A 52,699-nucleotide genomic window follows, 5' to 3' on the forward strand; every position below is an offset into this window, starting at 1 on the left:
GCACGGCGCCGCACTGGGCGGCGAAGAGGTCGCCGCGGTGAAGAAGATCCTCGGCTTCGACCCGGAGCAGTCGTTCCAGGTCGAGGACGACGTGCTCAAGCACACCCGCCAGGCCGCCGAGCGCGGCCGGGCCGCGCACGCCGAGTGGCAGGAGAAGTACGAGGCCTGGGCCGCCGCCAACCCGGAGCGCAAGAAGCTCGGCGACCGGATGGCCACCCGCACGCTGCCCGAGGGCTTCGCCGACAACCTGCCGAAGTGGGACCCGGACCCCAAGGGCGTCGCGACCCGCAAGGCCTCCGGTGAGGTGCTCAACGCCCTCGCCGAGCCGCTGCCGGAGCTGTGGGGCGGCTCGGCCGACCTGGCCGAGAGCAACAACACGACGATGAAGGGCGCCGACTCGTTCGGTCCCGAGAAGGCCGCCACCGACATGTGGCAGGCCAACCCGTACGGCCGGACGCTGCACTTCGGCGTCCGCGAGCACGCCATGGGCTCGATCCTCAACGGGATCGCGCTGCACGGCGGCACCCGCCCGTACGGGGCGACGTTCCTCATCTTCTCCGACTACATGCGCCCGCCGGTCCGGCTGGCCGCGCTGATGAAGGCGCCGGTCACCTACGTGTGGACGCACGACTCGATCGGCCTCGGCGAGGACGGCCCGACGCACCAGCCGATCGAGCAGCTCTCCGCGCTGCGGGCGATCCCGGGCCTCAACGTCGTCCGCCCGGCGGACGCCAACGAGACCGCCTACGCCTGGAAGGCCGTGCTGGAGGACACCGAGCACCCGTCCGGGCTGGCGCTGACCCGCCAGAACGTGCCGGTGCTCGAGGGCACCAGCGCCGAGGGCGTCGCCAAGGGCGGCTACGTCCTGGCCGACTCCGACGGCACCCCGGACGTGGTCCTCATCGCCACCGGCTCCGAGGTCCAGCTGGCGGTCGAGGCGAAGAAGACCCTGGACGCCGACGGCGTCAAGGCGCGCGTCGTGTCCATGCCGTGCGTCGAGTGGTTCGACGCGCAGGACGCGGCGTACCGCGAATCCGTCATCCCGGCCGGCGTGAAGGCCCGCGTGTCCGTCGAGGCGGGCGTCGCCCAGTCGTGGCACCGCTTCACCGGTGACGCCGGGGTGAACGTTTCGATCGAGCACTTCGGCGCCTCCGCCGATGCCGCCACACTGTTCCGTGAGTTCGGGTTCACCGCGGAAGCCGTCGTCGAGGCCGCCCGCCGCTCGATCCAGAACACCAAGAATTCCTGAAGGGGATGACACAGCACATGAGCACCGACAAGCTCGCTCAGCTGTCCGAGGCCGGCGTATCCATCTGGCTCGACGACCTCTCGCGTGAACGCCTCAACACCGGCAACCTGGCCGCGCTGATCCGCGACAAGCACGTCGTCGGCGTGACGACCAACCCGACGATCTTCGCCAACGCGATGTCGAAGGGTGACGCCTACGACGAGCGGACCCGGGAGCTGGCCGCCCAGGGCGCCGACGTCGAGGCGACCATCCGCGACCTGACGACGACCGACGTGCGCAACGCCGCGGACCTGTTCCGCGACGTCTACACGGCCACGAACGGCGTCGACGGCCGTGTCTCGATCGAGGTCGACCCGCGGCTGGCCAAGGACACCGACAAGACGGTGGCCGAGGCGAAGGACCTGTGGAAGACCGTCGACCGGCCGAACGTGCTGATCAAGATCCCGGCCACCGAAGAGGGCCTGCCGGCGATCACCGCCACCCTCGCCGAGGGCATCAGCGTCAACGTCACGCTGATCTTCTCGGTCGAGCGCTACAAGAAGGTCATCGAGGCCTACTTCGCGGGCCTGGAGCAGGCGAAGGCCAACGGCCACGACCTGCGCGGCATCCACTCGGTGGCGTCGTTCTTCGTCTCCCGCGTGGACACCGAGATCGACAAGCGCCTGGAAGCCATCGGCACCGACGAGGCACTGGCCCTGCGCGGGAAGGCGGCCGTCGCCAACGCCCGCCTCGCCTACGCGGCCTTCGAGGAGCTGTTCGCCTCGGACCGCTGGAAGGCCCTCGCGGCCGACGGCGCCAACGCGCAGCGCCCGCTGTGGGCCTCGACCGGGGTGAAGAACCCGGACTACTCCCCCACGCTGTACGTCGACGACCTGGTGGTGGCGAACACCGTCAACACCATGCCGGAGAAGACCCTCGACGCCGTCGCGGAGCACGCCGACCTCCAGGGCGACCGGGTCAGCGGCCACGGCAAGGACGCGCAGAAGGTCTTCGACCAGCTCGAGGCCGTCGGCATCGACATCCGCGACGTCTTCCTGACGCTGGAGAACGAGGGCGTCGAGAAGTTCGAGAAGTCGTGGACCGAGCTTCTGGACACCGTGAACGGGCAGCTCGAGCAGGCGAAGGGCTGAAGCACGACATGACGACAGGTGAGAAAACCGGCGTCGAGATCGTGGACGCCGCACTGGCGGAGCGGGCCGCGCCGCTGGCCGAGCGGCTGGTCGCCGACCAGGCCGCCTCGAAGCTGGCGGCGCAGGACGCGACGCTCTGGGGGCCGGACGCCGAATCCGAGGCGTCGATCCGGCTGTCGTGGACGACGCTGCACAAGTCGTCGCGGCCGCTGATCGGCGAGATCGAGGCGCTGCGGACCGAGCTGCGGAGTGAAGGCGTCGACCGGGTCGTGCTGGCCGGCATGGGCGGGTCGTCGCTGGCGCCGGAGGTGATCACCGCGACCGACGGCGTCGCGCTGACCGTCCTCGACACCACCGACCCCGGCCAGGTCGCCGACGCGCTGGCCGGCGACCTCGAGCGCACGGTGATCGTGGTGTCGTCGAAGTCGGGCGGCACCGTCGAGACCGACAGCCACCGGCGCATCTTCGCGAAGGCGTTCGCCGACGCGGGGATCGACGCGGCGCGGCGCATCGTGGTCGTCACCGACCCGGGCTCGCCGTTCCAGGAACTGTCCGAAAAGGAGGGATACCGCAAGGTGTTCCTCGCCGACCCGCACGTCGGCGGCCGCTACTCGGCCCTGACCGCGTTCGGGCTCGTCCCGGCCGGCCTGGCCGGCGCGGACGTCGCCCGGCTGCTCGACCAGGCCGCTTCGGTGGCCGAGCAGCTCGCCGCGGACTCGGCCGAGAACCCGGCGGTCAAGCTGGCCGCCGCCTGGGCCGCCGCGCACGAGGCCGGTGCCGAGAAGGTCGTGCTGGCCGACACCGGCTCGGGCATCAAGGGCTTCCCGGACTGGGCGGAGCAGCTGATCGCCGAGTCCACCGGCAAGCAGGGCACCGGCCTGCTGCCGGTCGCGGTCGAGGGCCCGGAGGCGGCCGGCTTCGCCGACGCCGGCGACGACGCCACGGCCACCGCGGTCGGCAGCCCGCAGGGGGCGGCGAAGATCGCCGTCACCGGCTCGCTGGGCGCGCAGTTCCTGCTCTGGGAGTTCGCCACCGCGCTGGCCGGCCGGCTGATCGGGATCAACCCGTTCGACCAGCCGGACGTCGAGGCGGCCAAGAAGGCGGCTCGCGCGCTGCTGGACGACCCGGAGAAGCTGAAGGGCGGCGAGACGGCGTCCAATGTGGACGGCGCGGTCGAGATCTTCGGCAGTGACGGCGTTTCCACCGAGGGCAGCCTGACCGACGTGCTCCGGGCGTTCTTCGCCTCGGCGCCGGACGCGGGCTACATCGCGGTGCAGGCCTACCTCGACCGGCTCGACGACGCGTCGACGTCCCTGCTGCGCGCCGAGATCGCCAAGCGCACCGGGAAGCAGACGACGTTCGGCTGGGGCCCGCGGTTCCTGCACTCCACCGGCCAGTACCACAAGGGCGGCCACCAGAACGGCGTGTTCCTGCAGCTCACCGGCGCCGTCGGGCAGGACCTCGACGTGCCGGACCGGCCCTACACGCTGGGGCAGCTGCAGCACGCCCAGGCCCTCGGCGACGGGCAGGTGCTCGCCGAGCACGGCCGCCCGGTGCTGCGCCTGCACCTGACCGACCGGGCCGCGGGCCTCGCGGCCGTCGTCCGCGCGGTACAGGAGGTGGGCGCGTGACCTGGCGCAACCCGCTGCGCGATCCGCGGGACAAGCGGCTCCCGCGGATCGCCGGGCCGTCCAGCCTGGTGATCTTCGGCGTCACCGGCGACCTGGCCCGCAAGAAGCTGATGCCCGCCATCTACGACCTGGCCAACCGCGGGCTGCTGCCCGCGGGCTTCTCCCTCGTCGGGTTCGCCCGGCGCGACTGGGAGCACCAGGACTTCGGCGAGCTCGTGCACGACTCGGTCAAGGAGCACGCGCGGACGCCGTTCAAGGAGTCGGTGTGGAACCGGCTCGCCGAAGGCATCCGGTTCGTGCAGGGCACCTTCGACGACGACGAGGCCTTCGACCGGCTCGCGAAGACGGTCCGCGACCTCGACGAGGAACGCGGCACCGGCGGCAACACCGCGTTCTACCTGTCGATCCCGCCCGGCGCGTTCCCGGTGGTCACCAAGCAGCTGGCCCGCTCCGGGCTGGCGAACGCCGACGAGAAGACCTGGCGGCGCGTGGTCATCGAGAAGCCCTTCGGCCACGACCTGAAGAGCGCCGAAGAGCTCAACGCGATCGTCAACGACGTCTTCCCCGAGGAGTCGGTGTTCCGCATCGACCACTACCTCGGCAAGGAGACGGTGCAGAACATCCTGGCGCTGCGCTTCGCCAACCAGCTGTTCGAGCCGATCTGGAACGCCAACTACGTCGACCACGTGCAGATCACCATGGCCGAGGACATCGGCCTCGGCGGCCGCGCGGGGTACTACGACGGCATCGGCGCCGCCCGGGACGTCATCCAGAACCACCTGCTGCAGCTGCTGGCCTTCACCGCGATGGAGGAGCCGCTGTCGTTCGAGCCGCGGGCCCTGCGCGCGGAGAAGATCAAGGTGCTCTCCGGCGTCACGCCGGTCGGCCCGCTGAGCGAAACCACCGCACGCGGCCAGTACGCGGGCGGCTGGCAGGGCGGCACGAAGGTGCCGGGCCTGCTGCAGGAAGAAGGTTTCGCGAAGGACTCGAAGACCGAGACCTACGCGGCGGTGACCCTCGAGGTGCAGAACCGCCGCTGGGCCGGGGTGCCGTTCTACCTGCGCACCGGCAAGCGGCTCGGCCGCCGCGTCACCGAGATCGCCGTCGTGTTCAAGCGGGCGCCGCACCTGCCGTTCGACTCGACGTCGACCGAGGAGCTGGGGCAGAACGCGCTGGTCATCCGGGTCCAGCCGGACGAGGGCATCACGCTGCGATTCGGCTCGAAGGTGCCGGGGACCACGATGGAGGTCCGCGACGTCACGATGGACTTCGGCTACGGGCACGCCTTCACCGAGTCCTCCCCCGAGGCCTACGAGCGGCTCATCCTGGACGTCCTGCTCGGCGAGCCGTCGCTGTTCCCGGTCAACGAAGAGGTCGAGCTCTCCTGGAAGATCCTCGACCCGATCCTCGACCACTGGGCGAAGGAAGGCGCGCCGGAGCAGTACGCGCCGGGCACGTGGGGCCCGCCGTCCGCCGACGAAATGCTGGAGCGCACCGGCCGGAAATGGAGGCGCCCGTGATCATCGACCTGCCGTCGACCACGACCTCGGCACTCAACAAGAAGCTGGTGGAGATCCGCGAACAGGGCGGCCAGGTCGCGCTGGGGCGCGTCCTGACGCTGGTGATCGTGGCCGACGACGACGCCCATCTCGAAGAGGCCATCGAGGCCGCCAACGGCGCGAGCCGCGAACACCCGTCGCGGGTGATCGTGGTCGCCAAGGGCGCCCGCACGGCGGCCCCGCGCATCGACGGCCAGATCCGGGTCGGCGGCGACGCCGGCGCGAGCGAGGTCATCGTGCTGCGCCTCTACGGCGCGCTGGCCGCGCAGGGTCAGAGCGCGGTGGTGCCCCTGCTGCTGCCGGACGCGCCGATCGTCTGCTGGTGGCCCGGGCCGGGCCCGAAGGACCCGGACAAGGACCCGCTCGGCGAGCTGGCCCAGCGCCGGATCACCGACTCGGCCGCGGAGAAGAACCCGGTCAAGGCGCTGACCACGCGGGCGAAGGCGTACACCGAAGGCGACACCGACCTGGCCTGGACGCGCCTGACGCACTGGCGCGCCCAGCTCGTCTCGGCACTGGACCTGCCGCCGTACGAGAAGATCACCGCCGCGACGGTGACCGGCGAGGCCGACTCGCCGTCGACCGAGCTGCTGGCCGCCTGGCTGGCCGAATACCTGAAGGTGCCGGTCAAGCGGGTCAAGAGCTCGGGCGCGGCCGGGATCATCTCGGTGACGCTCGACCGCCGGTCGGGTCCGGTGGAACTGCACCGCCCGGACGGCCGCGTGGGCACGCTGACCCAGCCGGGCCAGCCGACCCGCCGCATCGCCCTGCAGCGGCGCAGCACGCAGGACTGCCTCGTCGAGGAGCTGCGCCGGCTCGACCCGGACGAGGTCTACGAGGCGGCCCTGCACGGCCTGGGCAAGATCACGTCGGGCACGAACGGCAAGACGGGCGCACCGCCCAAGGCGGACGTGACGTCCCCGGCGGCCGCGGCCGGCTCGGCTGCCTCGGGCGCCTCGGCTGCCTCGGGTGCCAAGAAATGAGCAAGACGGAAGTGGTCGTCTACGCGAACCAGGACCTCCTGGCGGCCGCCGCGGCGGCCCGTCTGGTGACGCGCCTGGTGGACGTCCAGGCGGCCAAGGGTTCGGCGTCGCTGGTGCTGACCGGCGGCGGCACCGGGATCGCGGTGCTGTCGGAGCTGCGGGCTTCGTCGGCCCGCGACGCGATCGACTGGTCCCGCCTGGACATCTACTGGGGCGACGAGCGGTTCGTCCCCGCGGACTCGGACGAGCGGAACGAGAAACAGGCCCGTGAGGCGCTGCTGGACCACGTCCCGTTGGACCCGAAGCGGGTCCACGTGATGGCGCCGTCCGACGGGGAGTTCGGGGACGACGTCGACGCGGCGGCCGCGGCCTACGCCGACGTGCTGGCGTCCCAGGCGGGCCCGGAGGACCACGGCGACGTGCCGTCGTTCGACATCATGCTGCTGGGCCTCGGCGGCGAAGGGCACACCGCGTCGGTGTTCCCCGAGTCCCCGGCGGTGTACGAGACCGAGCGGTCGGTGGTGGCGGTGCGCAACTGCCCGAAGCCGCCGCCGACCCGGGTGTCGCTGACCCTGCCGGCGATCCGGCGGGCGCGTGACGTGTGGCTGTTGACGGCCGGCGAGGCGAAGGCCGACGCGGTGGCGCTGGCTTTGGCGGGCGCCGGTGAGGTGCAGCTGCCGGTGGCCGGAGCCCGCGGGCACCGGCGGACGTTGTGGCTGCTGGACCGCGCCGCGGCGGGCAAGCTCACGAAGGTGTACCAGCCGCCCACGGCTTGAGTGGTATCCGGTGAAGGCCCTCTGCTCCGGCAGGGGGCCTTCCTTCGTTCGCGAGTCCTCACTCCGTGCCCCAGCCACGCTGCAAGCGGGCGAAGATCTCCTCCGCCGCCTGGCGGGGGTGGCTGTCGGCCAGGATCAGCTCGCGCGACGCCAGCGCGAACCGCGCCAGGGCCGCGCAGGCGATGTCGCCCTCCGGGGCGCCGGTCGCCTCGGCGATCGCGCGGGCGAGCGCCGTCTCGTGGCGCATCCACATCCGCCGGGCGTAGTCGCGCAGCGCCGGCTCGCTCTCGATGAGGTGCAGGAACTCGTCGCCGGGGGCGTCCTTGGAGACGCGCAGCAGGTGCTCGCGCAGGGCGTCGACGACCGTGCACCCCGGCGGCCGTCCGTGCACCGCGCCGACCAGGCCCGCCTCGATGTCTTCGTCCTGGTCGAAGACCAGGGCTTCCTTGCTGGGGAAGTACTTGAACAACGTCGTCACCGAGACGTCCGCGGCGTCCGCGACCTCCTTCACCCCGACCTTCTCGTAGCCGCGCTCGAGGAACAGCTCGAGCGCGGCGTCGGCGAGGGCTTTGCGGGTCTGCGCCTTCTTGCGCTCCCGGCGCCCGGTCACTTCGGTCATGGGCTGAAGTCTAACTCACTCAAAAAGTTAAGTCGTTGCACTTTTTGAGTGACTCTGCTTTTGTAGTGACATGACCTTTCCTCGTATCGCGATCGCCGGCGCCGGCCTGGGCGGGCTCGCCTGCGCCCGCGTCCTCCAGCTCCACGGCCTCGACGTCGCCGTCTTCGAACAGGAACCCGCCGCCGGTGCGCGGCCACAGGGCGGCACCCTCGACATGCACGCCGACACCGGCCAAGTCGCCCTGCGCACCGCCGGCCTGACCGAACAGTTCCGCGCGCTGGCCCGGCCGGAAGGCCAGCAGATGCGCGCACTCGACCCGCACACCGCGGAAGCCGTCATCGACGAACTGCCCGCCGAAGGCGACGAATCGCGCCCCGAAATCGACCGCGGCCAGCTCCGCGGCATCCTGCTGGACTCGCTCTCCCCCGGCACCGTCCGCTGGGGACGGCCGGTCGCCGACGTCACCGCGACCGGCATCGGCGCCCGGCTGACCTTCGCCGACGGCGTCTCCCAGGACTTCGACCTGGTCGTCGGCGCGGACGGCGCGTGGTCCCGCGTCCGGCGCGCCCTCACCGGCGTGCGGCCCGAGTACAGCGGGGTCACGTTCGTGGAGTTCGGCCTCGACGACGCCGACCGCCGTCATCCGGCGCTCGCCGCGATGACCGGCCAGGGGACGATGATGACGAAGGTCGACGGGAAGGTGCTCATCGCGCAGCGCACCAGCACCGGCCACATCCGCTGCTACGCCACCTTCTACGCCCCCGAGGACTGGGCCGCCGGCCTCGACTTCGCCGCCGCGGACGCGGTGCGGGACCGCCTGCTCGAGCGGTACGCCGGCTGGCACCCGGACCTGCTCGCGTACCTGCGCGAGCACGACGGCGGGTTCGCGCACCGGCCGCTCCACGTGCTGCCGGTGCCGCACGCCTGGACGACGTCGCCCGGGCTCACCCTGCTCGGCGACGCCGCGCACCTGATGCCGCCGCTCGGCGTCGGCGCGAACCTCGCCCTGCTCGACGGCACCGAGCTGGCGACCGCGCTGGCCACGGCACCGAGCGTCGGGGACGCCGTCCGGGCGTACGAGGCCGGAATGCTGCCGCGGTCGATCGAGACGGCGAAAGCCTGCGCGTCCGGCCTGCACGACCTGTTGAGCGACGACCTCGGGTCCATGGCGGCCTGAGAACCGGGTGCCCAAGGCGACCACACGTGGGTAACATGATTCCCACGATGTGGTCGTCTTGGCGCACCCTGGGCAGTAGATCTCCTACCCTGGGTAGCAACCGCCGCCAACCATCCCCCGGACGGCCCAGCCGATTACGGAATCCGGACGCCGGAACACCGACGGCGGGTGAAACTAACTGTCTCCGTACGCCACCTCGTTAGCATCCGCACATTTGTTCGTCCCTGCGCGTCCCGATCGGGCCCTGAGCGCCTCTCACCAACAAGTCCACAAGACGAATGGGGTCGCCAGCGATGAGTACAGAGGGACTCTCGATTCCAGGCATCTCGATCGCCGGCTCGGGGCCATCGGCCGCCGAGCGGGTGCGCAAGCGTGGCCTGAGCCTGTTCGGCTCGGTGCCCCGCCCCGCTGTGGTCACCTTCGCCATCGAGGCGGCCGCGGTCATCCTGGCCGTCCTCGACGTCTGGCTGGTCATTCCGGAGAAGGCCCAGCCGTACTCGATCTACCTGTCCGGCGCGGCCTGCCTCGCGGTGGTGTTCCGCCGGAAGTTCCCGTTCCTCGCCGTGCTCGTCGCGGTCCCCGGCTTCCTGGCCGGCTGGGCCCAGCTCGCGTCGATGATCACGCTCGGCATGCTCGCCACCCGCCGCCAGCTGCACTGGCAAACCTGGGTCGGCGCGGCGCTGGTCTGGATGTGCCGGTTCGTGCAGTGGCCGCTGGAGGACTTCGCCGAGCTCAGCTGGCGCGAGCACATCCTCGACGGCATCTACGGCGTCCTCGTCGCCGGCATGCCGATCGCCATCGGCCTGCTCGTCGGCGCGCGGACCGAGATTTCGAACAAGCTCGCCGAGCTGGCCACGAGCCGCGACCGCGAGCGCCGCTTCCACGCCGACGCCGTCCGCGCCGAGGAACGCGCCCGGCTGGCCCGCGAGATGCACGACGTCGTCTCGCACCAGATCACGCTGATCGCCATGCAGGCCGGCGCCCTGCAGGCCCAGACCACCGACGACCGGGCGCTGGAGACCGCGCAGGTCATCCGCACGCTGTCCAAGCGGACGCTGGAGGAGCTGCGGTCCCTGGTCAGCGTGCTGCGCGCCGGCTCGGACGACGATGGCCCGCGGCCGGGCATCAACGAGCTCGACCGGCTGATCCGCACGTCCGACGTCCCGGTGCACCTGACGGTGGAGCACCTGCCGGAGGCCCTGCCGAACCAGGTGTCGGCGGCGGCCTACCGCACGGTGCAGGAGTGCTTGACGAACGTCCACAAGCACGCCCCGGGCGCGACGGCGACGATCCGCATCCAGGGTGAGCACGGAGCGCTCAAGATCGAGGTCCGCAACGAGCGGGCCAGCCGCCCGACGGACGGCCTGCCCTCAGGCGGCCACGGCCTGACGGGGCTGGCCGAGCGAGCCCGCCTCCTGGGCGGAAGCTTCGAGACGTCGGGAACCGAGGACGGCGGCTTCCGCGTCCGAGCCCGCTACCCCCTGGACCGCTGACCTCCGGCCCCCGATATCCAGCCTACCGGCGGGCACCGACATTCCCGGAGCCCGTGACCGACCAGCCGACACGCGTGATCCAGAGGTCGACACGCGTGATTGGAGGGTCGACACGGACTCAGCGCCGTGTCGGCTTTCTAATCACGCGTGTCGACCTCCCAATCACGCGTGTCGGCTCTCTGATCACGGGTGAGGCCTGTTCGGGCGCGCGAAAAGCCACCTCGAGGGGTCCGCTTCCCTCGGGGTGGCTTCCAGCTTGAACCGCTAGAGGATTTCCCGGCGCTTGCGCAGGCGGTCGAGCGCCTCCGCCAGGATGGCCTCGCCGTCGGCGTCGCTGCGCCGCTCCTTCACGTAGGCCAGGTGCGTCTTGTACGGCTCGGTCCGCGGCGCGGCCGGCGGGTTCTTCTCGTCCTGCCCGCCCGGGAGCCCGCAGCGGGGGCAGTCCCACTCGTCGGGAATCTCCGCGTCGAGCGCGAACGACGGCCGAGCCTCGTGCCCGTTGGCACACCAGTAGGAGATGCGGCGTCGCGGCGCCGATTCCCCTCGTTCCGATTCGCCCGTAGGACCGGCACCCACCCGGGTGCCCCGAATCGCGTTACCGCCAACCATGAATCCTCACACCTAGGAATCGGCGGCGCGCCCCCCAATAGGCACGCCGAATCGCTGCGCCCCACCGCCTGGACCCGGTCGCGGCCGGCGGCGGAACGCCGGACGCCTCACACCTTGAGCAGCAGACCCAGGCCCACGATGCTGATCAGCCAGACGGCGCCCAGGCCCAGGGTGATCCGGTCGAGGTTCTTCTCGGCCACGCTCGACCCGGCCAGGCTCGACTGCATCCCACCGCCGAACAGCGACGACAGGCCACCGCCCCGGCCCCGGTGCAGCAGCACCGCGACCACCAGGAAGACGCTGGTGACGATCAACAGGATTTGCAGGAACAGCTTCATGTCATCCTCTGGGCTCTAGGAGAATGCAGGGGTACGGCATGGTCGTTTCCGACCACCACCGTACCCCTGGACTCGTCCACTGCTGTGTGACGGACCGGATACACAGGCTACCCGGTCGTGGCCTCGATCAGGGCAGCGGCCCGCCCGCGGCGAGTGCGCAGAGTTTCGTGAACTCCTCGCCGTCGAGGCTCGCTCCGCCGACCAGGGCACCGTCGATGTTCTCGCAGGCCACCAGTTCGCTGATGTTGCCCGACTTCACCGATCCCCCGTAGAGCACCCGGACGGACGAAGCGACCTCGTCGCCGTACTTCTCCTGGAGGGTGGCGCGGATGGCCTTGCAGACCTCTTCGGCGTCGGCCGACGACGCGACCTTGCCGGTGCCGATCGCCCAGACCGGCTCGTACGCGACGACCACGCCGGAGACCTGCTCCGCCTTGAGGCCCTTCAGGCCCTCGATCAGCTGCGTCGTGGTGTGGTGGATGTGCTCGCCGGCCTCGCGGACCTCGAGCTTCTCCCCGATGCAGAGGATCGGCGTGATGCCGTGCTTGAGCGCGGCCTTGACCTTCTTGTTGACAAGCTCGTCGGACTCGGCGTGGTATTCGCGCCGCTCCGAGTGCCCGACCGTGACGAACTTGCAGCCCAGCTTGGCCAGCATCGGCCCGGAGATGTCGCCCGTGTAGGCGCCCGAGTCCTGCGGCGCGACGTCCTGCGCGCCGTAGGTCAGCGACAGCTTGTCGCCGTCGACCAGGGTCTGCACGCTGCGGATGTCGGTGAACGGCGGCAGCACCGCCACGTCGACCTTCGCGTAGTACTTCTCCGGCAGCGCGAAGGCGATCTTCTGCACCAGCGCGATCGCCTCGAGGTGGTTCTGGTTCATCTTCCAGTTGCCGGCGATGAACGGCTTGCGTGCCACTAGTTCTTCTCCTCCAGAGCGGTCACGCCCGGCAGTTCCTTGCCTTCGAGGTACTCCAGCGAGGCCCCGCCGCCGGTGGAGATGTGCGAGAAGCCGTCCTCGGGCAGGCCCAGCTGCCGCACCGCGGCCGCCGAGTCACCGCCGCCGACCACCGTGAACGCGTCGCTCTTCACGAGCGCCTCCGCGACGGCACGGGTGCCGCCCGAGAACGCCTCGAACTCGAACACGCCCATGGGGCCGTTCCAGAAGACGGTCGCGGCGTCGGCCAGCTTGCCCGCGAAGAGTTCGCGGGTCTCCGGGCCGATGTCGAGGCCCTCGCGGTCGGCCGGGATCGCGGTCGCGGCGACGACCTCGTGCTCGGCGTCGGCCGCGAACCCCGTGGCGGCCAGGACGTCCACCGGCAGCACCAGTTCGACGCCGCGCTTCTCGGCCTCGGCGAGGAAGCCCTTCACCTGGTCGAGCTGGTCGGCCTGCAGCAGGGAGTTGCCGACCTCGTGGCCCTGGGCCTTGAGGAAGGTGTACGCCATGCCGCCGCCGATGAGCAGCCGGTCGACCTTGGTCAGCAGGTTCGCGATGACGCCGAGCTTGTCGGACACCTTCGCGCCGCCGAGCACGACCACGTACGGCCGCCGCACGTCGTCGGTCAGCTTCTTCAGCACGTCCAGCTCGGCCAGCACCAGGCCGCCCGCGTACGCCGGGAGCACCGAAGCGACCTCGTAGACCGAGGCCTGCTTGCGGTGGACCACGCCGAAGCCGTCGGAGACGAACGCGCCGCCCGGGACGAGCGCGCCCAGCTCGGCGGCCAGCTCGGAGCGGTCCGCGGCGTCCTTGCTGGTCTCGCGCGCGTCGAAGCGCACGTTCTCCAACAGGACGACGCCGCCGTCGGCCAGGCCGCCGGTCAGCGCCTTGGCGGACTCGCCGACCAGGTCACCGGCCAGCGCGACCTCGGCGCCGAGCAGCTCCGAAAGCCGCTTGGCGACGGGCGCGAGGGTGTACTTCGGGTCCGGCTCGCCCTTGGGGCGGCCGAGGTGCGCGGTGACGACGACCTTCGCGCCCGCGTCGGCGAGCTTCTTGATCGTCGGCAGGGCGGCACGGACCCGGCCGTCGTCGGTGATGCGGTCGGAGTCGAGCGGGACGTTCAGGTCGCTGCGCACGAGCACGTAGCGGCCCTGAACGCCCTCGCCCAGCAGGTCGTCGAGGTTCTTGACGCTCATCGGGTTCAGGACAGCTTCGAACCGACGAGCTTGACCAGGTCGGCGAGGCGGTTGGAGTAGCCCCACTCGTTGTCGTACCAGCCGACGACCTTGACCTGGTTGCCGATGACCTTCGTCAGCGGCGCGTCGTAGATGCAGGACGCCGGGTCGGTGACGATGTCCGCCGACACGATCGGGTCCTCCGAGTAGCGCAGGATGCCCGCGAGGGGGCCCTCGGCGGCGGCCTTGTAGGCGGCGTTGATCTCCTCGACCGTGGCGGCCTTGGACAGGGTGACCGTGAGGTCGGTGGCCGAGCCGGTCGGGACCGGGACGCGCAGCGCGTAGCCGTCCAGCTTGCCCTGCAGCTCCGGCAGGACGAGGCCGATGGCCTTGGCGGCGCCGGTCGAGGTCGGGACGACGCTCAGGGCGGCGGCGCGGGCGCGGCGCAGGTCCTTGTGCGGGGCGTCCTGCAGGTTCTGGTCCTGGGTGTAGGCGTGGACCGTGGTCATCAGGCCCTGCTCGATGCCGAAGGCGTCGTTGAGGACCTTGGCCAGCGGGCCGAGGCAGTTGGTGGTGCAGGACGCGTTCGAGATGATGACCTGCGAGCCGTCGTACTTGTCGTCGTTGACGCCGAGCACGATGGTCAGGTCCTCGCCCTTCGCGGGCGCGGAGATGATGACCTTCTTGGCGCCGCCGGCGATGTGCGCCTTCGCGGCGTCGGCGTTGGTGAAGAAGCCGGTCGACTCGAGGACGACGTCGACGTTCAGCTCGCCCCAGGGCAGGTTGGCCGGGTCGCGCTCGGCGAGGGCCTTGATGGTCTTGCCGTCGACGACGATGCCCTCGTCGCTGACGCTGACCTCACCCGGGAACCGGCCCAGGATGGAGTCGTACTTCAGCAGGTGCGCCATGGTGGCGACGTCGCCGAGGTCGTTGAAGGCGACGACCTCGATGTCCTGGCCGCTGGCCTGCACGGCGCGGAAGAAGTTGCGGCCGATGCGGCCGAAGCCGTTGACACCTACGCGAACGGTCACTGCTGCCACTCCTCTGAGGATCGGCCGGGACCCCCGGCCGTGACTTGCGGGCTCGCGGCCACCCTAGCGTGCGGGCATGCGCGTCCCTGACTGCCCTGACGAGACTTCCACCACTTGGCGAACGGGTCAAGAATCGATTAAGAAGCCGAGGCGTCACCGGGGGTGCTCCGGGCCGGGCGACGGCAGCCGGCGCCGGCGAGCGGAACGCCGGGTGCGGACCCGGTTCCGGCTGGAAGCGACGGCAACGGCGACGATCCGGCGAGGGCGCGCGGGCGGGCGAGAATCCGGGCTTGACCGATTCAGCCACCCGGCGGCCGCGGGGGCCGATGGAGGGCGCTCCGGGGGCGGGACGTGAGGTCGATGACTCGACCGATCCAGCGACCCGGGAGCCCCTCCGCAGCCTTCGCGGCCGGGGTCGCGCCGGCGGCCCCGGCGGCACGGGAGCCGGCCCCCGTTCAGCCCGCCAGCTCGCGCTCCAGGCACGGATCCGGCCCCCGTTCAGCCGCCGGTTCGCCCTCCAGGCACGGGATCCGGCCACGGCTCAGCCCGCCAGCTCGCGCTCCAGCGGCGTGCGGAAGCGCGGCACCGCCCGGATCTCCCCGAACCACTTCGCGCACCGCTCCGCCTCCGCATCCACCAGCGCGCGGGTCTCCGCGTCCACCTCCTCCAGCAGCCTGAACACCACCTCCCCCGAGGCACGCTGGGCCCAGCCGCCGACCACCCGGCCGGACGCCCACACCGTCGGGCCGATGTTGCCGCTGCGGTCGAACAGGGCCGCGCGGTGCGGGCCGAGGAACCACTCGCGGTCCTGCCAGCCCATCGGGGTCGGGTCCAGTGCCGGCAGGAACGCCACCCACGGGGCCGGCACCGGCACCGGGTCGAGGTCGTCCGCCAGCGCCACGCCCGGCACGCCCTCGATGTCGACCTCCACCGGCGACACCGCCGCCAGCGCCTTCTTCGTCTGGCCCGCCGTCCAGCCCGTCCACCACCGCAGGTCGGACACCGGCGCCGGGCCGTACGCGCGCAGCCACCGGCGGGCCAGCTCCGCCCGGGCCTCCTCCGCGCCCCACGGTGGCAGCCCGCCCGGGACCCACTCGTCCAGCGGGTGCCACACGTACTGGGTGCTGAGCCAGCTGCCGCGGGGACGGCCGCGGACGATCCGGCCGCCCGCCGCCAGGAGGAACAGCACCCGGCTCGTCACGTTGCCGATGGCCTCGTACGGCTTGCCCGCCGCCATCAGCAGCTGCTGGCGCAGGCGGGGCTCGTCTTCGCTCAGCTGCTGCGCCGTCGCCGAACCGCGGGCGCGCAGGGCCGCTTCGACCGACGCCTCGACGTCGGCCAGCCACGCCCCCGGCTCCGGCACGTTCTCCGGGTGCCCCTGCTGCCCGAGGTGCTGCTCCAGCAGCTTCCGCTGCTTGACCTCGATGTCCGCCGAGCAGCCCGCCTGCACCAGCGCCGCCGTCTCCAGGCCGGTGACGAACACCGTGCGCCGCATGCCCAGCAACCGCAGCAGCGAACGCTCCTCGTAGAGCGCGCGCTCGACATCGGGCACCGCCGGACCGGCGAGCCGCGCGGACGCGGACAGGTGGACCGTCGCCGGGTCGGTGGCGTGCAGCGCGACGACCCCGGCGACGGCGTCGGCCACCGAGGCCGCGGGCGCGGCGAGGTGGTGGCGGACGGCGAGGCGGGCCCGGCGCTGGTCGGTGCTGATCTTCGGAGGCACCCCGTTTTCCTACCACCGGGCACCGACAAAACCGGCTGGTCGTCTGCCGCGACCGGGCGATAGCCTCGCGAGATGGTCTCCGGCACGCATTTGGCGGCCTTCGCCGCGCTGACGTTCCTCATGATCGTGGTTCCCGGGCCGAGCGTGCTGTTCACGATCAGCCGCGCGCTCACCGTCGGGCGGCGCGACGCGCTGCTCACCGTCGTCGGCAACTCCGCGGGTGTGTACACGCAGGTCGTCGCGGTCGCGTTCGGCCTCGGCGCGCTGGTGACGACGTCCGCGGCGGTGTTCACCGCGATCAAGGTCGGCGGCGCGGTCTACCTGGTGTACCTGGGGATGCAGGCCGTGCGCCACCGCCGGAAGCTGAGCGACGCGATGGCCGCGAAGGTGCGCGCCACGCCCGGGCGCGTGCTGACCGTGCTGCGGGACGGCTTCGTCGTGGGCTTCGCGAACCCGAAGTCGATCGTCTTCCTGGCCGCGCTGCTGCCCCAGTTCGTCGACCCCGCCGCCGGGTCGGTCCCGGCCCAGATGCTCCTGCTCGGGCTGTGCCTGCCCGCGATCGCGCTGGCCACCGACAGCGCGTGGGCGCTGGTCGCCGGCACGGCCCGCGCGTGGTTCGCCCGGTCGCCGAAGCGGCTGGAAATGGTCGGCGGCACCGGCGGTCTCGTCATGATCGGCCTGGGCACCACGCTGGCCTTCACGGGCCGGGGTGACTGAGCACCAGGTCGAGCAACCCCGGGAAGGCGGCGTCGAATTCGGGACGCCGCAGGCGGTTGAGCCGCCGCGGGCCTTCGTCGCGCTGTTCGATCAGGCCCGCCGCGCGCAGCACGGCGAAGTGGTGGCTGCGGGTCGCCTTGGCCACCGGCAGGTCGAACGTGCCGCACGCCTTCGTCCACTCCGGCACGGCCGCCAGCTCGCGCAGGATGCTGCGGCGCACCGGATCGGCGACCGCGGCCAAGGCGTCCTGCAGCGAAACCTGCGCCGGGACCGCGTGCGTGAGCCCGCGCGCCCGCGCAGTGCCCGACGATTGGTTCGACGATTGGTTCGATGATTGTCGTACACTCATCTGGTCGACCTCCATCGAACACTGTAGGAGCAGCGATGCCCCGGCACCTCGAAGCCACTTTCGGCCCCGACGCGCGCAACCGACTCGGCGAAGCTGCCGAGCCCGGCCGGGAGGGGGCGCTGGCCGCGCTCGAATCCTTCTACTACGCCTTCAACCAGCGCGATCTCGAGGTATTCCGCCGGGTCTGGACGCGCGATCCCCTGGCCCAGCTGAACAACCCGCTCGGCGGCATCCTCCGCGGCGGCGAAGCGATCACCGAGCTGTACGACCGCGTCTTCCACGGCCCCGCCCGCGTCACCGTCACGTTGGGCGACATCGTCGAGTACTCCGGCGAAGGCCACGCGGTCTTCGCCGGCCGCGAGACCGGCGAATACCGCGTGACCGAGACCGTCCCCCTGAGCATCCGCACGACACGGTTCTTCGCCTACGAAGACGGCCGCTGGGTGCAGGTCCACCACCACGGCAGCATCGACGACGCCGAAGCGCTCGCCGCCTACCAGCGCGCGATCCGCGGCTGACACCGCTCGGTCGCCACGGCACGGGGTCAGCGCCGGCGAAGCCCGGACGTCTTTCCGCCGGCCGGCCCGGGCGCGCGGTCGGTGAGCGCGATCGTGGCCGTGGCGAGGAGGACGGCGAGGACGGTGCCGAGGGTGTTCATCGTCCAGTCGCCGGTGTCGCAGGCGCGCCCGAGGGCGGGCACCACGGCCTGCACGGCCTCGATCGCGGCGGACAGGCCCGCACCGGCCGCGAGCATCGGCAGCGGCCGCCGGGTGGCCACCGTGGCGAAGAAGACCGGCGGGACGAACAACGCGACATTGGCCAGCAGTTCCACCCTGGTCAGGGTCGGCACGGAGAACTGGACCACGCAGCCGGACTGCCCGGCCCGGCCCGCGGCCGGGACAAGCGTCAGCACGACGACGGGCAGCACCGACAGGGCCACGAGCAGCCAGAGGATGCGTTGCCGGCCCCGGCGGACACGCGCGACCAGGCCGCCGACGCCGACACAGACGACGGCGACCAGGACGAACACCACCGGCACCAGCGCCGAGTGGTCGAGCAGGAAGTCGGTGATCATACGAGAGCCGACCTTAGGGCTCTCGGAAAGTCACGGCCACCTGCCGCTGGAGAACTAGGCCAGTGCCGTCACCAGCTCCGGCCACCACTCGCGGGGCACCTCGCCGGCCGGGACGACCACCTGGTCCGCGCCCGCGGCCCGGTACTCCCGCAGCCGGGCCACGACGGTGTCGAGGGCGCCCCAGGCCGTCACGCCGTCGATCAGGCGGTCGGAGAGGTCCGTGACGTCGGAGTCCGTGAAGCCCATGCGGCGCAGGTTGTTCGCGTAGCCGGGCACGCCGGCCAGGAACGGCAGCGAACCGGCGCGGACGGTGTCCCGCGCGGCCGTCGCGTCGGTCTCGGCGACGACGTTCACCAGCACGACGAGCTGCCGGTCCGGGCCGAGGATCTCGCGCGCCGAGGCGACGTAGTCGGTCGTCACCAGGTACGGGTAGGCGCCCGCCGCGCGGTCCCGCGCCAGTTCCAGCATCCTCGGGCCGAGCGCCGAGAGGATCCGGGCGGACGCGGGCACGGTGTCGTCGATCTCGTCGAGGTAGTCGTTCAGCGTTGCCAGCGGCCGGGGACCGTGCGCCCCGCCCAGGCCGACGACGAACCGCCCGGCAGGCAGGTCCGCGTACGCGCGCGCCACCTCGGCCGCCGGCACCCGGTCGACGGGCAGGATCCCGCTTGCGACCGGGATCTTCGCGGTCCCGTGGACCACCTCGGCGATCAGCGGCAGGTTGTTCCCCTGCCCGCCCGGCAGCCACAGCGTGGCGTAGCCCAGTTCCTCGAGTTCGGCGGCGGCCGCGACGGCCTCCGCCCCGGTCGTGTTCAGCGTCGCGCCCAGCGGCCCCAGCTTCGTCATGTGCGCGGCAACCCCGGACGAGGGCGGCTTGTTCCCGTCAGGCCGGTTGTTCGTCCTCGGCGGAATCGGTCACCTGACCGACGAATGCCATCGATCGCTCGCGGGCAGGGCCCGCATGCCGACCCACTCCTGCGCGATCCGCTGCCCTCGCATGAGAACCGCACTCGCCGACGCTCGCTGAGCGTCGTCGAGCCACCTGACCGCGGACTCGACTGTTTGCGGGCGGGGAGTCCGCTTGGCGTCGGCGGGCCGACCGACGTCGAGCAAAGCCGCGTACAGCGAAGTCGCGGGACGAACCTCCGGCAAGCCGAGCCTCTCGGCGATGATCGACGCGTGCCGGGGAATCTCCAGGCCGGCGACATCGAGGTCACCGAAGTAGCGGATCTCGCGCAGGGCCCAATCCGGGCTCACCGACCTGATCGCTGCCCTGAAGCTGGCTCCCGCTCCCCAAGCGACCCGGGCCAGCCGATGATCGCCCGGCAGGCAATCCAGGATGCAGCGGAACGTTGTGCTGTTTTCGACCACGAGCAGGAGGTCGCCGTTTCCCACCTGCTCGGTGTGGAGCGGTGGTGCCACAACGCGCGCACGAAGCACTTCGAGCATCTTGCGCTCTTGGGCGAAGAGGGGGCCGTAAAGGTACTCGTCCAGCTTCTTCTCGTCGTTGAATATTTCGAGCGAGCGTTCGCGTAGCGGGACGATCGGGCCGGCGCGATGCTTGAAGAGCCAGTCGTTGATCTGCGAGATGACACCCATCAGGGCGGTACCGCCGCGCAGGCCGCTGTTGTCGACCCAGCTGAGTCCCGGGTGCAGGACCATGCCGGGCTCACGCGACTTCGGTTCCTCCTCGACGACCAGCCAGACCTTGGCGGGCAGCCATTGGCTTTCATCCCGCCCCAAGCGGTCGAAGCCGGCACGGGCCCTGGGGAGCCTGACCAGATTCGCCTCCTGCAGTTCTTCGAGGTATCGACGCAGGAGCGGACGCCTCAGGTGACTCTCGTCGCCTTCCGGGTCGATCTGCCGGTAGGCATCGAGCAGAGCGGGCAAAGGAAGGCCCTTCTTGCGCCCCGCTCGTTCCTTCAGCGCCGCCAGGAGATCAGCTGCCCGCTGGCTCAACATCCTTGTCGGGCTCCCCCTGCTCGATATTCGTGTCACGGCTGAAGAGCCTGGTTGCGGAAAGCCGGCCGACGCCGTCGGGTTCGCCCAGCTCGTCGAGGTGCCTTCGGATCGTCGAGTCCACCGACAGGTACTTCCGGCCCGCCCGCAGGTCGGCGTCGTTGCGCAGCCGCACGATCAGCGGGAACTCCGACAGCGCGCCCGCGTCGAACAGGCCCGTCGTGTAGATCAGCTGGACGCCGAGCGCCTCCGCCACCGCCCGCTGCAGCTCCAGGAGGTAGCCCGCCGACGCGCGGCCGATCGGGTTGTCCAGGAACAGCACGCCCGAGTGCCGGTTGCGGGCCTTGCCGCGGTTGTTCGCGCGCAGCGCGGCCAAGGTGCAGTACAGGATGATCGCCGCGGTCAGCTGCTGGCCGCCCGAAAACACGTCGCGGATCTCCGAGACGCGCTGGCGTTCGGTCCGCAGCACCGAGTCCGGCTTCAGCATGTCGACGCGGAAGCCCCTGGGCGCCGCCGCCCGGACTCCGCGCAGGACCAGGGAAAGCCCGTCGCGCTTGACGTCCCGGCCGTCCGCGGTCCGGCCCACCGCCGCCTCGTCGACGACCTCGCCGAGCTTCTCGGTCAGCGCGTTGTCCTCCAGCTCGGTGAACCGGATGCGGAGGAACTCCTGCCCGGACCAGTCGCCGAGGCCGTCCGGCAGCCGGGAGACGCGCTGCGCCGACCGCAACGTCCGGAGCGCGCCGTCGACCATGCCCTGCAGCCGGGTGATGATGCCCCCGCGGTGCCGATCGATCTGCGCGAGGTCGTCGGTCAGCGACCGCAGGCGCGGCCGCAGCGCTTCGGCCCACTCGGCGGCGTGCGCCGGGAGCTGGTCGCGCTTGACCGAGATGACCTGCTGCCGCACCGGCGTGCTGAGCTTCTCGAACCGCTTCTCCGTCGCGTACTGGGCGAGCTGGTCGGCGGCCGCGCGCACCCGCCGGTCGCCGGCGTCCGCGGCTTCCTGCGCCTGCCCCAAAGTGGCGTTCAGCCGCGCGTGCTGGGCTCGCGCGGTGTCGACGTCGCCGTCGTAGGGCGCCGCGTCGGTGTCGGTCACCAGGTGGGCGAGCGACTCGGCGAGCAACGCGAACCCCGAGGCCGAAGTGCGCGCCGACGCCAGCGTCGCTTCCGCGGCCGCCCGGCGCTCCTGCAGCTCTTCCCACTTCCGCGCGGCCGCCGACGCCTCCAGCCCGGCCGCGTCGATCAGCTCCAGGCCGTGCTCGATGTCCCGCGGCTTCTCGCCGGTGACGCCGTTCTGCAGCGGCAGCGCGTCCAGCTCGGCGCGCCGGGTCGAGACGAGCCCGATCGCTTCGGTCCGCTCGTCCTCGAGGCCGTCGACGACGCGGCGAGCCCGGGCCAGCGCGGCCGCCCGGGCCGACGCGTCGGAGCCGTCCGGCGTCTCCAGCAGCTCGGCGGCCCGCGACCGGACCGCCTCCTCCATGGCCTCCACGGCCGAACCCGCCGCGGCTTCCGCGGACTCGGCCTGCTCCAGTTCGCTCCGCAGGTCGCTGCCGACCTCGACCTTCGCGTACGCCTCGGACGCCGACGCGTACGTCCGGCGCAGGGCGTCCACCGGCTCGGACGGCACCGGGCCGTCCGCGGCGCCGGCCGCCCCGGGCACTTCGGCCAGTTCGGCGCGCGCGGTGGTCGCGGTCCGGCGGTGGCCGTCCGCGGTGCGCTGCTCCTCCCCCGCCTGCTCGCGCAGCCGCGCGGCCTTGCCCGCCGCGTCGGACGCCTGGAGGTCGGCGCGCTCGGCGATCTCGGTCGCCCGCTCGGCCTCTTCGGTCCACTGGGCGATCCGGGCGCTGCGGACGCCCAGCTCACCGAGCCGCCGGGCCTTCTCCTCGGCCTCGGCGGCGGCCGCCCGCAGCTCGGGGACGCGCTCGCGCAGCGAGACGGCTTTTTCGCTCAACCGCGCGAATTCCGCGTCGGCCTGCGCCAGCGCCGTCCGCGCGGTTTCCCGCGCGGTCCGGGCGGCCTGGGCCTGTTCGGCGAGGGTCGCGATGGCGCCGGGCGGGTAGTCCTCGCGCCAGGTCGTGAGCTTCCACGTCAACGCGCCGTCCGCGGACAGCTTGGCGGACAACGCTTCGAGGCGCCGCTGCCGCTCGCTGTGCCGCCGCGCGACGGCTTCCCGCTCGGCGTCGGCGGCTTCTTCGTCGTACATCGCGGGGTTCGGCGGCACGAGGAACTCGACGCCGGGCGCCGCGGGGACCTCGGCCTGCAGGGCCTCGGTGGTGCCGACGGCGATGATCGCGCTCGGCAGCAGCCGCCGCTTCGTCAGCACCTCGCGGGCGCGACCGGCGTGCGCGGCGTCGTTCAGCAGGACGCCGGACACCAGCTGCGGCAGGCTTTCCAGCACTTCGGCGCGCCGGGAAGCGTCCAGTTTGGACAGATAGCGCCAGCCGGACCACGCGGTGATCCCGGCCTCTTCGAGCGCGTCCAGTGCGGCCTGGACGTCCTCGGGCGGCGGCAGCAGCCCGCCGGAGCCCAGCGCGGCCAGGGCCCGCTCGTCGGCGGACTCCTCCATCCGCAGCGCGGTCTGCTCCTTCTCGACGGCCGCGCTCGCTTCGCGCAGCCGTTCCAGCAGCACCGGAAGGTCGCTTTCCAGGTTGACGTCGTCGGCGCCGAGCAGCTCGACCAGCCGGCTTTCGGCGGCGAGGGCGTCGGTCCGGCGGTGGGCCCGGTCGAGGTCCTCGGTGGCGCGTTCCAGGCGGTCCTGGGTGGTGCCGGCGAGCTGGTGCGCCTCGTTGACGGCCCGTTGCGCCGCCTGGAGATCCGCGCCGACGCGGTCGAGTTCCTGGTCACGCCGGACCAGGTCCGCACCGGCCTGCTCGGCTGCGGCGCGCGCGGCCCGCGCGGCCTCGGCGACGTCGGCGCCCGCAGGCAGCAACCCCGCGCGAACCGCCGCCTGGACCTCTTCACGCAATTCGGTGATCCGCGCGGTCAGCCCCCGCGCTTCGGCCCGGCGCGCGGCCGCGAGGTTCGCGGCCTCGTCGCGCTCGGTCTGCGCCTTCTCGGCTTCGGCCCGCAACGCGCCCGCGTGCGCTTCGGCCTTGTCGGCCTGCCGCTGGGCGTCCTGCGCCAGGGCGTGCAACCCGCGTGCGAGCGCCGCAGCGGCGTCATTGCGCGCTTGCAGTGCGGGCCGCGCCTTTTCTTCACGGCTGCCGACGAGTTCACGCAGGTCCTTCGCCTTGCGCGCCGCGTTCACCGCGTTGAGGACGGTCGCCGTCTCGCGCCACGCCTCCGCCTCGGTCTTCGCCGCGGCGAGCTCGGCGTCGACGCGCTTGCGGGCCTCCTGGGCCTCGTCTAGTCGCAGCACCGCGACCAGGCGACGCAGCTCGGTGACGGCCGCGGTCAGCCGCCGGTGGTCGCCCTCGGCAAGCTTCTCCGCGGACTTGACCTCGGTGACGTGGTCTTCGAGCCCGGACAGCCGCGCGTTCTCGAGCTCGTTGCGCGCGACGACCCGCCCGGCCAGCTCGGCCATGTCGGCCTTCGCCGATTCGGCGATCTTCCGCGACTCCGCGGCGACGCCTTCCTCGGCGGCCAGCGGTCCCAGCAGTTCCAGGGCGCCGGCCACGAAGTCGCGTTCGGCCAGGAGATCCCCGCGCTGGGCGAGGTTGTGCGCGTAGACCGCGACGACCTCGGCGAGGTCCTTCGGCTCCTCCTCGGAGATCACCGCGCGCAGCAGGAACTCGACGAAGGCGTCGTCGGTGCCGAAGGCGAACGCGTCCGCCGCTTCGCCTTCACCCGCGTTCATCGCCCGCTGGTAGCGGAAGAGCTCGGTGTCGAGGCCGAGGCTGTCGAGACGGCCGGTCCACTCGTGGTGGCGGCGGGTCCAGGACAGTTCCAGCTCGGGTTCGGCCAGCTGGGCCGCGGTGAGCTTGTCGTGGAAGCCGGACATGGTGAGCAGCCGGCCGTCCTGGGTCATCGGCAGCGAATCGAGCCCCAGCGCGGCGGTCGGGCGGAAGCAGTACCAGGAGTCGACGAGGTTCTCGGAGTCGGCGGACACGACGTGCCCGCGCCACTCCGACACCTTGCCGGTGATGATGCGGTGGCCGCTTTCGACGTGCAGCCACTCCAGCACGACGTGCGAGACGTCCTTGGCGGCGACGAACTTCTCGAGCACCTTCGTGCTGGTGGTGCCGACGACCTGGCGGCGCCCGGGCAGCATCACGGAGAAGATCAGCTTGATGAGCACCGACTTGCCGCCGCCGTTCTCGAGGAACAGCACGCTCGCCGGCGACGGGCGGCGCAGCTCGGCCGGGCCGGTCGCGTGGATGCCCGCGCTGAACAGGGCGTCCTGCTTCGGCGCGGTGATCTTGGCGCCGACGCCGCTGAAGTCGAGGACGACGTCCTGGTAGCGGGCACCCGCGGGGCCCACCGAATGCAGGCGGACCCGCGAAAGCTCGTACATCGATTCCCCTCTACAGCGTGTCGGACGCCGCTGCGCGCAGCGTGCCCCCGGCGGTCGCGACGGCCACGACGTCGAGCGCGAGCAGGTCGTCGAAGGCGGCGTCGGCGGCGAGTTCGCGGACCTGGATCTGGTACCGCGGGGTGGTCCGGTAGGTGCCGCCCTGCTCGTCGCTGACCGGGACCAGGAAGCCCTGGTCGGCGAGGAACCGCAGGGCGCGGCTGACCATGCCGCGGGTGGTGTCGGCGGCCAGCCTGCCGTCCTTGGTGGCGGCCGCGGCGGGACGGCGGGTGTAGGCGCGCCAGGCCTGTTCCAGCTCGGGCGCGTCGGCCAGGGGGTCGTTGTTGGCTTCGGCCGCCGCGGCGCGTTCGTCGAGCATGCGGGCGGCTTCGCGGACCATCGCGTCGACCTGCTCGACGCTGACGCGGCCGATGTAGGTGTCGTTGGCCAGGTCGTCGGGGCGCGGGTAACCGAGCGCCGCGGTGGCGAGGTGGATCAGGCCGTGCAGGACCTTCTCGGTCTCGCGGCGCTCGCGGATCTTGGCCTGGCGGGCGTAGGAGTCCATCTTGATCTCGAAAACGGACTCGTCGGTGGCCGCCAGTACCGCGCCGGCCTGCTGGTTGACCTCGAGGACCATGAGGCCGAGCCCGGCCGCGACGGCGTGGGTGAGGGCCTTGAAGGCGTTGTCCTCGCCGTAGCGGCGCACGAGGTCGCCGTAGACGACGTCACGCGCGGGCAGCTGCTTCGGCCGCATGCCGAAGGCGACCAGCCGGGCCGCGGCCTCGGCGTCCACGCTGCTGTGGGACAGCGCCATCAGGCGACCTCCTCGTTTTCTTCCTCGTCGGCGCGCTCGACGGCGGCCGTGGACAGCAGCAGGTCGGCGCCGCCGAATTCCGGGTCGTCCAGGAGGGTGCCGTCGTCGACGGCGAGCAGCACCTGCCGGTCGCCTTGGCGGCGGGCCGCGCCGATCCCGGGACTGTAGGCGTGCACCGCCCGCAGCGCGACCAGGGCGGCGAGGCCGGGCTGGCGGCTGCGGCGGGCTTCGTCGAGCAGGCCGGACAGCCGCCGCGGCACCTCGGGCAGGTCGAGCAGCTCGTCGGCGGCGCGCCAGACGTCGTCGCCGAACTTGTCGGTGACCTCGGCGGGCATGAGTTCGGGTTCCGGGATCTCCCCCACCAGCTGGTCGCGCTCGGGGGCGGGCCGCAGCAGCAGTGAGACGAGGGAAGACAGCGACGGCACCACGGGCGCGGTGATGCCGGCGGCGGCGTGGAAGAAGTGCTCGACCGGCGTGACGGCGTCGGCCAGCGGCAGGCCGAGGGTGGGGACGAGGAGCTGGCCGAACAGGTCCAGGGTGGCGCGCTGGGGCGGGCCGGAGAACTGCTGGCGGTCCTGCTCGGCGCGGAAGACCGCGCCCGCGTCGGCGAGCCGGGACTGCAGGCGGGTGTGGCGGCGGATGCAGTCGCCGACGATGTCGACGAGTTCGGCGGCGCGGCGCTTGCGGTCGAGGTCCTCGGTCTCGTCGCGGGCGGTGGTGATGTTCTTGAGGATGGCGTTCTCGGCGCGGAACCGGGCCTCGATGTGGCCGAGCGCGCTGTCGAGCAGCTCCGGGACCTCGCGTTCCCAGTCGACCGAACGGACGTCCCGGCGGGTCGCGTCGAGCTTCGCGCGCAGCGTCTCGCCGTACTGGACGGTCCGGTAGCGCGCCTGCTCGGCGGCGAGCTTCGCGTCGGCCAGGCGACCCCGCGCGATGAGGTTCTCGAGCTTGACCTCGGCGGCGATCTGCGCCGACTCGACGTCGGTGTCGAGCGCGCCGACCAGGACGTTGATCGCCTCGTCGGTGGCGCGCAGGTAGACCTCGCCGTCCGGCGCGGCCAGCTCGACCAGCAGCTTGAAGTCGAACTGACGCCGCTGGTAGCCGCCCGGTCCGATCGAGCCGTAGACGCGCCGGAAGCCGCGGTCGGTGGTGCCGACGTTGATCAGGTTGTCCAGGACCCACTTGGCCACGCGGACGTGCTCTTCGGGCATCCGCGACGGCGCCTGCTGGGCGATGAACGGCAGCAGCCGGTCGATGACCTCGTCGTGGCCCGCGCCGGTGTCGAAGTCCATCGCGATGGTGACCTGGTCGATCGTGTGCAGCGCGATCTCGGCCATCTGGTAGATCGTGGCGTCGGCCCAGTCGAGCTTCGCCTTCCGCGCGTCGAGGTCGTGCAGCGGCGCGGTGCAGGCCAGCGCCTTGAGGCGGCGTGTCAGCCCCTCGTCGGCCAGGCCCGGTCCCCCGGTCTCGTCGTCTCGCACAGCAGGCCAGGCTAGTCGGCCACCCTCCGCGCACGCGCGGGTGACAGGCTAACGTCGTTCGCATGCGTGAGATGAGCCGTGACGAGTGGTGGAAGTTCGCGTCCGAAGGCACCCGGACCGGCATGTTGGGCCTGGTCAGGGCCAACGGCGCCCCGATCGTCACCCCGATCTGGTTCCTGCTGAACGAAGGCCCGGACGGCGACGAGCTGATCTTCACCACCGGCACCGACACGCTCAAGGGCAAGGCCATCGCCCGCGACGGCCGCATCTCGCTGGCCGTCGACGACCAGAAGCCGCCGTACTCCTACGTCCAGTTCACCGCCGAGGCACGGCTCACCCACGACCTGGACGACATGCTCGAGTGGGCGACGAAGCTGGGCGGCCGGTACATGGGTGCCGACCAGGCCGAGGCGTACGGCAAGCGCAACGCCGTCCCCGAGGAATCCCTCGTCCGGGCCAAGATCACCCAGGTGATCGCCCGCGCGGACATCGCCGGCTGACCCCGTTTCGCTGGTAATCTGCCCCTGGGGGTGGGGGCATGCCTTCGGGAGACAGACGGGACGCCGTCAAGGCGATCTTCAGCGCCGGGCAGCGGGAGCTGGTGGCCGAGCTGGAACGCCTCGACGGCCGTGCGCGCTTCGGCCGGTCCGGCCGCACCAGGCGGCTGGAGAACGGTGCGGTCTTCGAACGTGCCGTGGTCAGCGCCGCCTTTTCCGACGAGTTCTTCGCCGCCGGGCTGTCGGTCGTGCTGCACCCGCGCAATCCGTACGTCCCCGCGTTCCAGGCGCACTTCCGCTACCGCGAAGCCGCGGACGCGTGGTGGTTCGGCGGCAGCCTCGACCTGCTGCCCTGCTACGGCTTCGCCTCGGACGCCACGCACTTCCACCGGGTGCTGAAGAACCACTGCGACACGCTCGACCCGGCGTTCCACGCGCAGGCGAAACGGGCCTGCGACGACCGTTTCCGGCTGCCGCACCGCGACGAAGCCCGCGGCGTCGGCGGCGTCCTGTTCGACCACCTGAGCCTGCCCGGCCCGGACGGCTGGCGGCGCTCGGCGGCGTTCATCGCGGCGGGCGTCGCCACGGTCGCCCCGGCGTACTTCCCGATCGTCCGGCGGCGCAAGGACGTCCCGTACGGCGAGCGCGAGCGGCAGTGGCAGCTTCACCGCCGCGGCCGGTACGTGGAGTTCACCCTCGTCCACGACGCGGCGACCGCGGTGCAGGCCGACGCCGAGGCGATCCTGACGGCGCTGCCGCCGTCGGCGCGGTGGGAAGCGGAGTTCACGCCCGAGCCGGGGAGCGCGGAAGCGGAGCTGGCGTCGTTCCTCGTCCCGCGCGACTGGGCGGCCGAAACTGTCGGTGCCAACCGGTAGCGTCGAAACCGGGGGGCGCCCCGCTGAGCGGGAAACCGTTGGCACGGCGGGCAACGATCGTGTCGGGTATTGACAGCGTCCACTCGGAAGGTGTGTGATCTGCCCCTAGATAGGAAACTTTCCTAACTATTGTCGGCGTGGTCCGCCGGGCAGCAGTTGTTCACCACGCGGACCAGCGCGGCGGGCACGCCTCGACGCCGGACAACGTGTCCGTGCGGCGGCGCGGCAGGTCGAGCGCGGCCGCCGGAAAGCCGCGGCAGGGGTGACCGGAGCGGCGCCGGTCACCCCTGCCGCCCTTACTGCGACTCCGCCACCCGGCGCAGGTGGGCGTCGACGTCGAAGCCGTGTTCCTCCAGCCGGCGACGGGCCAGCAGGAGCTCGTCGGGGGTGAACAGCTCGGCGTACTCCTCGCGGAGCATCACCGCCTCGGAGCTGCGGCCGAGCTGGTTCTTCTCCCAGAGCACGGTGAACCCGCCCGCGGTGCCGGCCCCGCGCAGGAGCAGCCGGGCCGCTTCGACGCCGCCGTGCTCGCGCACCATGCGTTCGAACTGGGCGGGGCGGTAGCCGTAATCCTTGGCCAGCACCCGGCAGCCGTCGAGCAGGTCCTCGGTGAACCGCGCGGCGAGCCGGGGATCGGCCGGGACGGATGCGGCTGGTTCGGGCATGGGGAGACCTCTCGACGCGACGGCTTCCCAGATTAATCGCGGGCCGGACCGGTTTCGCTACGCCATTCGAGCCACGAATCTGCGACAAACACTCTCCGTGTCGGCAGAACCGGGCAAAAATGACTAATCGCAGTCTGCCGGCGCCCTCGGCCATGCCGACCGGCCTGCGAACGGTGCCGCACGGCGACGTTCACGTCCACTATGGACAGATCTACGTCCACGGCGAGGCCGACGGGCGGTTCGAGGGTGGCCTGCACGCGTGCTTCGCCGCGCCCGCTGCGGGAGTTCGCCGAGGTCGATCGTCGGCTGGTGGGCGCGCGGCCGGTTCGGAGGTCCGGCGCGCGCTCGCCCGCCGGATCGCCCACCTCGCGTTCGAATGGGCCGGGCTCGACGGCGTCGGCTGGATCGCCGACGCCCTGCGCGCCCTCGACGAGGCCGAGGTGCGGGCGGTGCCGGCCGGACTGATCGCCGGCAACCGACCCGGCCGCGGCTCACCAGCCGAACAAGCCGCCCATGATCCGGGCGCAGCGGGCCGTCATCGCGTCGGCGTCTTCGCCGGGGCGGTCGATCCACCAGCTGATCAGCGAGTCGACCACGCCGGTCCACACCTGGGCGACGGCCTCGATGTCCGCCGGGTCCGCCAGGCCGCGGGACGTCAGCAACTGCGTCGCCCCGAGCACCGCGAAGGCGTCGAGCCGGCGGCGGTAGTCCGCGGCCGCGGCGGCGATGTCGCCCGTCGAAGGCACCGTGGCGTCGCGCAGGAGGCGCCAGGCGTAGCGGTCGTGGTCGAACGTCGTGAAGATCGCCGAGAGCACCTTCAGGGGCATCTGGTCGGGCTCGCCGCCCGCCGCCATGGTCGCCGCCACGCCGTCGGTGAGCCGGCCGCCCGCGCGGTGCAGGCAGGCCAGGTAGAGCCCGTCCTTCGAGCCGAAGTACTGGTACAGCAACGGCTTCGTGACCCCGACCCGGCGCGCGATCTCGACCATCGACGCGCCCGCGTACCCGGCGCGGCCGAACTCCTCGGTCCCCGCCACGACGAGCTGGGCCTCGCGCTCTTCGCGCGGCATCCCCTTGGTCCCGACCGGCCTTGACTCCGTCACACGGCAGAGCCTACCGTGCGTAAAGTGACCCAAGGGTAAGTTACCGCATGGTCAGATCCAAGGAGGCGACGTGGCCGAGTTCCTGGCGCACCTGCGCGACCCCGTGTTGTTCGCGATTCCGGTGTTCCTGCTGTTCGTGACGATCGAAATCGTCGCGGTGCACGTGCTCGGCCACGACGACAACGTCCTCGGCTACAGCGTCGCCGACACCCGCACGAGCATGCTGATGGGCACGGTCGCGGTCGGCGTCAACGCGCTGTTCCGGCTGGTCATGCTGGTCGTGTTCGCGGCTCTTTTCGAGCTGGCCCCGGTCAGGTTCGACCCGCGCGACTGGTGGACGTGGGTGCTCATGCTGCTCGGCCAGGAACTCGTGTTCTACGCCTACCACCGGGCCAGCCACCGCGTGCGCCTGCTCTGGGCCGGCCACCAGGTGCACCACTCCAGCGAGCACTACAACTTCTCGACGGCGCTGCGCCAGAAGTGGACCCCGTACTTCCAGCTGCCGTTCTGGTCGGTGCTGGCCCTGTGCGGCATCCCGCCGTGGATGATCCTGACGGGCCTGTCGATCGACCTGGTCTACCAGTTCTTCGTGCACACCGAGAAGGTCGGCAAGCTGCCGCGCTGGTTCGAGTACGTCTTCAACACCCCGTCCCACCACCGCGTCCACCACGGCAGCGACCAGGCGTACCTGGACTCCAACTACGGCGGCATCCTGATCATCTGGGACCGCCTGTTCGGCAGCTTCGTCCCCGAAGGCAAGCGGCCGACGTACGGGCTGACGAAGAACATCGGGACGCACAACCTGCTGAAGGTCGGCTTCCACGAGTACGGCTCGATCCTGCGCGACCTCCGTACGGCACGGACTTGGCGCGAGCGCGCGGGGTACGTGTTCGGGCCACCCGGCTGGCAGCCCGCCGGCGCGCGGCTTCAGCCGGCGCCGCCTGGGCTACGCGATGTCCCGCAGGGCCAAGCTGTTCAGGGGCGGCCGCTGCGGTGAGGTGAGATCGGTCAGCACGATCTCGCGCTCGACGCCGGGCGAGGTCCCGCGGCGGAACTGCGCGAGCAGGGTCGCCGGCGGGGCCGCCGTGACCATGCGGCCGTGGCGTTCCAGGCGGTCGAACAGCGTCTGCATGATCTGCCCGGACATCCGGCCCAGCGCCTGGGTGCTCTGGTGGCGGTGCGCGCGGTGGCCGAGGTCCACCTGGGCGAGTGCGTCGAGGCCGCGCTCTTCGAGCAGGTCGATGAGGTGCCCGATCTCGACGCCGTAGTTCGCGACGAACGGGATGCTCTCCAGCACCTCGCGGCGGCCCGCGTACTCGCCGGCCAGCGGCTGGACGAACCCGGCGAGCTCCGGCCAGAACATGTTGAGCAGCGGGCGGGCGACCAGCTCGGTGACCCGGCCGCCGCCGTCGGCCTCGGCGCCGAGCGGGCGGTGGTAGAAGCCCTTGACGTAGGCCACCGTCGGGTCCGTCAGCAGCGGGCCGAGCAGGCCGGTGACGTAGCCGGTGGTGAAGTCGTGCAGGTCGCCGTCGACGAAGACGACGAGATCGCCGGTCGTCGCGGCGACGCCCTTCCACAGCGCTTCACCCTTGCCCGCCAGCCCGCCGAGCTCCGGGAAGACGGCGTCCTGCGCGACGACGGTGGCCCCCGCGGCCGCGGCCACCTCGGCGGTGGCGTCGGTGGACCGGCTGTCGACGACGAGAATCTCGTCGACGAGCACGCCGTGCAGCTCGTCCCGGATCGCCGTGACGATCGCGCCGACGGTGGCTTCTTCGTTCCGGGCCGGGATGACCACGGACACCGTGGTGCCGCCCTTGGCCGCGACGAGCTCCCGGGTGGTCCAGTCGCCGGCCTTGCTGCTGCGCCGGGCGAGCCAGGTGCCGATCTCCGGCGAAACCTTCAGCATGCGCTTCCCCTTCCCTCGTTCGCTTCCGAGGTTCCGGGTGCCGCGTTTCGGGCACCGCTCCGCGGCGCTACCGCGGTGTTACGAGATGGCGGATCGCGTTAACGCGGCGGGCGGAAAACCGGCTGACCGGCGGCCGCCCCCGCTCTAGGCTCACGGCGAACCGAGGGGAGGAACCACGAGTGCCCGACGCGATCCGGCCGTTCCGCTGGGACCTGGTGCGGCCCGACCACCTCGGCTCCCTGCTCGACGGCCTCCCCGAGCCGGACCTGTGGTTCCTCGACGAGCTGACCGGCTGCGCCGCCAAGGTGCTCGCCCGGTCCGAGGACGGCGAGCTCCACTTCGTCGGCCGGTCCGCCGACTCCGTGTTCGACCTGCTCGGCGGCGCCCTGCCGGACCCGGGCCGGCTGCACCTGCTGCCGCTGTCCACCGGCTCGATGGACGGCTGGCCGCACGACCGGCTCCACCCGGCCGAGATCGCGCAGCTGCGGGCGAACCTGGCCGCCCACGGCCTCGCCCCGGACGCGCTCGCCCGCGGTTCCCGGCCCGTCGTGTTCGTCGACGTGGTGTCCTCGGGCCGGTCCTTCGGGCAGCTGATCGGCCTCCTCCGCGACTGGGCCGCCGACGACCGCGCGGACTGGGCGGCCGCCGTGCGCCGGATCCGGATCCTCGGCCTGCCGCGTCGCACGCACACCAGCCCGCACACCCGGCGGTGGCAGCAGCACGCGGAGTGGACGCACGAGCTGCCCGCCGGGGCGATCCGGAACATCTCGCTCGAGAGCGCGGTGTTCAGCTACTTCGCCGACCACCAGCAGAAGCTGACCCGCTCCTTCGGCCGGTACCTGTGGGCCGCCGAAGAGGTCCGCGAGCCGGCCCGCGACCACCGCACCCGCCGGGCGCTGGCCGAAGCCGTCGCCATCGTCGAAGCCGGGCGCACCCCGGCCGTGCGTGAACGGCTCGCCCGCACCATGAGCCGCGAACCCGCCATCGCCGAGCCGTGGCTGCGGGACCTCGTCAGGCGTCTTCTTCTTCCAGCATCTCCGGGGTGACCGCCGACTCGGTGTCCGGGATGTTCAGGTCCTTGGCGCGCTTGTCCGCCATCGCCAGCAGGCGGCGGATGCGGCCCGCCACCGCGTCCTTCGTCATCTGCGGGTCCGACAGCTGGCCCAGTTCCTCCAGGGACGCCTGCCGGTTGGACAGCCGGAGCCGGCCCGCCGCCAGGAGGTGGTCCGGGGCCGTGTCGCCGAGGATCTCCAGGGCGCGCTCCACCCGGGCCGCCGCCGCCACCGCCGCGCGGGCCGAGCGGCGCAGATTCGCGTCGTCGAAGTTGGCCAGGCGGTTCGCCGTCGCGCGGACCTCGCGGCGCATCCGGCGCTCTTCCCACTGCAGGACGCTCGCGTGCGCGCCCAGGCGGGTCAGCAGCGCGCCGATCGCGTCGCCGTCGCGGACCACCACGCGGTCGGCTCCCCGGACTTCGCGGGACTTCGCCTGGATGCCCATCCGGCGCGCCGCGCCCACCAGGGCCAGTGCCGCCTCCGGGCCCGGGCACGTCACCTCGAGCGACGACGAGCGGCCCGGCTCGGTCAGCGACCCGTGCGCGAGGAACGCGCCCCGCCACGCCGCTTCCGCGTCGGCCACTCCCCCGGACACCACGGCCGCGGGCAGCCCGCGCACCGGGCGGCCGCGCTGGTCGATCAGCCCGGTCTGACGGGCCAGGCCCTCACCGTCCTTCACCACGCGCACGACGTAGCGGGTGCCCTTGCGCAGGCCGCCGCTGGCGGTGATGACGTGGACGTCCGAGTGGTGGCCGTACAGCTCGTGGATCTCCTTGCGCAGCCGTCGCGCGACCGAGCCCGTGTCCAGCTCCGCCTCCACGACCACCCGGCCGGCCACGATGTGCAGCCCGCCGGCGAAGCGAAGCAGCGACGCGACCTCCGCCCGGCGCGGCCCGATCTTCGTGATCTCCAGCCGGCTCAGCTCGTCCTTCACCGCGGCGGTCATCGCCATTACTGCCCCTCCCTGCCTTTCGCTCCTCCCCCGTGCTCCCCGCCGAGACCGAGAGCCTCCCGCATGCACAACGCGAGCGCATCAGGATCATGCCGTCCCGCCACTTCGGGGTCGGCCACCGCCCCCAGGTGCGCCCGGCCGCCCAGCCGTTCCGCCGCGCGCCGGAGATTCGCCGGGTCGGGCACGGAATCGCGGTCCGCGATCACCGCGTCGACCCGCAGATCGGGCGCGTGCTCGAAGAGTACGTCGAGATGGCGCTCCGGAGAGAATCCCGCGGTTTCCCCCGGCTGGGGGACAAGGTTGAGCACCAGCACCTTCGTCGCGGGCGTGCGCACGAGCGCGTCGTGCAGTCCCGGCACGAGCAGGTGCGGCAGCACGCTGGTGAACCACGAGCCCGGCCCGAGGAACACGACGTCGGCGGCCAGCACGGCGTCGACGGCTTCCGCGCACGCCTGCGGCGGGCGCCCCGACCGGCCGGGCGTGTGCAGGCTGACCCGCTGCACCTGCCCCGGCGTCGACGCCACCGCGACCTGGCCGCGGATCGTGCGCACCGCCGCCGGGTCCTCGCTGTCGAGACCGCTGACCAGACCCACGATCTCCAGCGGCTCCGGCGACATCGGCAGCACCCGGCCCGAGACGCCCATCAGGCGGCAGGCCTCGTCGAGCGCGGCGACCGGATCGCCGAGCACCTCGAACAGCCCGGCCAGCAGCAGGTTCCCCACCGCGTGCCCGGCCAGTGCGCCGTCGCCGCCGAAGCGGTGCTGGAAGACCTCGGCCCACAGCGTGCCGCCGTCCTCGGCGGCGAAGGCGGCGAACGCCTGCCGCAGGTCGCCCGGCGGCAGCAGGCCGAGTTCGCGCCGCAGCCGGCCGGACGATCCGCCGTCGTCGGCCACGGTCACGACCGCGGTGACGTCGGGGGTCACCCGCCGCACCGCGGACAACGTGGCGTGCAGCCCGTGGCCGCCCCCGAGGGCGACCGCGCGCACGTTATTCACGACCAAGGTCGCGGTGCACCACCTTCACGGCCATACCGTCCTCTTTGGACAGCCGCTGGGCGAGCTCGACGGACAGCGCCACGCTGCGGTGCTTGCCGCCGGTGCAGCCGACGGCCAGCGTCAGGTACCGCTTGCCCTCGCGCTTGTAGCCGGCGCCGATCAGCCGCAGCAGCTGGTGGTAGCGGTCGAGGAACTCCTCGGCGCCCTCCTGCGAGAGGACGTAGTTGCGGACCTCGCCGTCGAGGCCCGTGTGTTCGCGCAGCTCCGGGATCCAGAACGGGTTCGGCAGGAACCGGACGTCCATCACCAGGTCGGCGTCCATCGGCAGGCCGTACTTGTAGCCGAAGGACAGCACGGTGACCCGGGTCTGCGTGCTCGCCTCGGAGCCGAACGCGTCCTCGATCTTGGCGCGCAGGTCGTGCACCGACAACGACGACGTGTCGAGCACCAGGTCGGCCTCTTCGCGCAGCGGCTCCAGCAGCGTCCGCTCCGCGGTGATGCCGTCGGCGAGCCGGCCGTCGCCCTGCATCGGGTGGCCGCGGCGGACGGCCTCGAAGCGCCGCACCAGCACGGCGTCGGTCGCCTCCAGGAACAGCACCCGCGGCTTGTAGCCCCGGGCGTCGAGGTCCTTGATCACCGAGGCCAGGTCGTCGGTGAAGGCGCGCGAACGCACGTCCATCACCACCGCCACCTTCGTGATCGCGCCGCGCGCCTGCGCGCCCAGCTCGACCATGGTGGCGATCAGTTCCGGGGGCAGGTTGTCGACGACGAACCAGCCCAGGTCCTCCAGGCACTTGGCCGCCGTGCTGCGGCCCGCGCCGGAGAGCCCGGACACCACCGCGACCTCCATGCCGGATCCGCGGATTTCTTCTTGCGCACTCACTGTCTTTCCCTTACTCCCCTGGTTTCGGATCGGCGCCGGTCTCCCCGGCCAGCGCCGCCACCACGGCCTCCGCGGTGCGCCTGCCGAAGCCGGGCACCGCCTCGATCTCTTCGATCCTGGCCTGCTTGAGCTTCTTCACCGAGCCGAAGTGCTTGATCAGCGCGGTGCGGCGAGCCTGCCCCAGCCCGGGCACACTGTCCAATTCGGACGTGATCAGCCGCTTGGAGCGCTTCTCGCGGTGGTAGGCGATGGCGAAGCGGTGGGCTTCGTCACGCAGCCGCTGCAGCAGGTACAGCCCCTCCGACGTCCGGGGCAGGATCACCGGATCGGGGTCGGCGGGCAGCCAGACCTCCTCGAGCCGCTTGGCCAGCCCGACCACCGAGATGTCGGTGATGCCGAGCTCGGCCAGCACGTCCGCGGCCGCGGTGGCCTGCGGGCCCGCGCCGTCGACGACCAGCAGGTTCGGCGGGTAGGCGAACTTCTTCGGCCGCCCGGTCTCCGGGTCGAGGCCGGGCTTGCTGGTGTCCTCGGCGGTTTCCTTGAGGTAGCGGTAGAAGCGCCGCCGGACGACCTCGGCGATCGAGGCGACGTCACCCTCCGTGGCCGCCTCCCGCAGCGCGAAGCGCCGGTACTCGGACTTGCGGGCGAGCCCGTCCTCGAACACGACCAGCGACGCGACGACGTCGCTGCCCTGGATGTGGCTGATGTCGATGCACTCGATGCGCAGCGGCGCGGTGTCGAGGCCGAGGAATTCCTGTAGCTCGGTCAGCGCCGCCGAGCGGGCCGTGAGGTCGCCGGCGCGGCGCAGCTTGTGCTGGGTGAACGCCTCCCCCGCGTTGCGCTGCACGGTCTCGGCCAGCGCCTTCTTGTCGCCGCGCTGCGGCACCCGCAGCTGGACCCGCGCCCCGCGCAGCCCGCTGAGCCACTCGGCGACCGCCTCGGCGTCGGCGGGCAGCTCCGGCACCAGCACCTCGCGCGGGACGACCGGCCCGGCGTCGACGTCGTCGCGCGCCTCCAGCTCGGCCTCGGCGCCGTAGAACTGGGTGAGGAAGTGGTCGACCAGCGCCGGGACGTCCATCTCCTCGGCCTTGTCGATCACCCAGCCGCGCTGGCCGCGGACCCGCCCGCCGCGCACGTGGAAGACCTGGACGGCGGCTTCCAGCTCGTCGTGGGCGAAGGCGACGACGTCGGCGTCCGTGCCGTCGCCGAGCACCACGGCCTGCTTCTCCATGGCGCGCCGCAACGCGCCGAGGTCGTCGCGCAGCCGGGCGGCGCGCTCGAACTCCAGCTCTTCCGAGGCGGCGGCCATCTCGGCTTCGAGGCGCTTGATCATGACGTCGGTCTTGCCCGCGAGGAAGTCGCAGAAGTCTTCGACGATGTCGCGGTGCTCGTCGGCCGAGACGCGGCCCACGCACGGCGCCGAGCACTTGTCGATGTAGCCAAGCAGGCAGGGCCGGCCGATCTGGCCGTGCCGCCGGAACACCCCGGCCGAGCAGGTGCGGGCCGGGAAGACGCGCAGCAGCAGGTCGAGCGTCTCCCGGATGGCCCACGCGTGCGCGTACGGGCCGAAGTACCGGACGCCCTTCTTGCGGGCGCCGCGGTAGACGTGCAGGCGCGGGAACTGTTCGTTCAGCGTCACCGCGAGCATCGGGTAGCTCTTGTCGTCGCGGTAGCGGACGTTGAACCGCGGGTCGAACTCCTTGATCCAGTTGTACTCGAGCTGCAGCGCCTCGACCTCGGTGGTGACCACGGTCCACTCGACGCTCGCGGCCGTGGTGACCATCTGCCGGGTGCGCGGGTGCAGCCCGGAAAGGTCGGCGAAGTAGGAGTTCAGCCTGCTGCGGAGGCTTTTGGCCTTGCCGACGTAGATGACCCGCTTGGTCGCGTCACGGAACTTGTACACGCCAGGGGCATCCGGGATGCTCCCCGGCGAGGGACGGTAGGTGGTCGGGTCAGCCACGTTGTCAAGACTATGGGGCGGCACCGACAGTTTTCGCACACCCCCGCCGCTGCCCCATCGGAAGTAGGGTGTTCGTCCGCTTCCGACCTTCGTCGGTGTCCACACCTGTGACGCGGTGGTTACTTTCCGACGGCCGATCCGGTCCCCCTGCCGAAAGGATCACCGCCGTGACCTCTCTCCGTCTCCTCGGTGCCGCATCCGCGGCCGCCGTCGCGCTGACCCTGGCGGGCGGCGCGGTCGCCGCCGCGGGCGTCCAGCCGAACATCGTCGGCGGCTCCACCGCGCCGTCGGTCTCCTGGGGAGCCCAGGTGTACGTCAACACGCCCGGGCGCGACTACCAGGGCTTCAACTGCTCGGGCACGGTCATCGCGGCGCGCTGGGTGCTGACCGCGGTGCACTGCCTCGACCAGGACGGCTCGGGCATGTACGTCCGGGTCGGCAGCAACACGCTGCTCTCGGGCACGAAGATCGCCGTCGACGGCGAGTACGAGTCCCCGAACGGCGACATCGCGCTGCTGCACCTGGCGTCGGCGACGAGCACCGCGCCGATCGCGCTGGGCAGCTCGGACCCGGCGACCGGCAGCACGAACCAGATCTACGGCTGGGGCCGCACCACCCCGACCGGCCCGCCGGCGACGTCGCTGAAGACGGCGAACGTCCAGGTGACCGGCCGGTCCACGGACGCCTACGGGGGACGCGCGATCCAGAGCGTCGGCGTCAACGGCTCGGCGTGGAAGGGCGACTCGGGTGGCCCCGAGGTGGCGAACGGCGTGCAGGTCGGCGTCGCGTCGACGGTCCAGAACCAGAGCGGGTCGAACACGCGCGGCACGAACAACTACGCGAGCGTGGCGGCGAGCCGGTCCTGGATCCGGACCACCTCGGGTGTCTGAGAGTGCTGTGCCACGGGGCGGCGCTTCGGCGCCGCCCCGTTCTCGTCGGTGGCGTGTGGGATGCTCGCGGGCATGCGGATCGCCACCTGGAACGTGAACTCCATCATCCCCCGCCTGCCCCGTGTGCTGGGCTTCCTGGAGGAGACGGCGCCGGACGTGCTGTGCCTGCAGGAGCTGAAGAACACGACCGAGGCGTTCCCGGCGGCCGAGATCGAGGCGCTGGGGTACGAGGTGGCGGCGTACGGGCTGGGGCGCTGGAACGGCGTGGGCATCGTGTCGCGGGTGGGCTTGGCGGACGTCGTGCGCGGGCTGCCGGGCGAGCCGCGGTTCGAGGGAGCTTCGGAGGCCCGCGCGATCGGGGCCACGTGCGGCGGGGTGCGGGTGTGGTCGGTGTACGTGCCCAACGGGCGTGAGCCGGACAACCCGCACTACGCGTACAAGCTGGAGTGGCTCGAGTCCCTGCGGGCCTTGGTGGCTTCGGAGGTGTCGTCCGGGCCGTTCGCGGTGCTCGGGGACTTCAACGTGGCCCCGACGGACGCGGACGTCTGGGACATCGCGCTGTTCGCGGAGTCGACCCACGTGACGAAGCCGGAGCGCGACGCACTGGCCCGGCTACGGGATCTGGGGCTGTCGGACGTCTTCCCGCGGCCGCTGAAGTACGACCACCCGTTCACGTACTGGGACTACCGGGCCGGCAACTTCCCGAACAACAAGGGCATGCGGATCGACCTCGTGTACGGGAACGAGGCCTTCACCTCCGCCGTCACGGATTCGTACGTGGACCGCAACGCCCGCAAGGGCAAGGGCCCGTCGGACCACGCGCCGATCGTGGTCGACCTGGACCTCTGACCCACCGGGCCGCCGCGCGAACTCAGCCGCCGGTGGCCGCGCGGTGCAGTTTCCGCAGCGCGCGCACCGCCTCCACCGCGCGGTCCCGGTCCACCGCCTGCACCGCCATCACCGCGTGGTACTCGTCGTCCGGCAGCTCCAGCCGGGCCCACGACGCACCGTCCGGGAAACTCACCGACAGCACGTCGCTCCACGCGAAGCGGCGGGTGACCAGGACGTTCCGGACCTCGATGCCCTCGGCGTCCGCGCGCACCCTGGCGATCGCGAACAGCATCACCCCGCACGCCAGCAGGATTCCGATGCCCACCATCGCCGCCTGGTCGGAGCGCTGGAAGCGCACGCCCGTGTCGCCGGTGCGCAGCAGGACCGCCACCGCCACGAACACGGCCAGCAGCGCCACCGCCAGCACGCCGCACATGATCATCGCGCGCCGGGGACGGATCACCAGGAGAGTCTTCACGGTCACACGAAACCCCGCTCGGTCCACGGCTTGCCCAGGCTCCGCAGCACGTGCGCGGTGTCCAGGGCCGCCACCGTCGCCTCGTAGCCCTTGTCTTCCTTCGACCCCGGACGGCCCGACCGGTCGACGGCCTGCTCGTGCGTGTCGCACGTCAGGACGCCGTTGCCGACCGGGGTGCTCTCGTCCAGCGCGACCCGGGTCAGGCCCGCCGTCACGGCGTCGCACACGTACTCGAAGTGCGGGGTGCCGCCGCGGATGACCACGCCGAGCGCGACCACCGCGTCGTGGTTGCGGGCCAGCGCCTGCGCCACCACCGGGAGCTCGACCGCGCCGGCGACGTGGACGACCGTCGGCTCCTCCTCCAGGTCGGCTTCGCGCGCCGCGACCAGGGCCCGCTCCAGCAGGACGTCGGTGATGTCCGCGTTCCAGCGGGTGGCGACGATGCCGAGCCTCAGCGACCTGCAGTCGGAGAGGTCCAGCTTGACGTCGGGACGGCCTTCGCCGCTCACAGTGCTCCTCCGTCGGGGTGCTCGGTGCGCGCGCCGACCTGGTCGTAGTGCTCGAGCTGGGCCAGGTCGTGGCCCATCCGGTCGCGCTTGGTCCGCAGGTAGCGCAGGTTCTCCGGGTTCGGCGAGATCGGCAGCGGCACCCGCCCGGTGACGCGCAGGCCGTAGCCCTCCAGGCCGATCCGCTTGGCCGGGTTGTTCGACAGCAGCCGCATGGTGCGGACGCCGAGGTCGCAGAGGATCTGCGCGCCGGTGCCGTAGTCGCGGGCGTCGGCCGGGACGCCGAGCGCGAGGTTCGCGTCGACGGTGTCCGCGCCGTCGTCCTGCAGCTGGTAGGCCTGCAGCTTGTGCAGCAGGCCGATGCCGCGGCCTTCGTGGCCGCGGATGTAGAGCACGACGCCGCGGCCTTCGGCGGCCACCGCTTCCAGTGCCGCCTCCAGCTGCGGGCCGCAGTCGCAGCGCAGCGAGCCGAAGACGTCGCCGGTGAGGCACTCGGAGTGCACCCGCACCAGGATGTCCTGGCCGTCGCCGATCTCGCCGTAGACGAAGGCGACGTGCTCGATGCCGTCGAGCAGGGAGTCGTAGCCGACCGCGCGGAACGTGCCCGCGGCCAGCGGAATGCGCGCTTCGGCGACCCGCTCGACCTGCTTCTCCGTGCGACGGCGGTAGGCGATCAGGTCGGCGATGGTGATGATCGCCAGGTCGTGGTCGGCGGCGAAGACCTCGAGCTCGTCGCGGCGCGCCATGTCGCCCTCGTCCTTCTGCGACACGATCTCGCAGAGCACGCCCGCGGGGGCCAGCCCGGCCATCCGGGCCAGGTCGACCGACGCCTCGGTGTGCCCGGGGCGGCGCAGCACGCCGCCCTCCTTGGCCCGCAGCGGGACGACGTGGCCGGGACGGCGGAAGTCCTTCGCCGTGGACGACGGGTCGGCCAGCAGCCGGATCGTGTGCGCGCGGTCGGCGGCCGAGATGCCGGTGCTGATGCCCTCGGCGGCGTCGACCGTGACGCTGTACGCGGTCCCGCGCGCGTCCTGGTTCGTGTGGTACATCGGGGGCAGGTCCAGCCGGTCCGCTTCGGACTCGGTCAGCGCCACGCAGACGTACCCCGAGGTGTAGCGGACCATGAAGGCCAGCAGCTCCGGCGTCGCCTTCTCGGCGGCGAAGATGAGGTCACCCTCGTTCTCGCGGTCCTCGTCGTCGACCACGACGACCGCACGGCCCGCCGCGATGTCCGCGATCGCCCGCTCGATGGCGTCGGCGTCGAACACCGCCCCGGTGCCGCACGGGGTCCAGCCCGCTGCGGGCTCAGCCGCACTCGTCTCACTCATGACCGCTCCTCCGTGCCGCCGTCCCGATTGTGCACCTGGTCGCGGATGTGGGCCTCGGCCAGCTTCTCCACGTACTTCGCGACCACGTCGACCTCGAGGTTGACCAGGTCACCGGCTTCCCGGCCGCCCAGCGTCGTCGCCTCGAGGGTGGTCGGGATCAGCGCCACCGCGAACTGGTCGGCGCTGATCGCCGCGACCGTCAGCGAGACGCCGTCGACCGCGATCGAGCCCTTTTCGACCACGTACCGGGACAGGTGTCCCGGCATCGCGAACGTCGTGACGCCGTTCTCGTCGCGGCCGAGGAACACGCCGGTCCCGTCGACGTGGCCCTGCATGATGTGCCCGCCGAGCCGGCCGCCGGCCGGGGTGGCGCGTTCGAGGTTGACCCGGTCGCCGACCGCGACCTTGGCCAGGCTGGACCGCTGCAGCGTCTCGTGGACGACGTCGACGGTGAACTCGCCGCCCGTCACCTCGACGACGGTCAGGCAGACCCCGCTGACCGCGATCGAGTCGCCGTGCCCGGCGTCGCTGGTGACCAGCGGGCCGCGGACGCGCAGCCGGGCCGCGTTCGTCAGCTGCTCCACGGCGGTGACTTCGCCGATCTCCTCGACTATGCCGGTGAACACGTGCACTGCCTCCTTGTGAGCCGGTCCTCCCATCCAACACCCGCCGCGGCCCGGTGGCTTCTCCGGTGCCGCCGCGGGATCAGCCGGCCCGGCCGCGGGCCGCCTGCTCGCGCAGCGCGGCGACCGCCTTGCCCGGGTCGCCGGCGCCGTAGACGGCGGATCCGGCGACGAAGCAGTCGACGCCCGCCTCGGCGGCCTGCTCGATGGTGTCGGAGTTGATGCCGCCGTCGATCTCGACGAGCAGTTTGAGGTGCCCGGTGTCGACCAGCCGCCGCGCCGTGCGGACCTTGTCCAGCACCTCGGCGATGAACGACTGCCCGCCGAAGCCCGGCTCGACGGACATGACCAGCAGCGTGTCGTAGTGCTTGAGCGCGTCGAGCCACGGTTCGAGCGCGGTGCCCGGCTTCAGGGAGAGACCGGCCTTCGCGCCCGCGGCACGCAGGTTCTTCGCCAGCGCGACCGGGTCCTTCGCGGCCTCGGCGTGCACGGTGACGTTGTAGGCGCCGGCCTCGGCGTACCCGACCGCCCAGCGGTCCGGGTCGTCGATCATCAGGTGACAGTCGATCGGCAGGTCGGTGCTGTCGATCAGGGCCTTGGCCACGGGCAGGCCGAGGGTCAGGTTGGGCACGAAGTGCGCGTCCATGACGTCGACGTGGACCCAGTCGGCGCGGGTCTCCCCGGTGCCGGCCACGGCGGCGATCTCGTCGCCGAGCCGGGCGAAGTCCGCGGCCAGGATGCTGGGTGCGATCAAAGGTCGGTCTGCCACGTTCCGAGTGTAGGAGGACGGCGCTAACGGTCGCTAACCGGTTGTGACCAGGATCTGGCTCCGGAGAGGGAGGTCACCGGCCACCGGGGCGCCCTAACCTCGACCGCATGTCCGGATTCCTGGCGTCCCTGGCGCGCATCGGCAGCTACCGCAGCCTGCCGTACGCCGTCGCGTGTGCCGTCCTCACGGTGCCGATCTCCCCCTTCGCTTTCGCCGCGGCGGTGTCCGTCGAAGCCGACTCCCGCGTGCGGGCCCTGCTCGCCTTGCTCGCCCTGGCGGTGCTGATGGGGCTGCTGGGCCTGCTGGGGCCGGTCCGGCGGATCGGCATCGCCCTGGCGAACACGCTGCTCGGCACGGCCGTCCCGGCCCCGGCCGGGCGCCCCGACGCCGGTTCGCGGCTGCGCTCCGGCCTGTGGCTGGCCCTGCACACGGCGCTCAGCGGCCTCCTGCTCACCGTGCTCGCCTTTCTCAGCCTGGGCCTGCTCGTGCCCGCGGTCTGGCTGACCGGCGGCCAGGACCGGATCAGCCTGTTCTGGGACGAGGTCCCGCTCGGCGCGTGGACGGTCCCCTTCGGGGTCGTGCTGCTCTTCGCGGCGCTGGTGCTGTCCGCCGCCGCCACCCGCGGCTTCCGGACCGGCGCGGAAACGCTGCTCGGCCCGTCGGACACCGAACGCGCGGCACAGGCCGAGCGGCGGTCGGCCGTGCTCGCGCAGCGCAACCGCCTCGCCCGCGAGCTGCACGACTCGATCGGGCACACGCTGACGACGTCGACGATCCAGGCGGCGGCCGCGGCCGAGCTGGTCGAGGCGGACCCGGCCGGCGCCCGGCGCGCACTCGGCACGATCGAAGAAGCGTCCCGAAGCGCTCTCGAGGACCTCGACCACGTCCTCGGCCTGCTTCGCGAAGAGCCGGCCGCGAAGGCGCCGACGCGCACGCTGACCGAAGTCGACGTCCTCGCCGTGCGCGCCCGCGAAGCCGGGCTCGACGTCCGCCTGACGGTCACCGGGCCCGTCGCCGCGCTGCCCGCCACGGTGTCGCGCGAGGGTTACCGGATCGTCCAGGAGGGGCTGACCAACGCGTTGCGCCACGCCGGTCCCGGCGCGGTCGACGTCCGGGTCGAGGCCGGGCCGGACCGGCTCGGCATCGCGGTCGTCAACGCGCTGCCCGGCGACGGGCCGCGGACCGGGCGGCGCGGGCTGACCGGGCTCGCCGAGCGCGTCGAAGCCCTGCGCGGCGAGCTCGACGCCGGTCCGGACGGGCAGCAGTGGCGGCTGCGGGCGTCCATCCCGCTGCGGGCGGGCGCGTGACGCCGTCGGTGCTGCTCGCCGACGACGAGCCGCTGGTCCGCACCGGGCTGCGGGCGCTGCTGGAGCAGCAGGGCCTGCCGGTCGTCGGCGAGGCGGCCGACGGCGGCGAGGTACTGGACGCGGTGCGGCGGACCCGGCCGGACGTCGTGCTGATGGACGTGCGGATGCCGGGCACGGACGGCATCGAGGCCACCCGGCAGGTGCTCGCGGCGCTGGCGGAACCCCCGAAGATCCTGGTCGTCACGACGTTCGACAACGACGACTACGTGCACGAGGCGCTGCTGGCCGGGGCCAGCGGGTTCCTGCTGAAGCGGGCGCGCAAGGAGGAGATCGCGCACGCCGTGCGGACCGTCGCCGCCGGCGAGTCGCTCCTGTTCCCGGAGGCGATCCGGCGGCTGGTGAGCGGGCGGCTCCCCGGCGGCGCGCACGCGCGGGCGGCGAAGACGCTCACCCGCCGCGAAGCCGAGGTGCTGCGGCTCATCGCCACCGGACTGTCCAACCAGGACATCGCGGCGGCGCTGGTGATCAGCCTGGAGACGGTGAAGACCCACGTGGGCAACATCTTCGCCAAGCTCGGCGCGGGCAACCGCAGCCAGGCCGTCGTCATCGCGTACGAGGCAGGCGTGGTGCGACCGGGGCACGTCGGACGTCGCTGACCCGAACGGAGGTGGGGTTCACCGCAGGAAGACCGGGTGGCTGGCCCCATCCCGGCGGCGGCCCGGTGCCCCTAGCGTGGGGACATCGAGACAACAGGGGGCTCATCCATGCGGAAGTCATTGCCCGGCAAGCGCATCGTCGCCGTCGGCACGCTCGTCGCGTTGCTCGCGGCCACCACGGCGGCACCCGCGCTCGCCGCCACGGACCCCGTCCAGGCCCGGCTGGACGTGCTGACCGCCCAGGACGGCGTGCCCGGCGCCGAGGTCGTGGTCCAGGACGGCCGTCGGACACGGGTCGTGCGCAGCGGCACGGGCGACCTCGCCACCGGGAAGCCGTTCCCGCGCGACGGCCCGTTCCGCGCGGGCAGCGTCACGAAGACGTTCGTCGCCACCGTCGTCCTGCAGCTCGTGGGCGCCGGACGGGTGGCGCTGGACGCGCCGGTCGAGCGGTACCTGCCCGGGCTGCTGCCGGACACCCGGATCACCGTGCGCCAGCTGCTGCAGCACACGAGCGGGCTCTTCAACTACACGGAGGACCTCGCCGGGCTCGACCCGGAGACCCTGCGCCACCGCGGCGCCGAACCCGCCGAACTGGTGGCGATGGCGCTGAAGCACCCGCCGCTGTTCGAGCCGGGCGCCGGGTGGTCGTACTCCAACACCAACTACATCCTGGCCGGGATGATCGTCGAACGCGTCACCGGGCACGACCTGAGCGGGGAGATCGCCCGGCGGATCACCCGCCCGCTGGGCCTGCGCGGCACCTACCTGCCGCGCCGCGGCGACGAGCGGCTGCCGTCGCCGCACGCGGTCGGCTACACGCCGGTCGGCGGGAAGCTGGTGGACTTCAGCGACTTCGACGCCACCATCGCCGGGGCCGCCGGCGGCCTCGTCACGACCCCGTCCGACCTCGACCGGTTCTACGGCGCCTTGCTGGGCGGACGGCTGCTGCGCCCGGCCGAGCTGGCCGAGATGAAGCGCACCGTCCCGGCCGAGCTGGGCATCCCGGGCGCGGGCTACGGCCTCGGGCTCGGCAGCATCCCGCTGTCCTGCGGCGGAGTGGTCTGGGGGCACGGCGGGTCGATCCCCGGCTTCACGACGATGTCCGGGGTCGCCGCGCACGACCACCGGGTGACGCTCGTGGCGAACCAGGATCCGCTGCCGTCGACGACCTTCCGGCACTTGTCAGCCGCCTTCGACACCGCCGCCTGCTCGGGGCAGTAGGTCCAGGACCTCGGTCCACGGCCGCCCGACGTGCAGGCGGTGCAGCGTCACCCCGGCGCCGGCCAGGGTGTCGAGGTGCCGCTGCCACGCCGGGTGGTGCGCCCGGGTGTCCTGGATCTGGTACGCCACCACCATCGTGATCCCCGGCGCGCCCAGCACGTCGCCGAGCAGCGTCAACGCCTGGTTGTCCGCGATGCCCAGCGCCAGCTTGGCGACCGAGTTCGCCGACGCCGGCGCGAACAGGAACACCGACGGGTCCGGGTGCGGCCGTGGCTCGCCGGGCAGCCGGGACACGCTGCGGACCGGCAGGTCCGCGCCCGCGGCCACGTCGGCGAGCGCGCCGGTCGCGTCGAGCCAGCGGTGCGCGGTCGGCGTCAGGGTGATCGCCGTCCGCCAGCCGCGGGCGGCCGCCGGGCGGGCCAGCTCGGCGGCGAACCGGACGTCCAGCCCGCCGCACGAGCTTGCGACCAGCCCGAGGTCCCTCACGGTTTGCGCAGCACGGCGCAGAACATCGCGTCCGTGCCGTGGCGGTGCGGCCACAGCTGGACGTACGGCCCGTCTCCGAGCTCCGGGACGCCGGGGAAGTACCCGCGCGCGTCCAGCACCTCGGCCTTCAGCCGCCGGGCCGTCTCCGCGAAGACGCCTTCCGTCTCCGCCAGGTGCGGCGAGCAGACGACGTAGGTCAGCGCGCCGCCGGGCCGCAGCAGCCCGTAGGCCGCGGTGATCAGCTCGCCCTGCAGCTTCGTCAGGTCCGCGACGTCGGACGGCTGACGCCGCCAGCGCGCCTCCGGTCGCCGCCGCAGCGCGCCGAGCCCGCTGCACGGCGCGTCGACGAGGATCCGGTCGTACCCCGGCTCCAGGCCGCTCTCGCGACCGTCGGCGACGAGCACCTTCACCGGCAACCCGCTCGTGGCCTTCTCGACGAGCTTCGCGCGGTGCGGCGCCTTCTCGACGGCGTCGACGCTCGCCCCGCTCAGCGCGGCCAGCGCGCCGAGCAGCGCCGCCTTGCCGCCGGGACCCGCGCACAGGTCGAGCCAGCGTTCGTCGGAGCCTTCGAGCGGCACCTTCGTCGCGGCGATCGCGCAGAGCTGGCTGCCCTCGTCCTGGACCGCGGCGAGCCGCTCGCGAATCGGCTCGGCGTCGCCCGGGTCGCCGGCGCCGGCGGGCAGGCGCACGCCGTAGGGCGAGTACGGCGCCGGGTCGCCGCCGGTGATCGCGGCGAGCTCGTCGGCGCTGATCTCGCCGGGACGGGCGACGAGGTGCACCTCGGGGCGCGCGTCGTCGGCTTCGAGCGCGGCCTTGAGGCCGGCGCCCTTGTCACCCAGCGCTTCGGCGAACGACCGCGCGATCCAGCGCGGGTGCGCGGTGCGCAGCGCGTAGGCGCCGATGGGGTCGGCGGCCTCGTCCGGCGCCAGCTCGTCGAGCCACGCCGCCTCGTCCTTTTCGGACACCTTGCGCAGGATGGCGTTCGCGAACCCGGTGGCCCACGAACCGGCTTCCGCGCGCACGAGGTCCACAGTGGACGTCACGGCGGCGTGCTCGGGGATGCGCGTGCGCAGCAGCTGGTAGACGCCGAGGCGCAGCGCGTCGAGCACCGCCGGGTCGGTCTGCTTGAGCGGGCGCTCGGCGCACGACTCGATGACCGCGTCGAGCAGGCCCTGGGCCCGCGACGCGCCGTAGGCGAGTTCGGTGGCCAGCGCGGCGTCGCGGCCGGTGATCCGGCGTTCCCGCAGCAGGTCCGGCAGGATCAGGTTGGCGTAGGCGTCCTTCGTCCGGACGGCCGCGAGGACGTCGAACGCGGCCTGCCGGGCCGGGTCCACCTCCGGCGGGCGGCGCGGCCCTTCCTTGCGCGGTGCCGGACGGCCCCGTTGCGGCCGTGACGGGCGTCGTTCCCTGTGGTCGTTCACCGGAGGCGCTCTCCCTGGTCGATCCGTGTTCCGCGCGCCCAGTCGGTGGCGGCCATCCGTTTCTTGCCGGGTGCCTGGACTTCGCCGAGCCGCAGCGGCTTCGTCGCCGTCCCGACCAGCACCCGTTTGCGTTCGACCACGATCTCGCCCGGCGGCGGGCCGGGTTCGTCGAGCACCGTGACCGGGCCGAGCTTGAAGCGTTCCCCGCGGAACTCCGCCCAGGCGCCCGGGTCCGGGGTGACCGACCGGATCTGCCGGTCGACGGCCGAGGCCGGGTCGGCGAAGGACACGCGTGCGTCGTCGACCGTCACCTTCGGCGCGTAGCTGACACCCTCGGCGGGCTGCTCGCGCGCGACGAGGCTGCCGTCGGCCAGACCGTCCATGGTGGACAGCAGCAGCTTGGCCCCGGACTCCGCGAGCCGCCCGAGCAGCGCGCCGGCGGTGTCGGTGGCCCCGATCGCCTCGGTGACGACGCCGTAGACCGGGCCGGCGTCCAGTTCCTTGACGATCCGGAAGGTCGAGGCGCCGGTGATCTCGTCGCCGGCGCGGATCGCGGCCTGCACGGGCGCGGCCCCCCGCCACGCGGGCAGCAGCGAGAAGTGCAGGTTCACCCACCCCAGCCGCGGAATGTCGAGGGCGGCTTGCGGCAGCAGCGCCCCGTAGGCGACGACCGGGCAGGCATCGGGCGCGAGTTCGGCCAGCCGCGCGAGGAAGGCCGGATCACCCGCCCGCGCCGGGGTGAGGACTTCGATGCCGTGTTCGTCGGCCAGGGCGCCGACGGGCGACCGCACGACCCGACGGCCGCGCCCGGCCTGCGCATCGGGCCGCGTGACGACGGCGACGACCTCGTGCCGCCCGGAATCGAGCAGGGCACGCAGGGCGGGGACCGCCGGGTCGGGAGTGCCGGCGAAGACGAGCTTCATCGGCCCACCCCCGGCGGAAGCAGGGTTTCGAGTGGCTGGAACATCGAGCCCGAGTCTAGAAGGCCCCCTTCAGCAGGGCGCGCTCAGCTCGGGCCTGGTTGTCCACAGGGCGGTGGTACTGGGGACAACCAGGCCTCGGCGAGGTGCTTTCCCGGCTTTTCGCCGGGGGGTGCCGATAGCCTGGACAAGGGCACGCCCCCCAGGGAGGGCGGGGGAGTTTTCCCGCCGGTCCCGGCCGCGGTGCACAATGCCCGCCTCTCCCGGACCGGAACGGCGGCCCTACCAGCGGGCCGGCCACACCACCTGCGCCGCACCCTGGCCACGCCGCACAGGTTCGGCCGCCGCCAGCCAGCGGCCGTCGCGCAGCCGCTCCACGCCGGTCGCCGCGCCGATCTCCGCGGGCGCCGTCGAGAAGCCCTGGCCGCGGGCCTTCAGGTCCGCCGTCTCCGGCTGGTCCAGGAACGCCTGCTCCACCTGGGCCGCGGCCGAGTTCCGCTGCGATGCGCGCGGGGCCGCGATCGCGTCCTCCAGCGACAGACCGCGGTCCAGCCGGCCGAGGATCACCTGCAGCACCGTCGTGATGATCGACGCCCCGCCCGGCGAGCCCGTCGCGAAGAACGGGCGTCCGTGGTCCAGGACGATCGTCGGGGCCATCGACGACCGCGGCCGCTTGCCCGGGCCCGGCAGGTTCGGGTCGGGCACGCCCGGCGTCACCGGCGTGAACGAGAAGTCCGTCAGCTCGTTGTTCAGCAGGAACCCGCGGCCCGGCACGACGATGCCGCTGCCACCCTCCTGCTCGATCGTGAGCGTGTAGGCGACGACGTTGCCCCACTTGTCCGCCACCGTCAGGTGCGTCGTGTTCTCACCCTCGTACGGCGTGGGTGCCACCACAGAGCCGGCCGCGCACGGAGCCGGGTGCCGCGGGTCGGCCGGGGCGACCGGGCTGGTCGCCGCCTTGTCCTTCGAGATCAGGCACGCCCGGGAGTCGGCGAACCGCCGGCTCAGCAGCTCGCGGGCCGGGACGTCGACGAACGCCGGGTCGCCGATCCAACGGTTGCGGTCGGCGAAGGCGAAGCGGGTCGACTCCAGGAAGTACTGCAGGTAGTCGGCCTTGCTCGCGTGCTTGAGGTCGAAGTTCTCAAGGATGTTGAGCGCCTCGCCGACCGTCAGCCCGCCCGACGACGGCGCCGGCATGCCGTAGACGTCGAGGCCGTGGTAGGTCGCGTGGGTCGGGCGGCGCTCGATCACGTCGTACGCGGCGAGGTCGCCGGTGGTCAGCTTCCCGGGCCGGACGTTCAGCGTCGAAGCCGGGTCGACCGGCGGCTTCTGCACGGTCTTGGCGATGTCCGCGCCGATCGGGCCGTCGTACAGCGCGTCGACACCCTGGCGTTCGAGCTGCGCGTACGTGGCGGCGAGGTCGGGGTTCTTGAAGACGGTTCCGGGCGCCGGGGGCGCGCCGCCCGGCAGGTACAGCGACCGCGTCGACGGGAACGCCGAGAACCGCGCGGCGTTGTTGGCGATCTGCGTCTGGAAGGTCTGGTCGACGACGAAGCCGTCGCGCGCGAGCTTCTCCGCGGGCTTCAGCGACTTCGCCAGCGAGCGCGTGCCCCACTTGCGCAGCGCCTCGGCCCAGGTCGCGGGCGTGCCGGGCACACCAACGCTCAGGCCGCTGGTGACGGCGTCGGCGAACGGGAGCGGCTTGCCGTTCTCGACGAAGAGGTTCTCGTCGGCGGTCTTCGGCGCGGTCTCGCGGCCGTCCAGGGTGTGCACGCGGTGCGTCTTCGCGTCGTAGTAGACGAAGAACCCGCCGCCGCCGATGCCGGCGGAGAACGGGTCGGTGACGCCAAGCGCGGCGGCGACCGCGACGGCCGCGTCGACGGCGTTGCCGCCGTCGCGCAGGACCTGGGTGCCGATCGCCGTGGCGTCGGCGTCGATGCTGGCCACGGCACCCCCGAAGCCGACGGCGACCGGCGACTTCGGCGTGGGCGTGGCGGCGGTGGCGGGCGCGGCGACGCCGGCGGCGAGCACGGCGGCGACGGCCAGGACGAGCGTGGTGCGGCTCCTGTGCGCGGGCATGCGGGCGAGTCTGCCCCTTGCCCCGCCCGGCTACAAGACGCCAACGGGACCGATACACCCCGATTGTCAGCTTTTCACATGATTTCGCGGATCGCGAAATTGAATCACATGGAGCAGTGACATTCCGGTAGCCGCTGTAACACAATCGTGCGGCGCGGCCTGCACACCGCGCTTCGCGAGGGCAACCGGAAGGACCAACCGAAGATGACCGCACCAAGACGGACGTGGCGCCGCCTGCTCGGCGCCGCGCTCACGGTCTCGGCCACCCTGCTGGTCGTGACCGCCGGCAGTGCCGGCGCCGCGCCGGACACGGACAACCACGAGATGGGCGCCTCGATCCGCGCCCACGACGGGGTGGCCCCGGCCGGGCTCGCGCCGGCGTCGGTGGACGCGAGCGTCCCCGGCATCGACGTGAGCTCCTACCAGGGCAACGTCAACTGGGCGTCGTACTGGAGCGCGGGCAAGAGGTTCGCCTACGTCAAGGCGACCGAAGGCACCGGCTACCAGAACGCGTACTTCAGCCAGCAGTACACCGGCTCCTACAACGTCGGCATGATCCGCGGCGCGTACCACTACGGCCGCCCGGACCTCTCGGGCGGCGTGGCGCAGGCGGACTACTTCGTCGCCCACGGCGGCGGCTGGTCGAAGGACGGCAAGACGCTGCCGGGCACGCTCGACATCGAGTGGGGCCCGAACAACGCCTGCTACGGCAAGACCCCGGCGCAGATGGTCGCCTGGATCAAGGCGTTCAGCGACGAGTACCACGCGAAGACGACCCGCTGGCCGGTGATCTACACGGCGACGAGCTGGTGGAGCCAGTGCACCGGCAACACGGGCGACTTCAGCTCGACGAACCCGCTGTGGGTGGCGCGCTACGCGTCGTCGGCGGGGACCCTGCCGTACAACTGGGGCTTCTACACGTTCTGGCAGTACAGCTCCTCGCCGATCGACCAGGACACGTTCAGCGCGGACATCACGCGCCTGAAGGTGCTGGCAACGGGCTGATTTCGACGGGTCGGGAGCACGCGGAGGCGTG

At 72.3% G+C, this 52,699-nt stretch carries 50 protein-coding genes (1 of these 50 running past the window's edge); 20 read left to right on the plus strand and 30 right to left on the minus strand.

Features of this window, described 5'->3' with window-relative positions; all coding sequences use genetic code 11:
• The 6 genes in view from tkt to pgl are tightly spaced (at most 17 nt apart) and all read left to right on the plus strand, a layout consistent with a single transcriptional unit that may run on beyond the window.
• A protein-coding gene (gene tkt, locus DV20_RS37970) for a transketolase (protein ID WP_043788272.1) crosses the window boundary here: on the plus strand, positions 1 to 1,249 show its 3' portion. The gene continues 854 nt to the left of window position 1, outside the view; the window shows 1,249 of its 2,103 coding nt (coding positions 855–2,103); the start codon falls outside the window, past its left edge; the stop codon is at positions 1,247 to 1,249.
• A 17-nt stretch (positions 1,250 to 1,266) separates the two neighbouring features.
• On the plus strand, positions 1,267 to 2,379 hold the full coding sequence (gene tal / locus DV20_RS37975; RefSeq protein WP_043788273.1) for a transaldolase: 1,113 nt from the start codon (positions 1,267 to 1,269) through the stop codon (positions 2,377 to 2,379).
• 8 nt (positions 2,380 to 2,387) lie between these two features.
• Entirely contained in the window at positions 2,388 to 4,010 is a 1,623-nt protein-coding gene (locus DV20_RS37980; protein ID WP_043788274.1) for a glucose-6-phosphate isomerase, read from the plus strand.
• A complete protein-coding gene (gene zwf, locus DV20_RS37985) occupies positions 4,007 to 5,530 on the plus strand; it encodes a glucose-6-phosphate dehydrogenase (RefSeq protein WP_043788275.1) in 1,524 nt (507 codons plus the stop codon). The genes DV20_RS37980 and zwf overlap by 4 nt, the downstream gene beginning before the upstream one ends.
• Positions 5,527 to 6,552, plus strand: a complete 1,026-nt coding sequence (gene opcA, locus DV20_RS37990; RefSeq protein ID WP_043788348.1) for a glucose-6-phosphate dehydrogenase assembly protein OpcA — start codon at positions 5,527 to 5,529, stop codon at positions 6,550 to 6,552. Before zwf ends, opcA begins: the two co-directional genes overlap by 4 nt.
• On the plus strand, positions 6,549 to 7,328 hold the full coding sequence (gene pgl / locus DV20_RS37995; RefSeq protein ID WP_043788276.1) for a 6-phosphogluconolactonase: 780 nt from the start codon (positions 6,549 to 6,551) through the stop codon (positions 7,326 to 7,328). Before opcA ends, pgl begins: the two co-directional genes overlap by 4 nt.
• A gap of 58 nt (positions 7,329 to 7,386) precedes the next feature.
• Here the strand turns inward: pgl and DV20_RS38000 are convergent, their stop codons facing one another.
• Positions 7,387 to 7,947: a TetR/AcrR family transcriptional regulator gene (locus DV20_RS38000; protein WP_043788277.1), complete on the minus strand. Its 561-nt coding sequence runs from the start codon at positions 7,945 to 7,947 to the stop codon at positions 7,387 to 7,389.
• Positions 7,948 to 8,017: 70 nt separating this feature from the next.
• Here DV20_RS38000 and DV20_RS38005 point away from each other — a divergent pair, with 70 nt between their 5' ends.
• Positions 8,018 to 9,124, plus strand: coding sequence for an FAD-dependent oxidoreductase (locus DV20_RS38005; RefSeq protein WP_043788279.1), 1,107 nt, complete (start codon positions 8,018 to 8,020; stop codon positions 9,122 to 9,124).
• 293 nt (positions 9,125 to 9,417) lie between these two features.
• Complete coding sequence (locus DV20_RS38010) at positions 9,418 to 10,617, plus strand: sensor histidine kinase (protein ID WP_235191116.1); 1,200 nt, start codon at positions 9,418 to 9,420, stop codon at positions 10,615 to 10,617.
• A gap of 264 nt (positions 10,618 to 10,881) precedes the next feature.
• On the opposite strand, the gene DV20_RS38015 is transcribed toward DV20_RS38010, so the two are convergent.
• The 6 genes from DV20_RS38015 to DV20_RS38040 form a co-directional block, all read right to left on the minus strand.
• Complete coding sequence (locus DV20_RS38015) at positions 10,882 to 11,226, minus strand: RNA polymerase-binding protein RbpA (RefSeq protein ID WP_043788280.1); 345 nt, start codon at positions 11,224 to 11,226, stop codon at positions 10,882 to 10,884.
• A gap of 107 nt (positions 11,227 to 11,333) precedes the next feature.
• On the minus strand, positions 11,334 to 11,564 hold the full coding sequence (gene secG, locus DV20_RS38020; RefSeq protein ID WP_013224669.1) for a preprotein translocase subunit SecG: 231 nt from the start codon (positions 11,562 to 11,564) through the stop codon (positions 11,334 to 11,336).
• A 127-nt stretch (positions 11,565 to 11,691) separates the two neighbouring features.
• Positions 11,692 to 12,477 carry a triose-phosphate isomerase gene (gene tpiA, locus DV20_RS38025; RefSeq protein WP_043788281.1) on the minus strand — a complete coding sequence of 262 codons (786 nt, stop codon included), beginning with the start codon at positions 12,475 to 12,477 and terminating at the stop codon, positions 11,692 to 11,694.
• Positions 12,477 to 13,691: a phosphoglycerate kinase gene (locus DV20_RS38030; protein ID WP_043788283.1), complete on the minus strand. Its 1,215-nt coding sequence runs from the start codon at positions 13,689 to 13,691 to the stop codon at positions 12,477 to 12,479. The genes tpiA and DV20_RS38030 overlap by 1 nt, the downstream gene beginning before the upstream one ends.
• Before the next feature lie 5 nt (positions 13,692 to 13,696).
• Positions 13,697 to 14,701 carry a type I glyceraldehyde-3-phosphate dehydrogenase gene (gap, locus tag DV20_RS38035; RefSeq protein ID WP_043788284.1) on the minus strand — a complete coding sequence of 335 codons (1,005 nt, stop codon included), beginning with the start codon at positions 14,699 to 14,701 and terminating at the stop codon, positions 13,697 to 13,699.
• Between the two features lie 541 nt (positions 14,702 to 15,242).
• Entirely contained in the window at positions 15,243 to 16,424 is a 1,182-nt protein-coding gene (locus DV20_RS38040; protein ID WP_043788285.1) for a winged helix DNA-binding domain-containing protein, read from the minus strand.
• 72 nt (positions 16,425 to 16,496) lie between these two features.
• Between DV20_RS38040 and DV20_RS38045 the strand changes: the two genes are divergently transcribed.
• Complete coding sequence (locus DV20_RS38045) at positions 16,497 to 17,141, plus strand: LysE family translocator (RefSeq protein WP_043788286.1); 645 nt, start codon at positions 16,497 to 16,499, stop codon at positions 17,139 to 17,141.
• Here DV20_RS38045 and DV20_RS38050 read toward each other — a convergent pair.
• On the minus strand, positions 17,122 to 17,490 hold the full coding sequence (locus DV20_RS38050; protein ID WP_043788350.1) for an ArsR/SmtB family transcription factor: 369 nt from the start codon (positions 17,488 to 17,490) through the stop codon (positions 17,122 to 17,124). The two genes, DV20_RS38045 and DV20_RS38050, sit on opposite strands and share 20 nt — an antisense overlap.
• Positions 17,491 to 17,525: 35 nt before the next feature.
• Here DV20_RS38050 and DV20_RS38055 point away from each other — a divergent pair, with 35 nt between their 5' ends.
• Positions 17,526 to 18,008 (plus strand): YybH family protein, encoded by a 483-nt coding sequence (locus DV20_RS38055; RefSeq protein WP_043788287.1) that lies wholly within the window; start codon positions 17,526 to 17,528, stop codon positions 18,006 to 18,008.
• Positions 18,009 to 18,034: 26 nt separating this feature from the next.
• On the opposite strand, the gene DV20_RS38060 is transcribed toward DV20_RS38055, so the two are convergent.
• The 6 genes from DV20_RS38060 to DV20_RS38085 all read right to left on the minus strand — a co-directional run bounded on the left by DV20_RS38060 (position 18,035) and on the right by DV20_RS38085 (position 27,263).
• On the minus strand, positions 18,035 to 18,565 hold the full coding sequence (locus DV20_RS38060; RefSeq protein ID WP_051736301.1) for a VanZ family protein: 531 nt from the start codon (positions 18,563 to 18,565) through the stop codon (positions 18,035 to 18,037).
• 54 nt (positions 18,566 to 18,619) lie between these two features.
• On the minus strand, positions 18,620 to 19,408 hold the full coding sequence (locus DV20_RS38065; RefSeq protein ID WP_043788288.1) for a TIGR03620 family F420-dependent LLM class oxidoreductase: 789 nt from the start codon (positions 19,406 to 19,408) through the stop codon (positions 18,620 to 18,622).
• 69 nt (positions 19,409 to 19,477) lie between these two features.
• On the minus strand, positions 19,478 to 20,524 hold the full coding sequence (locus DV20_RS43345) for a hypothetical protein (RefSeq protein WP_051736302.1): 1,047 nt from the start codon (positions 20,522 to 20,524) through the stop codon (positions 19,478 to 19,480).
• Positions 20,502 to 24,971, minus strand: a complete 4,470-nt coding sequence (locus DV20_RS38075; RefSeq protein ID WP_043788289.1) for a coiled-coil domain-containing protein — start codon at positions 24,969 to 24,971, stop codon at positions 20,502 to 20,504. Before DV20_RS38075 ends, DV20_RS43345 begins: the two co-directional genes overlap by 23 nt.
• Positions 24,972 to 24,981: 10 nt before the next feature.
• Positions 24,982 to 25,782 carry a hypothetical protein gene (locus DV20_RS38080; protein ID WP_043788290.1) on the minus strand — a complete coding sequence of 267 codons (801 nt, stop codon included), beginning with the start codon at positions 25,780 to 25,782 and terminating at the stop codon, positions 24,982 to 24,984.
• Positions 25,782 to 27,263 (minus strand): hypothetical protein, encoded by a 1,482-nt coding sequence (locus DV20_RS38085; RefSeq protein WP_043788291.1) that lies wholly within the window; start codon positions 27,261 to 27,263, stop codon positions 25,782 to 25,784. Before DV20_RS38085 ends, DV20_RS38080 begins: the two co-directional genes overlap by 1 nt.
• 62 nt (positions 27,264 to 27,325) lie before the next feature.
• Between DV20_RS38085 and DV20_RS38090 the strand changes: the two genes are divergently transcribed.
• Entirely contained in the window at positions 27,326 to 27,763 is a 438-nt protein-coding gene (locus tag DV20_RS38090; RefSeq protein ID WP_043788293.1) for a PPOX class F420-dependent oxidoreductase, read from the plus strand.
• Between the two features lie 38 nt (positions 27,764 to 27,801).
• Positions 27,802 to 28,635, plus strand: coding sequence for a coproporphyrinogen III oxidase (locus tag DV20_RS38095; protein WP_043788294.1), 834 nt, complete (start codon positions 27,802 to 27,804; stop codon positions 28,633 to 28,635).
• 296 nt (positions 28,636 to 28,931) lie between these two features.
• Here DV20_RS38095 and DV20_RS38100 read toward each other — a convergent pair whose 3' ends face one another.
• Both DV20_RS38100 and DV20_RS38105 read right to left on the minus strand, forming a co-directional pair.
• Positions 28,932 to 29,300: a hypothetical protein gene (locus DV20_RS38100; protein WP_043788295.1), complete on the minus strand. Its 369-nt coding sequence runs from the start codon at positions 29,298 to 29,300 to the stop codon at positions 28,932 to 28,934.
• A gap of 491 nt (positions 29,301 to 29,791) precedes the next feature.
• Entirely contained in the window at positions 29,792 to 30,400 is a 609-nt protein-coding gene (locus DV20_RS38105) for a TetR/AcrR family transcriptional regulator (protein WP_235191117.1), read from the minus strand.
• Between the two features lie 70 nt (positions 30,401 to 30,470).
• Between DV20_RS38105 and DV20_RS38110 the strand changes: the two genes are divergently transcribed.
• Positions 30,471 to 31,397, plus strand: coding sequence for a sterol desaturase family protein (locus tag DV20_RS38110; protein ID WP_051736303.1), 927 nt, complete (start codon positions 30,471 to 30,473; stop codon positions 31,395 to 31,397).
• Here DV20_RS38110 and DV20_RS38115 read toward each other — a convergent pair.
• Positions 31,347 to 32,306, minus strand: coding sequence for a glucosyl-3-phosphoglycerate synthase (locus DV20_RS38115; protein ID WP_043788298.1), 960 nt, complete (start codon positions 32,304 to 32,306; stop codon positions 31,347 to 31,349). The genes DV20_RS38110 and DV20_RS38115 overlap by 51 nt on opposite strands.
• A 179-nt stretch (positions 32,307 to 32,485) precedes the next feature.
• On the opposite strand from DV20_RS38115, the gene DV20_RS46290 reads away from it, so the two are divergent.
• Positions 32,486 to 33,352, plus strand: coding sequence for a hypothetical protein (locus DV20_RS46290; protein WP_200876584.1), 867 nt, complete (start codon positions 32,486 to 32,488; stop codon positions 33,350 to 33,352).
• Here DV20_RS46290 and whiA read toward each other — a convergent pair.
• From whiA to uvrC, 4 genes are read right to left on the minus strand one after another with little or no spacing between them, the layout of a single operon-like run.
• Positions 33,318 to 34,310 carry a DNA-binding protein WhiA gene (gene whiA, locus DV20_RS38125; RefSeq protein ID WP_043788299.1) on the minus strand — a complete coding sequence of 331 codons (993 nt, stop codon included), beginning with the start codon at positions 34,308 to 34,310 and terminating at the stop codon, positions 33,318 to 33,320. The two genes, DV20_RS46290 and whiA, sit on opposite strands and share 35 nt — an antisense overlap.
• On the minus strand, positions 34,310 to 35,296 hold the full coding sequence (locus tag DV20_RS38130; RefSeq protein WP_043788300.1) for a gluconeogenesis factor YvcK family protein: 987 nt from the start codon (positions 35,294 to 35,296) through the stop codon (positions 34,310 to 34,312). The genes whiA and DV20_RS38130 overlap by 1 nt, the downstream gene beginning before the upstream one ends.
• A 1-nt stretch (position 35,297) precedes the next feature.
• Positions 35,298 to 36,155: an RNase adapter RapZ gene (rapZ, locus tag DV20_RS38135; protein ID WP_003101350.1), complete on the minus strand. Its 858-nt coding sequence runs from the start codon at positions 36,153 to 36,155 to the stop codon at positions 35,298 to 35,300.
• 43 nt (positions 36,156 to 36,198) lie between these two features.
• A complete protein-coding gene (uvrC, locus tag DV20_RS38140; RefSeq protein ID WP_084093871.1) occupies positions 36,199 to 38,148 on the minus strand; it encodes an excinuclease ABC subunit UvrC in 1,950 nt (649 codons plus the stop codon).
• A 167-nt stretch (positions 38,149 to 38,315) separates the two neighbouring features.
• Here uvrC and DV20_RS38145 point away from each other — a divergent pair, with 167 nt between their 5' ends.
• Complete coding sequence (locus tag DV20_RS38145; RefSeq protein ID WP_043788303.1) at positions 38,316 to 39,038, plus strand: S1 family peptidase; 723 nt, start codon at positions 38,316 to 38,318, stop codon at positions 39,036 to 39,038.
• A gap of 72 nt (positions 39,039 to 39,110) precedes the next feature.
• Positions 39,111 to 39,887 (plus strand): exodeoxyribonuclease III, encoded by a 777-nt coding sequence (locus DV20_RS38150; protein ID WP_043788355.1) that lies wholly within the window; start codon positions 39,111 to 39,113, stop codon positions 39,885 to 39,887.
• Positions 39,888 to 39,909: 22 nt separating this feature from the next.
• Here DV20_RS38150 and DV20_RS38155 read toward each other — a convergent pair whose 3' ends face one another.
• From DV20_RS38155 to rpe, 5 genes are all read right to left on the minus strand, one after another.
• A complete protein-coding gene (locus tag DV20_RS38155) occupies positions 39,910 to 40,353 on the minus strand; it encodes a PH domain-containing protein (protein WP_043788304.1) in 444 nt (147 codons plus the stop codon).
• Positions 40,350 to 40,856, minus strand: coding sequence for a 6,7-dimethyl-8-ribityllumazine synthase (ribH, locus tag DV20_RS38160; protein ID WP_043788305.1), 507 nt, complete (start codon positions 40,854 to 40,856; stop codon positions 40,350 to 40,352). The genes DV20_RS38155 and ribH overlap by 4 nt, the downstream gene beginning before the upstream one ends.
• Positions 40,853 to 42,181, minus strand: a complete 1,329-nt coding sequence (locus DV20_RS38165) for a bifunctional 3,4-dihydroxy-2-butanone-4-phosphate synthase/GTP cyclohydrolase II (protein ID WP_043788306.1) — start codon at positions 42,179 to 42,181, stop codon at positions 40,853 to 40,855. The genes ribH and DV20_RS38165 overlap by 4 nt, the downstream gene beginning before the upstream one ends.
• Positions 42,178 to 42,807 carry a riboflavin synthase gene (locus DV20_RS38170; RefSeq protein WP_043788357.1) on the minus strand — a complete coding sequence of 210 codons (630 nt, stop codon included), beginning with the start codon at positions 42,805 to 42,807 and terminating at the stop codon, positions 42,178 to 42,180. Before DV20_RS38170 ends, DV20_RS38165 begins: the two co-directional genes overlap by 4 nt.
• A 79-nt stretch (positions 42,808 to 42,886) precedes the next feature.
• A complete protein-coding gene (gene rpe, locus DV20_RS38175; RefSeq protein WP_043788307.1) occupies positions 42,887 to 43,558 on the minus strand; it encodes a ribulose-phosphate 3-epimerase in 672 nt (223 codons plus the stop codon).
• 122 nt (positions 43,559 to 43,680) lie between these two features.
• On the opposite strand from rpe, the gene DV20_RS38180 reads away from it, so the two are divergent.
• From DV20_RS38180 to DV20_RS38190, 3 genes are all read left to right on the plus strand, one after another.
• The gene (locus DV20_RS38180; RefSeq protein WP_043788308.1) at positions 43,681 to 44,880 is read left to right on the plus strand and encodes a sensor histidine kinase; all 1,200 of its coding nucleotides are present in this window, start codon (positions 43,681 to 43,683) and stop codon (positions 44,878 to 44,880) included.
• Complete coding sequence (locus DV20_RS38185) at positions 44,877 to 45,536, plus strand: response regulator transcription factor (protein ID WP_043788358.1); 660 nt, start codon at positions 44,877 to 44,879, stop codon at positions 45,534 to 45,536. The genes DV20_RS38180 and DV20_RS38185 overlap by 4 nt, the downstream gene beginning before the upstream one ends.
• A gap of 108 nt (positions 45,537 to 45,644) precedes the next feature.
• Positions 45,645 to 46,757 (plus strand): serine hydrolase domain-containing protein, encoded by a 1,113-nt coding sequence (locus DV20_RS38190; RefSeq protein WP_043788309.1) that lies wholly within the window; start codon positions 45,645 to 45,647, stop codon positions 46,755 to 46,757.
• On the opposite strand, the gene DV20_RS38195 is transcribed toward DV20_RS38190, so the two are convergent.
• From DV20_RS38195 to ggt, 4 genes are all read right to left on the minus strand, one after another.
• Positions 46,719 to 47,243, minus strand: coding sequence for a flavoprotein (locus tag DV20_RS38195; RefSeq protein WP_043788310.1), 525 nt, complete (start codon positions 47,241 to 47,243; stop codon positions 46,719 to 46,721). The genes DV20_RS38190 and DV20_RS38195 overlap by 39 nt on opposite strands.
• Positions 47,240 to 48,664, minus strand: coding sequence for an RsmB/NOP family class I SAM-dependent RNA methyltransferase (locus DV20_RS38200; protein WP_084093872.1), 1,425 nt, complete (start codon positions 48,662 to 48,664; stop codon positions 47,240 to 47,242). Before DV20_RS38200 ends, DV20_RS38195 begins: the two co-directional genes overlap by 4 nt.
• Positions 48,661 to 49,587, minus strand: coding sequence for a methionyl-tRNA formyltransferase (gene fmt / locus DV20_RS38205; RefSeq protein WP_043788313.1), 927 nt, complete (start codon positions 49,585 to 49,587; stop codon positions 48,661 to 48,663). The genes DV20_RS38200 and fmt overlap by 4 nt, the downstream gene beginning before the upstream one ends.
• 279 nt (positions 49,588 to 49,866) lie before the next feature.
• On the minus strand, positions 49,867 to 51,663 hold the full coding sequence (gene ggt, locus DV20_RS38210) for a gamma-glutamyltransferase (RefSeq protein WP_043788314.1): 1,797 nt from the start codon (positions 51,661 to 51,663) through the stop codon (positions 49,867 to 49,869).
• A 204-nt stretch (positions 51,664 to 51,867) separates the two neighbouring features.
• Here ggt and DV20_RS38215 point away from each other — a divergent pair, with 204 nt between their 5' ends.
• Positions 51,868 to 52,668: a lysozyme gene (locus tag DV20_RS38215; protein ID WP_043788359.1), complete on the plus strand. Its 801-nt coding sequence runs from the start codon at positions 51,868 to 51,870 to the stop codon at positions 52,666 to 52,668.
• Positions 52,669 to 52,699: the final 31 nt, after the last annotated feature.

It is taken from the genome of Amycolatopsis rifamycinica, assembly GCF_000695625.1.
Lineage (GTDB): Bacteria > Actinomycetota > Actinomycetes > Mycobacteriales > Pseudonocardiaceae > Amycolatopsis > Amycolatopsis rifamycinica.

Excerpts from the sequence above, each read along its gene's own strand:
- tal (WP_043788273.1), top strand. The coding sequence starts at position 1,267 with ATGAGCACCGACAAGCTCGCTCAGCTGTCCGAGGCCGGCGTATCCATC.
- DV20_RS37980 (WP_043788274.1), top strand. The coding sequence starts at position 2,388 with ATGACGACAGGTGAGAAAACCGGCGTCGAGATCGTGGACGCCGCACTG.
- pgl (WP_043788276.1), top strand. The coding sequence starts at position 6,549 with ATGAGCAAGACGGAAGTGGTCGTCTACGCGAACCAGGACCTCCTGGCG.
- DV20_RS38000 (WP_043788277.1), bottom strand. The coding sequence starts at position 7,947 with ATGACCGAAGTGACCGGGCGCCGGGAGCGCAAGAAGGCGCAGACCCGC.
- DV20_RS38005 (WP_043788279.1), top strand. The coding sequence starts at position 8,018 with ATGACCTTTCCTCGTATCGCGATCGCCGGCGCCGGCCTGGGCGGGCTC.
- DV20_RS38010 (WP_235191116.1), top strand. The coding sequence starts at position 9,418 with ATGAGTACAGAGGGACTCTCGATTCCAGGCATCTCGATCGCCGGCTCG.
- DV20_RS38015 (WP_043788280.1), bottom strand. The coding sequence starts at position 11,226 with ATGGTTGGCGGTAACGCGATTCGGGGCACCCGGGTGGGTGCCGGTCCT.
- secG (WP_013224669.1), bottom strand. The coding sequence starts at position 11,564 with ATGAAGCTGTTCCTGCAAATCCTGTTGATCGTCACCAGCGTCTTCCTG.
- DV20_RS38030 (WP_043788283.1), bottom strand. The coding sequence starts at position 13,691 with ATGAGCGTCAAGAACCTCGACGACCTGCTGGGCGAGGGCGTTCAGGGC.
- DV20_RS38045 (WP_043788286.1), top strand. The coding sequence starts at position 16,497 with ATGGTCTCCGGCACGCATTTGGCGGCCTTCGCCGCGCTGACGTTCCTC.
- DV20_RS38050 (WP_043788350.1), bottom strand. The coding sequence starts at position 17,490 with ATGAGTGTACGACAATCATCGAACCAATCGTCGAACCAATCGTCGGGC.
- DV20_RS38055 (WP_043788287.1), top strand. The coding sequence starts at position 17,526 with ATGCCCCGGCACCTCGAAGCCACTTTCGGCCCCGACGCGCGCAACCGA.
- DV20_RS38060 (WP_051736301.1), bottom strand. The coding sequence starts at position 18,565 with ATGATCACCGACTTCCTGCTCGACCACTCGGCGCTGGTGCCGGTGGTG.
- DV20_RS38065 (WP_043788288.1), bottom strand. The coding sequence starts at position 19,408 with ATGACGAAGCTGGGGCCGCTGGGCGCGACGCTGAACACGACCGGGGCG.
- DV20_RS43345 (WP_051736302.1), bottom strand. The coding sequence starts at position 20,524 with ATGTTGAGCCAGCGGGCAGCTGATCTCCTGGCGGCGCTGAAGGAACGA.
- DV20_RS38075 (WP_043788289.1), bottom strand. The coding sequence starts at position 24,971 with ATGTACGAGCTTTCGCGGGTCCGCCTGCATTCGGTGGGCCCCGCGGGT.
- DV20_RS38080 (WP_043788290.1), bottom strand. The coding sequence starts at position 25,782 with ATGGCGCTGTCCCACAGCAGCGTGGACGCCGAGGCCGCGGCCCGGCTG.
- DV20_RS38090 (WP_043788293.1), top strand. The coding sequence starts at position 27,326 with ATGCGTGAGATGAGCCGTGACGAGTGGTGGAAGTTCGCGTCCGAAGGC.
- DV20_RS38095 (WP_043788294.1), top strand. The coding sequence starts at position 27,802 with ATGCCTTCGGGAGACAGACGGGACGCCGTCAAGGCGATCTTCAGCGCC.
- DV20_RS38100 (WP_043788295.1), bottom strand. The coding sequence starts at position 29,300 with ATGCCCGAACCAGCCGCATCCGTCCCGGCCGATCCCCGGCTCGCCGCG.
- DV20_RS38115 (WP_043788298.1), bottom strand. The coding sequence starts at position 32,306 with ATGCTGAAGGTTTCGCCGGAGATCGGCACCTGGCTCGCCCGGCGCAGC.
- whiA (WP_043788299.1), bottom strand. The coding sequence starts at position 34,310 with ATGGCGATGACCGCCGCGGTGAAGGACGAGCTGAGCCGGCTGGAGATC.
- rapZ (WP_003101350.1), bottom strand. The coding sequence starts at position 36,155 with ATGGAGGTCGCGGTGGTGTCCGGGCTCTCCGGCGCGGGCCGCAGCACG.
- DV20_RS38150 (WP_043788355.1), top strand. The coding sequence starts at position 39,111 with ATGCGGATCGCCACCTGGAACGTGAACTCCATCATCCCCCGCCTGCCC.
- DV20_RS38165 (WP_043788306.1), bottom strand. The coding sequence starts at position 42,181 with ATGAGTGAGACGAGTGCGGCTGAGCCCGCAGCGGGCTGGACCCCGTGC.
- DV20_RS38180 (WP_043788308.1), top strand. The coding sequence starts at position 43,681 with ATGTCCGGATTCCTGGCGTCCCTGGCGCGCATCGGCAGCTACCGCAGC.
- DV20_RS38190 (WP_043788309.1), top strand. The coding sequence starts at position 45,645 with ATGCGGAAGTCATTGCCCGGCAAGCGCATCGTCGCCGTCGGCACGCTC.
- fmt (WP_043788313.1), bottom strand. The coding sequence starts at position 49,587 with ATGAAGCTCGTCTTCGCCGGCACTCCCGACCCGGCGGTCCCCGCCCTG.
- ggt (WP_043788314.1), bottom strand. The coding sequence starts at position 51,663 with ATGCCCGCGCACAGGAGCCGCACCACGCTCGTCCTGGCCGTCGCCGCC.
- DV20_RS38215 (WP_043788359.1), top strand. The coding sequence starts at position 51,868 with ATGACCGCACCAAGACGGACGTGGCGCCGCCTGCTCGGCGCCGCGCTC.